Source organism: Kribbella sp. NPDC043289 (genome assembly GCF_056436705.1).
Genome location: NZ_JBWKCB010000005.1, coordinates 225338 through 282611 on the forward strand (window position 1 = coordinate 225338; position 57274 = coordinate 282611).

At 68.8% G+C, this 57274-nt stretch carries 55 protein-coding genes (1 of these 55 only partly in view); 17 read left to right on the forward strand and 38 right to left on the reverse strand.

Translation table 11 applies throughout. The features are described from left to right. The 9 genes from AC0662_RS28755 to AC0662_RS28795 form a co-directional block, all read right to left on the reverse strand. A protein-coding gene (locus AC0662_RS28755; RefSeq protein ID WP_478304502.1) for a GTP-binding protein crosses the window boundary here: on the reverse strand, window positions 1–480 show its beginning. 1413 nt of this gene lie to the left of the window's left edge; only the first 480 of its 1893 coding nucleotides appear in the window; the start codon lies at window positions 478–480; the stop codon falls past the left edge of the window. 147 nt (window positions 481–627) lie between these two features. Next, the gene (locus AC0662_RS28760) at window positions 628–1560 is read right to left on the reverse strand and encodes a 4-(cytidine 5'-diphospho)-2-C-methyl-D-erythritol kinase (protein WP_452197081.1); all 933 of its coding nucleotides are present in this window, start codon (window positions 1558–1560) and stop codon (window positions 628–630) included. Between the two features lie 18 nt (window positions 1561–1578). Continuing rightward, a complete protein-coding gene (gene rsmA / locus AC0662_RS28765; protein WP_452197080.1) occupies window positions 1579–2400 on the reverse strand; it encodes a 16S rRNA (adenine(1518)-N(6)/adenine(1519)-N(6))-dimethyltransferase RsmA in 822 nt (273 codons plus the stop codon). Between the two features lie 72 nt (window positions 2401–2472). Then, window positions 2473–3609, reverse strand: coding sequence for a ubiquitin-like domain-containing protein (locus tag AC0662_RS28770; RefSeq protein ID WP_452197079.1), 1137 nt, complete (start codon window positions 3607–3609; stop codon window positions 2473–2475). A gap of 216 nt (window positions 3610–3825) precedes the next feature. Continuing rightward, window positions 3826–4440: a nitroreductase family protein gene (locus AC0662_RS28775; protein WP_478304505.1), complete on the reverse strand. Its 615-nt coding sequence runs from the start codon at window positions 4438–4440 to the stop codon at window positions 3826–3828. Between the two features lie 21 nt (window positions 4441–4461). Beyond that, window positions 4462–4770, reverse strand: a complete 309-nt coding sequence (locus AC0662_RS28780; RefSeq protein WP_452197077.1) for a hypothetical protein — start codon at window positions 4768–4770, stop codon at window positions 4462–4464. Between the two features lie 92 nt (window positions 4771–4862). Continuing rightward, window positions 4863–5912: a hypothetical protein gene (locus AC0662_RS28785; protein ID WP_478304507.1), complete on the reverse strand. Its 1050-nt coding sequence runs from the start codon at window positions 5910–5912 to the stop codon at window positions 4863–4865. Next, window positions 5909–6328 (reverse strand): hypothetical protein, encoded by a 420-nt coding sequence (locus AC0662_RS28790; RefSeq protein ID WP_452197075.1) that lies wholly within the window; start codon window positions 6326–6328, stop codon window positions 5909–5911. The genes AC0662_RS28785 and AC0662_RS28790 overlap by 4 nt, the downstream gene beginning before the upstream one ends. A gap of 25 nt (window positions 6329–6353) precedes the next feature. After that, window positions 6354–7268, reverse strand: coding sequence for a TatD family hydrolase (locus AC0662_RS28795; RefSeq protein ID WP_478304509.1), 915 nt, complete (start codon window positions 7266–7268; stop codon window positions 6354–6356). A gap of 151 nt (window positions 7269–7419) precedes the next feature. Here AC0662_RS28795 and AC0662_RS28800 point away from each other — a divergent pair, with 151 nt between their 5' ends. Then, on the forward strand, window positions 7420–8367 hold the full coding sequence (locus AC0662_RS28800) for a type IV toxin-antitoxin system AbiEi family antitoxin domain-containing protein (RefSeq protein ID WP_478304511.1): 948 nt from the start codon (window positions 7420–7422) through the stop codon (window positions 8365–8367). Window positions 8368–8423: 56 nt separating this feature from the next. Here AC0662_RS28800 and AC0662_RS28805 read toward each other — a convergent pair whose 3' ends face one another. Continuing rightward, a complete protein-coding gene (locus AC0662_RS28805; RefSeq protein WP_452197072.1) occupies window positions 8424–8840 on the reverse strand; it encodes an SRPBCC family protein in 417 nt (138 codons plus the stop codon). A 133-nt stretch (window positions 8841–8973) separates the two neighbouring features. Between AC0662_RS28805 and AC0662_RS28810 the strand changes: the two genes are divergently transcribed. Next, on the forward strand, window positions 8974–9423 hold the full coding sequence (locus AC0662_RS28810; RefSeq protein WP_452197071.1) for a hypothetical protein: 450 nt from the start codon (window positions 8974–8976) through the stop codon (window positions 9421–9423). Window positions 9424–9526: 103 nt separating this feature from the next. Further along, on the forward strand, window positions 9527–11686 hold the full coding sequence (locus AC0662_RS28815) for a discoidin domain-containing protein (protein ID WP_452197070.1): 2160 nt from the start codon (window positions 9527–9529) through the stop codon (window positions 11684–11686). Here the strand turns inward: AC0662_RS28815 and AC0662_RS28820 are convergent. Further along, window positions 11658–12575, reverse strand: a complete 918-nt coding sequence (locus tag AC0662_RS28820; protein ID WP_452197069.1) for a helix-turn-helix domain-containing protein — start codon at window positions 12573–12575, stop codon at window positions 11658–11660. The genes AC0662_RS28815 and AC0662_RS28820 overlap by 29 nt on opposite strands. 77 nt (window positions 12576–12652) lie before the next feature. Between AC0662_RS28820 and AC0662_RS28825 the strand changes: the two genes are divergently transcribed. The 5 genes from AC0662_RS28825 to AC0662_RS28845 are packed head-to-tail and all read left to right on the forward strand — an operon-like array spanning window position 12653 to window position 17878. After that, window positions 12653–13969, forward strand: a complete 1317-nt coding sequence (locus AC0662_RS28825; protein ID WP_452197068.1) for a glycoside hydrolase family 36 protein — start codon at window positions 12653–12655, stop codon at window positions 13967–13969. After that, window positions 13962–14876 carry a carbohydrate ABC transporter permease gene (locus tag AC0662_RS28830; RefSeq protein WP_478304515.1) on the forward strand — a complete coding sequence of 305 codons (915 nt, stop codon included), beginning with the start codon at window positions 13962–13964 and terminating at the stop codon, window positions 14874–14876. The genes AC0662_RS28825 and AC0662_RS28830 overlap by 8 nt, the downstream gene beginning before the upstream one ends. Beyond that, the gene (locus AC0662_RS28835) at window positions 14873–15682 is read left to right on the forward strand and encodes a carbohydrate ABC transporter permease (protein WP_478304517.1); all 810 of its coding nucleotides are present in this window, start codon (window positions 14873–14875) and stop codon (window positions 15680–15682) included. The genes AC0662_RS28830 and AC0662_RS28835 overlap by 4 nt, the downstream gene beginning before the upstream one ends. Window positions 15683–15695: 13 nt before the next feature. After that, on the forward strand, window positions 15696–16970 hold the full coding sequence (locus AC0662_RS28840) for an ABC transporter substrate-binding protein (protein ID WP_452197065.1): 1275 nt from the start codon (window positions 15696–15698) through the stop codon (window positions 16968–16970). Then, entirely contained in the window at window positions 16967–17878 is a 912-nt protein-coding gene (locus AC0662_RS28845) for a phytanoyl-CoA dioxygenase family protein (protein ID WP_478304519.1), read from the forward strand. The genes AC0662_RS28840 and AC0662_RS28845 overlap by 4 nt, the downstream gene beginning before the upstream one ends. Window positions 17879–17996: 118 nt before the next feature. On the opposite strand, the gene AC0662_RS28850 is transcribed toward AC0662_RS28845, so the two are convergent. The 4 genes from AC0662_RS28850 to rsmI all read right to left on the reverse strand — a co-directional run bounded on the left by AC0662_RS28850 (window position 17997) and on the right by rsmI (window position 22884). After that, the gene (locus AC0662_RS28850; RefSeq protein ID WP_478304521.1) at window positions 17997–18914 is read right to left on the reverse strand and encodes an NADP-dependent oxidoreductase; all 918 of its coding nucleotides are present in this window, start codon (window positions 18912–18914) and stop codon (window positions 17997–17999) included. Window positions 18915–18970: 56 nt separating this feature from the next. Next, a complete protein-coding gene (locus tag AC0662_RS28855) occupies window positions 18971–20386 on the reverse strand; it encodes an ATP-binding protein (RefSeq protein ID WP_478304523.1) in 1416 nt (471 codons plus the stop codon). Window positions 20387–20456: 70 nt separating this feature from the next. Further along, window positions 20457–22022 carry a methionine--tRNA ligase gene (gene metG / locus AC0662_RS28860; RefSeq protein WP_478304525.1) on the reverse strand — a complete coding sequence of 522 codons (1566 nt, stop codon included), beginning with the start codon at window positions 22020–22022 and terminating at the stop codon, window positions 20457–20459. 22 nt (window positions 22023–22044) lie between these two features. Further along, on the reverse strand, window positions 22045–22884 hold the full coding sequence (rsmI, locus tag AC0662_RS28865; RefSeq protein ID WP_478304527.1) for a 16S rRNA (cytidine(1402)-2'-O)-methyltransferase: 840 nt from the start codon (window positions 22882–22884) through the stop codon (window positions 22045–22047). 195 nt (window positions 22885–23079) lie between these two features. Between rsmI and AC0662_RS28870 the strand changes: the two genes are divergently transcribed. Beyond that, entirely contained in the window at window positions 23080–24642 is a 1563-nt protein-coding gene (locus AC0662_RS28870; protein ID WP_452197091.1) for a dolichyl-phosphate-mannose--protein mannosyltransferase, read from the forward strand. On the opposite strand, the gene AC0662_RS28875 is transcribed toward AC0662_RS28870, so the two are convergent. From AC0662_RS28875 to AC0662_RS28950, 16 genes are all read right to left on the reverse strand, one after another. Then, a complete protein-coding gene (locus AC0662_RS28875; RefSeq protein ID WP_478304529.1) occupies window positions 24626–25078 on the reverse strand; it encodes a GNAT family N-acetyltransferase in 453 nt (150 codons plus the stop codon). The genes AC0662_RS28870 and AC0662_RS28875 overlap by 17 nt on opposite strands. A gap of 75 nt (window positions 25079–25153) precedes the next feature. Next, the gene (locus AC0662_RS28880) at window positions 25154–25840 is read right to left on the reverse strand and encodes a DUF1707 SHOCT-like domain-containing protein (RefSeq protein WP_478304531.1); all 687 of its coding nucleotides are present in this window, start codon (window positions 25838–25840) and stop codon (window positions 25154–25156) included. Window positions 25841–25903: 63 nt separating this feature from the next. Beyond that, window positions 25904–27151 (reverse strand): MFS transporter, encoded by a 1248-nt coding sequence (locus AC0662_RS28885; RefSeq protein ID WP_478304533.1) that lies wholly within the window; start codon window positions 27149–27151, stop codon window positions 25904–25906. Next, window positions 27148–27957 (reverse strand): Rossmann-like domain-containing protein, encoded by an 810-nt coding sequence (locus AC0662_RS28890; protein WP_452197056.1) that lies wholly within the window; start codon window positions 27955–27957, stop codon window positions 27148–27150. Before AC0662_RS28890 ends, AC0662_RS28885 begins: the two co-directional genes overlap by 4 nt. Then, the gene (locus AC0662_RS28895) at window positions 27954–28370 is read right to left on the reverse strand and encodes a phytanoyl-CoA dioxygenase family protein (RefSeq protein WP_478304991.1); all 417 of its coding nucleotides are present in this window, start codon (window positions 28368–28370) and stop codon (window positions 27954–27956) included. The genes AC0662_RS28890 and AC0662_RS28895 overlap by 4 nt, the downstream gene beginning before the upstream one ends. After that, window positions 28271–28546, reverse strand: coding sequence for a hypothetical protein (locus AC0662_RS28900; RefSeq protein WP_478304536.1), 276 nt, complete (start codon window positions 28544–28546; stop codon window positions 28271–28273). Before AC0662_RS28900 ends, AC0662_RS28895 begins: the two co-directional genes overlap by 100 nt. Before the next feature lie 9 nt (window positions 28547–28555). Beyond that, window positions 28556–29614, reverse strand: coding sequence for a pyridoxal-phosphate dependent enzyme (locus tag AC0662_RS28905; protein WP_478304538.1), 1059 nt, complete (start codon window positions 29612–29614; stop codon window positions 28556–28558). Further along, window positions 29611–31149 (reverse strand): ABC transporter ATP-binding protein, encoded by a 1539-nt coding sequence (locus AC0662_RS28910; protein ID WP_478304540.1) that lies wholly within the window; start codon window positions 31147–31149, stop codon window positions 29611–29613. Before AC0662_RS28910 ends, AC0662_RS28905 begins: the two co-directional genes overlap by 4 nt. After that, the gene (locus AC0662_RS28915; RefSeq protein ID WP_452197052.1) at window positions 31146–31955 is read right to left on the reverse strand and encodes an ABC transporter permease; all 810 of its coding nucleotides are present in this window, start codon (window positions 31953–31955) and stop codon (window positions 31146–31148) included. Before AC0662_RS28915 ends, AC0662_RS28910 begins: the two co-directional genes overlap by 4 nt. Beyond that, window positions 31952–32890 (reverse strand): ABC transporter permease, encoded by a 939-nt coding sequence (locus AC0662_RS28920; RefSeq protein ID WP_478304542.1) that lies wholly within the window; start codon window positions 32888–32890, stop codon window positions 31952–31954. Before AC0662_RS28920 ends, AC0662_RS28915 begins: the two co-directional genes overlap by 4 nt. Beyond that, window positions 32891–34417, reverse strand: coding sequence for an ABC transporter substrate-binding protein (locus AC0662_RS28925; protein ID WP_478304544.1), 1527 nt, complete (start codon window positions 34415–34417; stop codon window positions 32891–32893). It abuts the gene before it with no gap. 147 nt (window positions 34418–34564) lie between these two features. Then, complete coding sequence (locus tag AC0662_RS28930) at window positions 34565–35047, reverse strand: MarR family winged helix-turn-helix transcriptional regulator (protein ID WP_452197049.1); 483 nt, start codon at window positions 35045–35047, stop codon at window positions 34565–34567. A 43-nt stretch (window positions 35048–35090) separates the two neighbouring features. Then, on the reverse strand, window positions 35091–36080 hold the full coding sequence (locus AC0662_RS28935) for a CopD family protein (RefSeq protein WP_478304547.1): 990 nt from the start codon (window positions 36078–36080) through the stop codon (window positions 35091–35093). Continuing rightward, window positions 36077–36589 (reverse strand): copper resistance CopC family protein, encoded by a 513-nt coding sequence (locus tag AC0662_RS28940; protein WP_478304549.1) that lies wholly within the window; start codon window positions 36587–36589, stop codon window positions 36077–36079. The genes AC0662_RS28935 and AC0662_RS28940 overlap by 4 nt, the downstream gene beginning before the upstream one ends. Before the next feature lie 2 nt (window positions 36590–36591). Continuing rightward, on the reverse strand, window positions 36592–37278 hold the full coding sequence (locus AC0662_RS28945; protein ID WP_478304551.1) for a YcnI family copper-binding membrane protein: 687 nt from the start codon (window positions 37276–37278) through the stop codon (window positions 36592–36594). Between the two features lie 46 nt (window positions 37279–37324). Continuing rightward, window positions 37325–37852 carry a hypothetical protein gene (locus AC0662_RS28950; protein WP_478304553.1) on the reverse strand — a complete coding sequence of 176 codons (528 nt, stop codon included), beginning with the start codon at window positions 37850–37852 and terminating at the stop codon, window positions 37325–37327. Window positions 37853–37989: 137 nt separating this feature from the next. On the opposite strand from AC0662_RS28950, the gene AC0662_RS28955 reads away from it, so the two are divergent. The 6 genes from AC0662_RS28955 (at window position 37990) to proS (ending at window position 44741) form a co-directional block, all read left to right on the forward strand. Beyond that, complete coding sequence (locus tag AC0662_RS28955; RefSeq protein WP_478304555.1) at window positions 37990–38523, forward strand: SigE family RNA polymerase sigma factor; 534 nt, start codon at window positions 37990–37992, stop codon at window positions 38521–38523. Beyond that, entirely contained in the window at window positions 38520–39308 is a 789-nt protein-coding gene (locus AC0662_RS28960; RefSeq protein WP_452197043.1) for a hypothetical protein, read from the forward strand. Before AC0662_RS28955 ends, AC0662_RS28960 begins: the two co-directional genes overlap by 4 nt. A gap of 19 nt (window positions 39309–39327) precedes the next feature. Further along, window positions 39328–40164, forward strand: coding sequence for an ROK family protein (locus AC0662_RS28965; protein ID WP_478304558.1), 837 nt, complete (start codon window positions 39328–39330; stop codon window positions 40162–40164). 124 nt (window positions 40165–40288) lie between these two features. Next, on the forward strand, window positions 40289–40951 hold the full coding sequence (locus tag AC0662_RS28970) for a pentapeptide repeat-containing protein (protein ID WP_478304560.1): 663 nt from the start codon (window positions 40289–40291) through the stop codon (window positions 40949–40951). A 67-nt stretch (window positions 40952–41018) separates the two neighbouring features. Then, the gene (locus tag AC0662_RS28975) at window positions 41019–43235 is read left to right on the forward strand and encodes an NADP-dependent isocitrate dehydrogenase (RefSeq protein ID WP_478304562.1); all 2217 of its coding nucleotides are present in this window, start codon (window positions 41019–41021) and stop codon (window positions 43233–43235) included. Window positions 43236–43328: 93 nt separating this feature from the next. Continuing rightward, on the forward strand, window positions 43329–44741 hold the full coding sequence (gene proS / locus AC0662_RS28980) for a proline--tRNA ligase (RefSeq protein ID WP_478304564.1): 1413 nt from the start codon (window positions 43329–43331) through the stop codon (window positions 44739–44741). A 13-nt stretch (window positions 44742–44754) separates the two neighbouring features. Here the strand turns inward: proS and AC0662_RS28985 are convergent, their stop codons facing one another. Together AC0662_RS28985 and AC0662_RS28990 are read right to left on the reverse strand one after the other, a co-directional pair. Continuing rightward, window positions 44755–45738, reverse strand: a complete 984-nt coding sequence (locus tag AC0662_RS28985; protein WP_452197038.1) for a helix-turn-helix transcriptional regulator — start codon at window positions 45736–45738, stop codon at window positions 44755–44757. Between the two features lie 378 nt (window positions 45739–46116). Beyond that, window positions 46117–47553, reverse strand: coding sequence for a GuaB1 family IMP dehydrogenase-related protein (locus AC0662_RS28990; RefSeq protein ID WP_478304566.1), 1437 nt, complete (start codon window positions 47551–47553; stop codon window positions 46117–46119). A 149-nt stretch (window positions 47554–47702) separates the two neighbouring features. On the opposite strand from AC0662_RS28990, the gene AC0662_RS28995 reads away from it, so the two are divergent. Both AC0662_RS28995 and AC0662_RS29000 read left to right on the forward strand, forming a co-directional pair. Beyond that, complete coding sequence (locus tag AC0662_RS28995; protein ID WP_478304568.1) at window positions 47703–48350, forward strand: hypothetical protein; 648 nt, start codon at window positions 47703–47705, stop codon at window positions 48348–48350. A gap of 3 nt (window positions 48351–48353) precedes the next feature. Then, window positions 48354–49400 carry a hypothetical protein gene (locus AC0662_RS29000; RefSeq protein ID WP_452197035.1) on the forward strand — a complete coding sequence of 349 codons (1047 nt, stop codon included), beginning with the start codon at window positions 48354–48356 and terminating at the stop codon, window positions 49398–49400. A 1-nt stretch (window position 49401) separates the two neighbouring features. On the opposite strand, the gene AC0662_RS29005 is transcribed toward AC0662_RS29000, so the two are convergent. From AC0662_RS29005 to AC0662_RS29025, 5 genes are read right to left on the reverse strand one after another with little or no spacing between them, the layout of a single operon-like run. Further along, entirely contained in the window at window positions 49402–51711 is a 2310-nt protein-coding gene (locus AC0662_RS29005) for a hypothetical protein (RefSeq protein WP_478304570.1), read from the reverse strand. Further along, complete coding sequence (locus AC0662_RS29010; RefSeq protein WP_478304572.1) at window positions 51708–54032, reverse strand: hypothetical protein; 2325 nt, start codon at window positions 54030–54032, stop codon at window positions 51708–51710. Before AC0662_RS29010 ends, AC0662_RS29005 begins: the two co-directional genes overlap by 4 nt. Continuing rightward, window positions 54032–54913, reverse strand: coding sequence for a carbohydrate ABC transporter permease (locus tag AC0662_RS29015; protein ID WP_452197032.1), 882 nt, complete (start codon window positions 54911–54913; stop codon window positions 54032–54034). Before AC0662_RS29015 ends, AC0662_RS29010 begins: the two co-directional genes overlap by 1 nt. Beyond that, window positions 54910–55848, reverse strand: a complete 939-nt coding sequence (locus AC0662_RS29020) for a carbohydrate ABC transporter permease (protein ID WP_452197031.1) — start codon at window positions 55846–55848, stop codon at window positions 54910–54912. Before AC0662_RS29020 ends, AC0662_RS29015 begins: the two co-directional genes overlap by 4 nt. Then, window positions 55845–57239: an ABC transporter substrate-binding protein gene (locus AC0662_RS29025; RefSeq protein ID WP_478304575.1), complete on the reverse strand. Its 1395-nt coding sequence runs from the start codon at window positions 57237–57239 to the stop codon at window positions 55845–55847. Before AC0662_RS29025 ends, AC0662_RS29020 begins: the two co-directional genes overlap by 4 nt. Window positions 57240–57274 lie beyond the last annotated feature (35 nt).

A 57274-nucleotide genomic window follows, 5' to 3' on the forward strand; every position in this document is an offset into this window, starting at 1 on the left:
GGACCGTTGCCCGAGGTCGGTCACAGTCCCCATCGGTACGGCGGCCGGTGTCAGCAACCGCCGGATGTCCGCGAGCAGGTCGTCGTACCGGGCGCCGACCCGGTCGATCTTGTTCACGAACAGCAGCGTCGGGATCCGCAGCCGGTCGAGGGTACGCATCAGCAGCCGGGTCTGCGGCTGCACGCCCTCGACGGCCGACAGCACCAGCACCGCACCGTCCAGCACGGACAGTGCGCGCTCGACCTCGGCGATGAAGTCCGAGTGCCCGGGCGTGTCGATCAGGTTGACCGGCAGGTCGCCGAGCGCGAACGCGACCACGGCGGAACGGATCGTGATGCCGCGCTTCCGCTCGAGATCCATCGAGTCGGTCTGGGTGCTTCCGTCGTCGACCCGGCCGACCCGGTCGATGACGCCGGCGGCGTACAGCAGCCGCTCGGTCAGGCTGGTCTTACCGGCGTCGACATGCGCCACAATGCCCATCGTCAGAGAGTTCAAGAGTCCTCGCGAATGCGTCGAAGCGATCAGTACCGATGAGGTAGATCGATTCGCGGCGCATCCCGGTCTCCTGTCTCTTGGCTAGGGCTTGTTCGACGCTAGCACCGGACGGCGGCGGGGACGAGCGGTTTTCTAGCGGCTGACGATCGCCGGCAGGATCCGGGCGCCGGGGACGGGACCCTCCGCCTGCCGCACCATCCGGCAGAGGCCGGACTCCGCGAGCTCCACCGCCAGGTCCACCGCGCTGCGGCTGTCGGCGGCCAGGAACAGGCACGTCGGGCCGGACCCGGAGATCTGCGCGGCCAGCGCGCCCTGGTCGAGGCCGAACTGCAGCGTGTCGGACAGCTCCGGGCGCAACGACAACGCCGCGGCCTGCAGGTCGTTGCTGAGCGCAACCGCGAGCGCGCCCGGCTGCCCGGACAGCAACGCGGACATCAGTTCCGGACGAACCTGCGGCGGCTCCACGCGGCGCAGCGGCCGCAGCCGGTCGAGCTCGCCGTACACCTCCGGCGTCGACAGGCCGCCGTCGGCGATCGCGAACACCCAGTGGAAGGTCCCGCGGGACATCACCTCGGTGACCTGCTCGCCCCGGTTCTGCCCGAGCGCGGTGTGGCCGACCAGGCAGAACGGTACGTCGCTGCCGAGCTCCCCCGCGTGATGCTGCAGCTCGGTCTGGGTCAGCTGCAGCCCCCACAGCCGGTTGCAGGCCACCAGGGTCGCCGCGGCGTCGGTCGAGCCGCCGGCCATCCCGCCGGCCACCGGAATGGTTTTCCGGATCGTCAGGTCGACACCCTCGTCGACGTCGTACTCCGCCTGCAGCAGCCGGGCCGCCCGCACCGCGAGATTGGTCTCGTCGGTCGGTACGTCGTCCGCGAAGTCCCCCACGATCTCGACCGAGACCTCGCCGTCGTCGTCCCGCACCGCGGCGGTGACGTCGTCGTACAGGGCAACGGCCTGGTACACCGTGGCGACGGGGTGGAACCCGTCCGGGCGCGGCGGGCCGACCGACAGACCGAGATTGATCTTGGCCGGCGCCCGCACCGTGACCTCAACAGAAGGTGGCACGTCGCACAGGCTAGTGCCTTATACAGTCCTTGCTGCACCTGCGAGCGCGGCGAACTCTGTGATCCCGAGCATTTCGCCCCGTAACCGGGGGTCGATGCCCGTCGCGCGGAGTACCTCGTCGAGCCGCTCCCGGTCCGGCATCCAGCGGGCCAGCGCGGAACGGATCGTTTTCCGGCGCTGCGAGAACGCCGCCTCGATCACCGCGAACACCTCCTCGCGCGCGGCCGGCGTCGCCGGTGGGTCCCGGCGCTCGAAGGCGACCAGGCCGGAGTCCACATTCGGTGCCGGCCAGAACACGTTCCGCCCGATCGGGCCGGCCCGCCGTACGTCGGCGTACCAGGCGGCCTTCGCGGACGGTACGCCGTACGTGCGCGACCCCGGCGGGGCGGCGAGCCGGTCCGCGACCTCGGACTGCACCATCACGAGTCCGTGCCGTAGCGAGTCCGACACCTCGAGCAGGTGCAGCAGGACCGGTACGGCGACGTTGTAGGGCAGGTTGGCGACGCAGGCGGTCGGTTCGCCGATCTCGGCCGGGCCCACGTCCATCGCGTCGGCCTCGACGACCGTCAGGTCCTTCGCCTGCTCCGGCGCGTACGTCGCGATCGTCGACGGCAGCGCCTGCGCGAGCAGCGGGTCGATCTCGACCGCGGTGACCCGGTGCCCCTCCGCGAGCAGCGCCAGCGTCAGCGAGCCGAGGCCGGGCCCGATCTCCAGCACCGTCTCACCGGCCGTCAGCTCGGCGGCCCGGACGATCCGGCGGACCGTGTTCGGGTCGATGACGAAGTTCTGCCCACGCTGCTTGGTCGGGCGGACCCCGAGAGCAGCGGCCAGTGAACGCACTTCCGCCGGACCGAGAAGTCTCGGTCCGGCGGAAGTGGATGAATCAGACGAGGTCACCTCGTCAGTCTGTCACTAGGCCTTCTTGCCACAGACGGGCCACGCGCCGTAGCCACCGCGGTCGGCCTTGACCTTCTCCGCGATCGAGATCTGCTGCGCCTTCGACGCACCGTTGGCGTTGCTCGCGTACGCCGTACCGCCGTACGCCGCCCAGGTGCCGTGGTCGAACTGCAGACCGCCGTAGTACCCGTTGCCGGTGTTCGCGGCCCAGTTACCGCCGGACTCACACGCGGCGATCCGGTCCCACGCGCCGCTGCCACCGCTCGGCGTCGGGGTGGTGTCGGTCGTCCCGGTGGTCGTCGTGGTCGGCGTCGTCGGCTTCGGCTTGGTGCCGACCAGCACCTCCTCGTCGACCGCCTTGGTCACCAGCTTCGACCCGACAACCTTGGTGGTCGACAGCTTGCCGTCCAGGAAGGTGTACAGGTACGTGACGGCCTTCGCGCCGTCGGTGCCCTTGGTGGTGGTCTTCGTGGTGCCCTCGAGCAGGGTCGCCGACTCGGTCTTGTCGGTGCCGTGCGCGATCGCCTCGTTCTTGGTGACGGTCTTCTGCAGGACCTGCACGAAGCCGACCTTGTTCACGCCCAGTTTCAGCGGGGTGGCGGCGGCCGGGGTGATCCGGTCGTCGGCGTCCCACGCGATCTTCGCCTGCGTGAGGGCCTGACCGACGGTGCCGGCCAGCGACTTGATCGTCACGGTCTTGCCCTGGTGCACGATCTGCACCGTCTTCGGCGTGGTGACGGTCAGCTCCAGACCCTGCCGGCCGAGCGGCGCGCTCCGGCTGGTGGACAACTGCGCCCCGTCGTACCGCAGACCGAGGTCGGCAAGCGCCTCGTTCACGCTGGCTGCCGTGGTCCAGTACGCCTTCTTGGCGCCGTCGGCGTTCACGGTCAACTGTCGGCCGTACTGGACCGAGATCTCCTGGCCGTCCTTGAGCTTGGAGTCCGGAGCCGGCGCGACCAGGTCATGGTCGCCGGTCTGAACTTTCTCGGCCTTCAAAGCGTCTGCCACGGTGGAGCCGAAGGTATGCACCTTCCGCACCTGGCCGTCGACGGAGACGCTGACCGTCTTGCTCTTCACGGCATATGCCACAGAGCCGCCCGCGACGGCGAACGCAGCCGTCGCACCGACGGCCGCGATGATGGACTTACGCACTAACGCTCCCAGGTAGGGCTACCCGGGCACGGGGTCGGACAGCACAGGCATCGGCCGCGCGCGCCAGGTTGGCTGCCTGGAGTGAGGGGTCAACGCCGAGGGGCGTGCTGCCCGGGATCTTCCCCGATCCCGGCCAACATCACGGGACCATAACGAAGAAGTAGCGGAAGTGCCAATCCCCTGGTCGGCGAGTCGTGAAAAGGTGTAACGGCGTCCTTACTCGGCGTGATGGCCCCACTGCCCCCGATGCACCACTTCGGCGGTCGTCCGGCGGCCCCTTCTCAGCGACGGCGACCGCTTGTCCGGGGCCCGGTGACCGACCGACAGCACCCCGACCAGATCGAACCCCTCAGGTACGCCGAACTCCTTGAGCAACCGACCTGCTTTATCCGCAGGAGGCCCGAAAAAACAGGCTCCTAGGCCTTCGTCGACGACTGTCTGGAGCATCAGCAGGACCGCCATGCCGGTGTCGACATACCAGTACGGCGCGGTCCAGCGACCCTCGTCGCGATCGGTCCAGCCCTTGTCCGGTTCGGTGTACCGATCGAGGTACGCGTCCTTGTGCGCGAAGGCCAGAATCAGCAAGGGCGCGCGGCGCAGGCCTGTGATCCATTCAACATACTTCTCGTCCGGATCCTCGGCCGCGATTCCCCAGTACCGGTCCCGTTCCGCGCCCTCGAGGGTCAGGAACGCCCAGCCCTGGCTGAAACCGCCCGACGGGGCCCGCAGACCGTTCTCCAGGATGCGTTCCCGGACCTCGTCGGGCACCGGGCGGTCCGGGTCGTAGTTCCGCACCATCCGCCGACGCCGTACGACCTCACTGAACTCCATGCGGTGTGTCTACCAGCAGACTCACCCGACGTCGTCGCCGACCTGCAGGTGACGCCAGTACTCCGCCTTCGGCTCGCCCTTCACGCCGGCCGCCGTCATGATCCGCTGGATCTGCGGCCCGGAGTGCTCGAAGAACGCCTCGAACGACGCCTCGTCCGGCCACTCGTCGACCACCAGAACCTCACGCTCGCTGCCGTAGAAGTGATGCGAGATCAGCCCCCGGCTGGTCGCGTCGGCCACCACGTCACGGAACATCGCCCCGTCGTCAGCCGCCAGCTTCTCCACCGCCGTCGGATCCCCACTGATGCGCAACGTCATCAGAACACTCATGACCCCTCCCATCGAGAACCGGCGCCGGGATCAGCGCCGGCACCCTCAGCCTGCGCCTCCCCCGCAGCCGACTGCAACGCCCGCCGAAAAGTTCACGACGAGCGTTCAGGCGACTGCGGCCGGTCGGTCCGTTGCCCCCGTGGCCGGCCTTCGTTGCCCTGCTCGGACGGCGCGTGATCGGTGCCAGCTGGCGACCGCTTGGTCGCGCCCGCTGCCGGCGCCTGAGCATCGGTCAACCCCCGCAGACGCGCGAGCTCTGGAGACTGGTTCTGCTGGGCTTGGTACTTGCCCTCGATCTGGTTGAGTTCCGTGTCCAGCCCGGCAACCGCCGTGCGGGCAGCCGCAGTGGCTGCAGCGGCCTTCACGTCGTCCCCGAGCGACTCGTCGTCCTCGACCGCTTCGAGTCCGGACAGCGCCGCGTGCAGCGGGGCGATCAACTGCTTCCGCACCTCGGCCCGATGGGCTTCGGGCATCAGGCCTGGCTTGACGAGACGTTCGTCGATCACCAGGTCGACCGCGACGTTCCAGCGCTGGACGTCGTCGGCAAGGATCAACTTCTGGGTGACCTCGGCACTCGTCAATCCACTCCGCTCGGCCAGCGCCTGATCGAGGTCGCGGGCGGCGGGGGTATAGGCGGGATAGGCGTCGATACTCGTTTCGGCCAGTACCTCGGCTTCCACCGCTTCCAGCCCGGCGTACGGGAAGACGTCGTGGATGACACCGTCGAGATTGACGAGGGTCCAATGCTCGGTGCGGCCCTCGTTGTCTGCCTCGGCCGCGGCGTCGAACGGGTGGGCGTCCGGTGCCGACTCGTCGCCGGACTCCGCCAAGAGGTGCACGGCTTCGTGGGTCAGCGTCGCCATCGCGTCGCGAACCTCGAGGACCTCGCCGCCGGTGAGTGGCCGATCGAGATCCCTTGCCTTGCGCAACGGTTCGAGAATGTTGTCGATCGACACCCACATGTTGCCGTCGTCATCCGCTGCACCGAGGAAGTCCGGATCGGTGTCCACGAGTACTTGCCCGTTCCAGCGGGTGCGGGGCGCGGTCCCCGTACCACCGACGCGCTGATCGACGACGGTGACGACTGCGGCGACCAGCCTGTACTCCCAGGATTCCGGGGAAATCCTGACAGGGCCGGTCACGATCCGCTGTCCGGGCGTTCGGCTCGGCGGCGCTCGATCAGGCGCTTGAGGGTCGAGTTCATCCGCAGGATCGTGCGGAACTCGCGTCGCGGGGCCTGCCGCGCCAACGTGCCGATCTCCCGGATCGCGCGTTCGGCATGAGCGATCTGATCGGCCGGCGAGCCGCTGTCGTTGACGACCTGCGTGACGAGGCTCGCCGCGCGCCAGTACTCCGGGCTGGTACCCGCCTTCGGCCCACTGATCAACTCGGGGAGCTTCTGCGCCCTGATCAGGGCCAGCCGGCGGGAACGCTCGTCGTCGATCTGTTCCGCCAACGCCTTCAGGCGCGCGACCTCGGCAGCCACGGTGGCCTCGTCGGCCTCGCGCAACGATTCGGCCAGCGCGATGACCTGAGCGTCTACCGTGTCGAAATCCACCGGCTCAGGTTATCGGCTGCGGTGATTACCAGGGGCCGCCGAAGGCGTTGTTTGCGTTGTTGTTGAGGGCTTCGCAGAGTTCGGGGACCGAGATGTTGAGGACGTCGGCCATCTTGCGGACGGTGTGCGGGATCAGGTACGACGCGTTCGGTTTGCCGCGGTACGGCGACGGCGTCAGGTACGGCGCGTCGGTCTCGACCAGGATGCGGTCGAGGGGGGTGACAGCCAGTGCGTTCCGTAGCGACTGGGCGTTCTTGAAGGTGACGACGCCGGCGAAGCTCAGGTACGCGCCACGGTTCACGCACTCGCGGGCGAACTCGGTGTCGCCGGAGAAGCAGTGCATGACGAGGCGGTCCGGGACGCCCTCGCGGTCGAGGATCCGGAGGATGTCCTCGTGCGCGTCCCGGTCGTGGATCATCAGCGTCTTGTCCAGCCGCTTCGCCAGCTCGATGTGCGCGGCGAACGACTCGTGCTGCGCGGCCTGCCCGTCCGCGCCGGTGCGGAAGTAGTCGAGCCCGGTCTCACCGATCACCCGGACCTTGTCCGAGCCGGACGCCAGCCGCTCGATCTCGGCCAGCGCACTGTCCAGCTCGCCGGCCTCCTTCAGCTTCGGCGCCTCGTTCGGGTGCAGGGCGACGCCGGCGATCAGGTTCGGGTACTGCGCGGCCGCCTCGACCGCCCAGACCGCGCCCGGCAGGTCACACCCGACCTGGACGATCCTGGTCACGCCGACCGACGCCGCCAGCTTGATCGCCTCGGCCGGGCTCAGCCAGGCACCGTCCTCGCCGTCGGCGATGTCGAGATGGCAGTGCGCGTCGACCACACTCATCGGCAACGGATCCGGCACCGCCGGCCGACTCCGATCCCGCGACCGCCCGTCCTCCCCCACCGCAGCCCGCTCCCGGGTCGGCCGCCCCACCTGCACACCTTCAGAACCCATAGGGCTCACAGTACTGACAGCCCCGCTGGCGGGTTGTTGCTGCACTGCCTGGTTACAGCACGCCAGAGCCCGAACAACCCGCCAGTCACCGATATCCACAGCCCTGAAAGTCGCGCGCTCCGGGGTCAGCGAACGCGGCATGTTCTTGGGCATGAACACGAGACTGGAGGTTGTTGCCGCCCGGCGGGGTGGGTGGTTCTCGCGGCGCGACGCGATCGAGGCCGGGTACTCCGATGCCGACCTTCGCGGGCGGGTCGCTTCAGGGCGGTGGGTGCGACTCACCCGCGGGGCGTACGCCGATCCGGGATCCGCAGTCGCGGCGATGCCAACCTGGGAGCAAGCAGCATGGTTCCACGTGCGTACTGCCAGGGCGGTCTACCACCGACTGGGCGGTCGCGTCGTTGTGAGCCATCAGTCCGCGTTGCTGCTGCACGGCGTACGGGTGTCGGAGCTTGAGCTGCGGCGAGTGCATGTGACCAGAAGTCGGGGAGCCGGGCGGTCCGGTGGGTCGGTGTGTCAACACGCGGCCAGCCCACCGGTCGACACGGTGGCCGAGATCGACGGCGTACAGACGACTCTCGCCGCGCGGGCTGTCGTGGAGACCGTGCGGGGGATCAGCTATCCGGTCGCGGTATCGGTGGTGGACCAGGCGCTGCGGTTGCGGATCGCCACGGCCCAGGATTTGTCAGGCGCGCTGGCCCTCTTCGCCGGCCGGGCAGGGATCGGGACGGCCACGCGGGCGGTCGGGTTCGGCGACGGGCGGGCCGAGTCGGTCGGCGAGTCGCGGCTTCGGGTGTTGCTGGCGGATCTGGGCGTCCCGGCGCCGGTGCTGCAGGCCGAGATCCGTGACAGCCACGGCCGGTTCGTGGCCCGGGTCGACTTCTTGCTCGCGCAGTTCGGGGTGATCATCGAGTTCGACGGAGCTCTCAAGTACCGCGAGGGGAACCCGAGCGCGCTGATCGCGGAGAAGGATCGGGAGGACCGGCTGCGCGACCTCGGCTACCAGGTCGTCCGGGTGGGCTGGCCCGACCTCGATCACCCCGCGGGCGTTCTGCAGCGGATCCGTCGGGCTGTTGCTCGCTCCCAGGCCGTTCGATAGCGGGTTGTTCGACCGCTGGCGTGCTGAAGCACGGCAGCGGTTGAACAACCGGCTACTCAGGCTTCGGCGGCCTCTTTGACCTTGGCTACCAGCGTTTCCCACATGCCTTGCGAGTGCTTGGCTTCGTCTTCGCTCGCGTTGTTGTCCTGGGCGAGCTCGAGGTGGGTGTTGCCGGTGAGGGTGTAGGTCAGTGTGTGGTAGTTCTCCGGTACGTCGGGTTGCCCGGTGAGCGGGCTGAAATGGGTCAGGCGCAGCAACCGCCCCGGCTCGACGGCGAGGATCTCACCCTTGTCCTGGTACGGCTTGCCCTCCCATTCGCCGGTCCAGGTGATCGGGCTGCCCACCTGCCAATCGGTCTCGACCACGGCCCCGAACCACAGTTCCTTCAGCTGCTCCGGGCTGGTCAGCACCTCCCACACCCGTGCGGGCGATGCCGCGATATCGGTCTCAGCAGTAGCAACAAACCCAGTCATCGTGACTCCTCTCTCCCCTGACCGTACGGTTCCCCTCACTCATGCGCTTGTAGAAATGCGTCAGCGGCCGGATTTGGTTCTCCGACAGATCCTGGAAGTAGCACAGCTCGGCGCGCGGGCTTTGGGGGGAACCATGTACGCGAACAAGCGCCGCCCACACAAACCTGCAGTCAAACCGGCCGCGAAACCCATCCGGCCGCGTCGCTCGCCGGCCGCGTATCGCGGCCAGGCCGTCATCCACCCCGCCGTCGAACGGCCGGTCGGGCCGCCGATCCGGTTGGTGGTCGGACCGCTACCGATCCGCATCCTGCGCGGGATCTGGCGCGCGGTACGCCGGCCCTTCGGCAAACCCGACGTACCGCAGCCGGTGCAAGCCGTGGAGGCTGGTCCTCGGTGTCTGCACTGCAAGGGCAGGATGGCGGAGAAGTTCCGCGAACAGCCCGAGCCGTACGGCGTCTGGGCGGTCTTCAGCTGTGGCGCCGCGAGCTGCCCGGTCTGTCAGGGGCCGTGCCGGAACCAGTCCCGGATGTTCCTGCCGTCGCACTGGCTCTCCGGGCCGCCCGGGGCGATCTCGTACCTCTGACCAGTCAGCCGGATCGTGCAGGAAGTCAGCACGCCGGGGCATGTCCCCGCGTGCTGATCGGCCAGTAGCGTCTCGGTTCCGCCCGACCGACAGGAGCACACCGATGCCCAGGAAGTCCCGGATCAGCGCAGCGCTCGCCCTTCTCGGCCTGGTGGTGGGATCCACCGCGCTGCCACCTGCGACCGCCGCGCCGGCACCGATCCCGGTGCAGATCCTCAGCCTGACCGACTTGCACGGCTACCTCTCCGAGACCGAGAACCTCACGATCGCGGGCCCTTCGGGGACCCAGCAGGTCGGCGGCGCGGCGTACCTGAAGGCGCATCTGGACAAGCTCCGGGCCGGGAAGCCGAACAGCTTCCTGATCGGCTCGGGCGACCAGTTCAGCGGCTGGCCGGACTACACGCAGGCGTTCGCGAACGAGCCGACGATCGAAGTGCTGAACGCGTTCGGGATGGACTTCGACGTCGCCGGTAACCACGAGTTCGACCGGGAGTTCCCGTTCCTGCGCCGGATGACCACCGGCGCCTGCTACGGCAAGCCGGGTTTCGACAGCTGTTTCAAGGACTCCACCGGCCGCAACTTCCACGGCACCGACTACGCGTACCACACCGCCAACATCGTGGACCCGAAGAGCAAGCAGCCGGTGCTCCCGCCGTACTGGATCGCGAAGGCCGGATCGCAGCGGATCGGGTTCATCGGGCTGGGCTTCCCGGGGACGCCGACCGAGACGTTGTCGATCAAGGGCTCCGGCTTCGAGTTCCAGGGTGTCGTCGAAGCCGCGAACCGAGCGGCGGCCGAACTGAAGGCCCAGGGCGTGAACGCGATCGTGGTCAGCATGCACGAGGGCGGTCAGCAGGGCGGGTTGTACGACGAGTGCAAGAACCCGACCGGTCCGATCTTCGACGCGGCCCGAACGCTGTCACCCGATATCGACGTGATCCTCGGCGGCCACTGGCACACCGCGTTCAACTGCATGATCCCGGACCCGAACGGCGTACCGCGGCCGGTCCTGGAGGCGAGCAACCACGGACGGGTGCTCGGCGAGGTGAACCTGTCGCTCGACCCGACGACCGGTGAGGTGGACCGCGCCGCGACAACGGCCAGCAACCACGCGGTGACCAAGGACGTGACGCCGGACGCCGGGATCCAGAAGATCGTGAAGTACTGGATGGACAAATGGACGGCGCGGCAGAAGGAGCCACTCGCCAAGCTCGACCGTGACCTCGACTTCACGCCGACGGCGGAGAGCCGCACCGGCAACCTGGTCGCCGACCTCTACAAGACCGAAGCGGAAGGTGACTTCGCGCTGGTTCCGGCGGACCTCGGTGTCGACGTGATCGCGGCCGGGCTGAAGGCCGGAACGGTCACGTACGGCGCAGCGTGGCCGGTCGCCGGGATCTCGCCGATCACCACGTTGTCGATGAAGGGCTCGACGGTCGAGGCCGTGCTCGAGCAGCAGTGGATCCCGCCGGCGTACGGCTGCAGCAGGCTGTCGTCGCTCGCGACCTCCGCGAACTTCCGCTACACCTACGACCTGGGCAGACCGGTCGGCGACCGCGTCGATCCCGCCAAGGTGCTGATCGACGGCAAACCACTGCAGCTCGACAAGACGTATCGCGTGACGACAAGCGCCGCGATGCCCTTGCACGGAACGCAGTACGGCTATCCGGGGTTCCAGCAGTACACGGATCTCGCCCGGGCGCCGCGGATGGGTCAGGAGGTCTTCCTCAACTACCTGCGGACGCATCCGTCACTGAAGGCGCCGGCGCTCGGCCGGGTGACCGCGATCCCCGGGACCCCGCCGCCGTCGGACGGACCGTTCGGGCCGCTGAACCTGCTGCCACGCAACGAGATGACGGCGACCGCGACCAGCCAGGGCGGGGCGGCGTACGGCGCGGCGGCCGCGATCGACGGCAACTGCGCGACCATGTGGCACTCGAACTGGAGCCCGCACGCACCGCTGCCGCAGTACATCACGCTCGACCTGAAGACCGCGCGCGCGATCGAGGCACTCGTCTACACGCCACGCCAGGACGCCGACGTACCGAACGGGCGGATCTCGTCGTACGACGTCCAGACGAGCACCGACGGCGTCACGTTCACCTCGGTCACGAAGGGCTCGTGGGACGGCAGTATCGACGCGAAGATCGCCAGGTTCCCCGCCGGTACGACGGCCCGCTACGTGCGGCTCGTCGGGCTCGCGGGCGGTGCGGACTACGCGGCGGCGACGGAGCTCAATATAGCTCTAGCTCCGGCTTCCTGACCGCGTTGCGGTGGGCCGTCGGGGACATCCCGTACCGGCGGCCGAACTGCCGGCTCAGGTAGTGCGGCGAGTCGAAACCGACCGCCGCGGCGATCTGCGCGACGGACATGTCGGTGGCGCCGAGCAACTCGGCCGCGCGCTGCAGCCGGAGCGCGAGGACGACGTTCATGATCGAGTCGCCGACCTGTTCCTTGAACAGATGCGCGAGGCGCGAGACCGAGACCTGCGCGAGGCCGGCCAGTGAGGTCAGCGTGTGCGGGCGGGCCGGGTCGGCGGTGATTGCCTCGAGCACCAGATGGACGCGCGCGTCGAGGTGCTGCGTCTCGCGGCGGAGGCTGGCGACCGCGGTCAGCAGCACCTCCTCGATACCGTTCATCGTCAGCTCAGTGGCGACGCTCTTCTCCAACAGGTGCAGCTCGGTGTCGCCGGTCGGCGAGAGCCCGGCCCGCTGCGCGTCGCGGTGCATGCGGTCGAACGCGGACACCACGCGATCGGTCTCCGACGACCTGGTCAGCCGCACGTACGACAGCCCGGGCATTGCCTGCGGCAACGACAGCCACGAGTGCCACTCGCGCCGCGGCTGGAAGTGCGCCCACCAGGACTCCCAGTAGGTGCCCACGGTCCCGTAGTCGTGCGGCGTACCGGGGCTGACCAGTACGACGTCCCCATGGCGCAGCATCAACTTGTTCTCACCCAGCACGTACCGGCCCGTCCCGGATGCGGTGTAGAGCAGGTACCAGCTGCCGACGCCGTCCGGCCGGACGACCCGGTAGTCACCGCCGCTGTGGAAGTGGCCGGTGACCAGCTTGCTCGGCGGCGGGATCTCGCTGTACAGCTCGATGAGCACCTGGGTAGCAAGATCGTGCTCGAAGTCAGCAGGCTCCGTCATGGTGGATCTCCTTATGGGCGCCTCAAGATTAGCGGCACAGCAGCAAGATCCTGCACCTCCATCGAATCGAGGATTCTGTGCCCTTCCGCCCAGTCGCCGAGCTCGACCACGATGCGAACACGGTGGTCTTCGAGCACGGCTGGCAGTCCTGGAGCCCGAGCGGCTGGTACCGGCTCGACGCGCGTCCACCCCGGCCGACCGCCCCCAACCATCACGTGATGGCCTACCGCCCGGGCGTCGACGCCGGCCGGTTCCAGGGCGAGGGTCTGCTCGCGGTTGCCAACGGCAGCGATGTCGTCGTGGTCGCCGCGCTCACGCCCGACGTCGTACCGTCGATCCGCGCCGAGGTCCACGGCGACAAGCTGGTGATCACCGCCGACGGCGACGTCCAGGTGACCACGAGCACCCAGGCCAACCCGAACCAGGCACTCGCCGACTGGGCCGAGACCTTCGCCGCCGGCGCGCCGGCCGTCCGGGTCTTCGGGCCGTCGTGGTGCAGCTGGTACGCGTACTGGGGCAAGGTCACCGAACGCGACGTGATGACCGACGTCCGGCAGTTCGACCAGCACGACCTGAGCGTCGACCTGGTGCTGCTCGACGAGGGGTACCAGTCCGCGATCGGCGACTGGCTGACACCGCGCGACGACTTCGGATCCACCGTCCGGCTGGCCGCCGACATCCGCACCGGTGGCCGCCGCGCGGGGATCTGGGTCGCACCGTTCCTGGTCGCGGCCGGCAGCGAAACGGCGCGACTGCACCCCGAATGGCTGGTCCCCGGGATCAGCGCCGGCACCAACTGGGGCGAAGAGCAACTGGTCCTGGATGTCACCCACCCGGGCGCCGCACGGCACATCCAGGACGTGTTCACCGAGCTCTGCCGCCAGGGCTACGACCACTTCAAACTCGACTTCGTGTACGCCGGTGCGATCGAAGGACCGCGGCACGAGCAGATCGACGGCATCGCGGCGTACCGGCTCGGGATGCGGCTGCTGCGGGATGCGGTCGGACCGAACCGGATCCTGCACGGCTGTGGCGCGCCGATCCTGCCGAGCCTGGGGCTCGTCGACTGCATGCGGATCTCGCCCGACACCGACCCGTTGGTCGAACCACCGTCCGGCGACATCAGCCAGCCCGGTCAGCGCGGAGCCCGGTCGACCTCGGTCGCGCGCGAGTTCCTGCACGGCCGCTGGTGGGCCAACGACTCCGACTGCCTGATCGTGCGGCCCGAGATCCAGGAGCGCGAGCTCTGGGCGCGGCACATCGAGGCGGGTCCCGGCCTGCGGATGTCGAGCGATCCGATCAGCGCACTCGACCGGTGGGGCATCGACCGGACCCGCGAGCTGCTGATCCCGAGCTCGCCGCGGCCGCACCCGCTGAAGGATCCCGATGCTTAGGCCCGCGCCGCGCCGTACCCGACGGATCGGTCAAGGGCGGCAGACGGCCGCGGCGTACGCACTGCTGGCACCCAGCCTGGTCGGCGTCCTCGGGTTCCTGCTCGCGCCGGTCGTGATCGTATTGGTGGTCAGCCTCTTCGACTGGAAGCTGCTGTCGACGCCGGAGTTCATTGGGTTCGCCAACTACCGCAAGCTCTTCGCCGACTCCGACGTCTGGCACTCGCTCCTGGTCACCCTGTACTACGTGGTGATCTGCGTCCCCGGTACGACGATCCTCTCGCTGCTCCTGGCCGTGCTGGTGGACCGGAAGCTGCGCGGGATGAAGTACTTCCGGGCACTGCTGGTGATCCCGTGGATGGCGACCCCGGTCGCGCTCGGACTCGTCTGGAGCTGGATCTTCGACCCGGGCCGCGGCGCCCTGAACCAGTTCCTCGGGCTGTTCGGGATCGACGGGCCGGCCTGGTTGTCCTCGCCGTTCCTTGCGATGCCGAGCGTCGCAGCGGTACACATCTGGCAGTTCGCCGGGTACAACATGCTGTTCTTCCTGGCCGGCCTGCAGAACATCCCGGCGTCACTCCGCGAGGCGTCATCCCTGGACGGCGCGTCACCGGTCGCGCACTTCTTCACCATCACGCTCCCGCTGCTGCGGCCGACCATGCTGTTCGTGCTGATCACCAACGTGATCGGCTCGTTCCAGGCCTTCGACACGATCTTCGTGATGACCGAGGGCGGACCGGGTGACAGCACCGAGGTCGCGACGTACCTGATCTACGACGAGGCGTTCAAGAAGTTCGACTTCGGCTACGCGTCGACGATCTCGGTGCTGCTGTTCGCCGTGGTGCTGATCGCGACCATCACGCAGTTCGTCTACTTCGAACGCCGTACGACCTACGAGGTGTCCACATGAGGCTGCGCATCGTCCCGTACGCCGTCCTGGTGGTCGGCTGTGTGTTGTCGATCTTCCCGTACTTCCTGACCGTGCTCACCGCGTTCAAGGGCCCCGGGCAACTGTCGGAGACGATGCCGTGGGAGCCGGGACTGCCGCCCAGCACGGCCGCGTTCCACCGGCTGTTCGCCTCCGGGTTCGGCGGCTACCTGATGAACACCGCGCTGGTGACGGCCGGGATCACGCTCGGTCAGGTGGTGTTCGCGGTGCTGGCGGCGTACGCGTTCGCGCGGTTGACGTTCCCCGGCCGGGACGCCTTGTTCTGGGTGTATTTGTCGACACTGATGGTGCCGCCGGTGGTCACGATGATCCCGCTGTACCTGATGATGCAGAAGCTCGGCCTGGTCGACACCTGGGCCGGTCTGATGCTGCCGACGATGCTCGGGACGCCGTACGCGATCTTCCTGCTCCGGCAGTTCTTCCGCGGCATCCCTGCGGATCTCGAGGACGCGGCCCGGATCGACGGCGCCGGGCGGGTCCGGACGCTGGTTTCGATCATCCTGCCGTTGTCGAAACCGATCCTGGTCACCGTCACCACGCTCGCCGTGGTGGCGAACTGGAACAGCTTCCTCTGGCCGCTGATCATCACCAGCAGCGAGGACAAACGGCTGCTCTCGGTCGGGATCGCCTTGTTCAAGGGGGAGATCGGCGTCGATTACAACGCCGTGATGGCCGGCAGCCTGATCGCGCTGGCGCCGCTGCTCGTGCTGTTCATCGTGTTCCAGCGCTTCATCGTCCGCTCGGTCGCCGTTACCGGGCTCAAGTAGTACGGAGGCACTCATGTCTTTGTCCAGGAGGACATTTCTGATCGGCGCCGGGAGCGTGCTCGCGCTGGCCGGTTGCGGTTCGTCGAACGACAAGGCGAGCAGTAGCGGAGGCAAGGTCGAGCTCGTCTACCGCCTCTGGGACGAGCAGCAGGAGGTCGGGTACAAGACCGTCTTCGCGGAGTTCACCAAGGAGAACCCGGACATCACCGTCCGGATGGAGGTGCTGCCCTGGGACCAGTACTGGACCAAGCTCACCACCGAACTCGCGAGCGGCAAGGCGCCGGACGTGTTCTGGCTGACCGTCGACTACTTCCCGGACTTCGCCAGCAAGGGCGTGCTCGCGCCGCTCGACGACCTGATCTCGAAGGCCGGGCTGAAGCTCGACTCGTACCACCCGAACGTCGTGCAGTCGTACAAGTTCGAGGACAAGCAGCTCGGGATGCCGAAGGACATGGGCATCGTCGGCCTGCTCTACAACAAGACCCTGGTCGAGAAGGCCGGGATCACGATGCCGAAGGAGCTCACCTGGGCTCCGGACGGCTCGGGCAGCTTCCTCGAGGTGGCGCGCAAGCTGACCGTCGGCAGCAAACAGTGGGGCTTCTGCTCCTGGAACCACAGCCAGACCCAGTGGCTGAACTGGATCGCCTCGAACGGCGGTCACGCGATGGACAAGCCGTACGGCACCTTCGACTTCGCCGGCGACAAGTCGGTCGAGGCCCTGCAGTTCGCCCGCGACCTGGTCTTCAAGTGGAAGGTCTCGCCGGACGGCACCCGGACCAACCCGCCGACCGGGCAGGCGACCGAGATGTTCTACCGCGGTGAGGTCGCGATGTTCCCGGCCAACAACGCGCTGCTGCCGTTCGCGCTGCCGGAGGTGAAGTTCCCGATCGGCGTGGTGGCGATGCCGGCCGGCCCGTCCGGCCGCACCGTGGTGATCAACGGGCTCGCCGAGGCGATGTTCGCCAAGACCAAGCACCCCGACGAGGCCGGCAAGCTGGTCCAGTTCCTCGGCTCCGAGAAGGCGCAGCGGCTGATGGGCGACGCCGGCTACATCATCCCGGCGCTGAACGACGCCGGCGCCGGCTACCAGGCGTTCTGGAAGAAGAAGGGCATCGACGTCCAGCCCTTCATCGAGTCGGCCGCCGGCAGTACCGTCAACCTCCCGATCGCCGAAGGCTGGACCGCCAAGTCCCCCGAGATCAACAAGGCCGTCAACGACCTGTACCTGAACAAGGTCCCGGTCTCCGACATCGCCAAATCCATGGACAAGATCGGCAATGACAAATGAAAGAACTGACCGACTCGTACGGCGTGGTCTCGGATGCGGCTGTGCTGCGGGAGCGGCTGGCCGCGGACGGGTACTTGTTCTTCCGCGGGCTGCTGCCGAACGATGTGGTGGGCGACGTCCACGAGCAGTTGGCCCGGATCCTGTACGACAGCGACTGGCTGGCGCGGGACGCGGATCCTCGGGAGCTGGTCGCGTCGGGGCGGGCCGTCGAGGAAGGGTCGGCCGGGTTCTTCGGGGCCTATACGGCGATCCAGAGCACCGAGGCGTTTCATCGGCTGGCGGTGCGGCCGGAGCTGCTGTCGCTGACGAGCCGGTTGCTGGGTGAGGAGACGTTCGCGCATCCGGCGCACATCTGCCGGATCGCGCCGCCGTCCCCGGGCGCGAACCCGACCCCGATCCATCAGGACTACCGGTTCATCCAGGGCTCCATCGACACACTCACCACCTGGCTGCCGCTGAGCGCTGCGCCGCCGGAGATCGGTGGGCTGCGAGTGTTCTCCGGGTCCCCGAAGCTCGGCGTACTCCCGGTGAAGGCGTCCGACGGGCCGGGGATGATGCGGGCCGAGGCCGACGAGAACCATCCGGAGTGGCGTACGACGTCGTACGAGCCGGGCGATGTGCTGCTCTTCAGCAGTCTCACCGTGCACGGCGCGATGCCGAACCTCACGAAACGGCTGCGGCTGTCGGCTGACTTCCGGTACCAGGCGCTGAGCGCACCGATGGCGCGGGACCTGCTTGGCACGGGCAAACCGCACTATCACCCGGAGGTGCCCGACTTCCCGACGCTCACCCGCGGCTGGACCTCGACGGACTGCGTCGAGATCCCGGCCGGGGTGAACTTCGTCGATCGGTGGGATCCGCGCGTGGACGACGTACCAACCCCGCCGTCGCGCTTCGCCTACGTGTGAGATCCGGACCTGCACCACTCACCAACCAGCCGGCTGCTGCCCGGCGCACGCTTGGCTGCGGCGCCGGACCGTCGTCGGCGCGAGGTTGGTGAGTGGTGCAGGTCCGCCTACGCGTGCGTCACTGCTGGGGTAGCACGATGATCTTGCCGCGGGCGTGGCCGGACTCGCTCAGTTCCTGAGCCTTGGCCGCGTCCGCGAGCGGGAACGTCTGCGCGATCCGGGTCGTGAGCTTGCCGTCCGCTGCCGCCTGCAGCTGGGCGTCCAGGCCGGCCCGGATCTGCTCGCGGGAACCGCCCCCGCCGGACGTCTGTACGCCGAGCTCGCCGGCCGCCGCGTAGTCCGCGATCGTGACGATCCGCTCCGACCCGCCGATCAGCTCGATCGACTCCGGCAGACCGCCCTTGCCCGCGGTGTCGAACGCCGCGTCGATCCCCTGCGGAGCCGCCGCGCGGACCCGCTCGACCAGACCGTCGCCGTACTCGACCGGCACCGCGCCGATCGACCGCAGGTAGTCGTGGTTCGCGGCCGACGCCGTACCGATCACGGTCAGACCCGCGGCCGCCGCCAACTGGACCGCGATCGAACCGACCGCCCCGGCCGCGCCGTGGATCAGGATCGTCTCGCCCGACTTCACCCCGAGCAGATCGAGCACCCGCTGCGCGGTTTCGCCGGCCACCGGGAGGCTGACCGCCTGCTCCCAGCTCAGGCCCGCGGGCTTGCGCGCGACGTTGCCGCCGAGCGCCAACTCGGCGTACGCCCCGCCCTCGGACCAGCCGACCACCTCGTCGCCGACCGCGAACTCGGCACCGTCACCCGCCTCGTCGACCACCCCGGCCACCTCGAACCCCGGGATCGCGGGCAGCACCGGGTCGGCGAAGTCCCGCGTCCAGCCGCGGCGGACCTTGAAGTCGAACGGGTTCACCCCGGCCGCGTGCACCGTGATCCGCACCTGCCCGGGCCCGGCGTGCGGCTCCGGCCGGTCCTCCACCTTCAGGACCTCGGGACCACCGAACTCCTCGAACACCACCGCACGCATCAAAACCGCCTCCACAAAACTGGTTGTTGCTACGAACAAGACTGCCGGGCGTCCTGCTATTCCCAGGCGGCCAGCAACTCGGCCGGCCCGTAGACGGCATCAAGACCGGTCGCTGTGACACCGTTTCGCGACACAGCCACCAGCGGAACCGGGTCGTCGGTCAGCCGAGAGCGGTGCCGCTGCAGGGCAACGAGATCATAGTCGTCGAAACGATTCTTCTCCAGCCACTTGATCGACCCCAGGAACAGCAGTTCCTTCGCCACTGGACCGTGGTCGGCGCCGACCACGTCGATCTCGACATCGTTGCTCCGGGTCCAGAAACCGCCGATGACAGGTGCTGCCGGCAACTGATCGTCCGGCAACAACCTGGCCAGCGACTCGCGGACCAGCGGCTCGACCGCCCGGCCGCGCCAACTGCTCCAGTTCTCCATGATGCGGGCCTGGGTCAGGTCCCCGCGCATCCTCTCGATCTCTGCCATGTGCGGTGCGAGGAAGGTGAGCCAGAACCGGAGATAGGGGTCGGCGATCCGGTACCGGCGCTCCTTCGACGGACGGAGCGAGACCGGTAGCTCAGCCACCACAATGCCCTTGTCCGTCAGTACCTGCAGCGCTCTGGTCAGACTGGTATGGGCAAGTCCTCCGGCCGACCGGGCAATGTTGCTGAAGGTCCGCTCGCCGCTCCCGATCGCCCGCAGGACCTCGCCACCGAGTGCCCGCGGCGGGAACTCGGCCGCGAGGGATCGCTCGGCCGAGACGAGCAGCGCGGAGGTCGGATCACTCAGGGAGATCTTCAGGAAATCGCGCAGCGTCGCACCTGGCCGCCAGTCCCGGCAGATCAACGGCAAGCCGCCCGTCACCAGGGCGGCATCGAACGCGACCGCCGGCCCGAGGTCGAGCATGTCCGCGAGGTCGGCGGGGGTCAGTGGCCCGACGACCAGCTCCCGACCGCGTTGATGGAAGGGTCGCTCGTAGCTGTTCAGCGACTCCATCATCGACAGATCCGAACCGACGAGCAGCAGAAGTACCGGCTTGCGGCTGAGTAGCCTGTCCCATGCCCGCTGGAGCACACCTTCGAAGGCATCGACACGATCCATCAGGTACGGGACTTCGTCGATCACCACGACGCTGGGCCGATCGTCCGGCAGCAGCTCCGCCAGCAAGCGCAGCGCCGCACTCCACTGGGTCGGCGCCTCCTCGGCGAAGAGTTCGCGGTCGGGAAGGGTCGAGCCTGCCACCACGTCGGCCAGCTCCGTCAGCTCGTCCTCGGCCGACCGACCGGCTGCGGTGAAGAAGAGGTACGGCGTGTCAGCGGTCCGCAGGAACTCCTCGACCAGGCTCGATTTCCCGACCCTTCGGCGGCCACGGATCAGGATGCATTCCCCCGGCTGAGCCGCGCCCGCCGCTGACTCGACGCGCTTCAGCGCGTCCCGCAGTACGCCCAGCTCGCGCGCCCTGCCGATGAACCGCCGCACCTAAACCTCCCGAGAAAGTATCTCTCAAGAGAGTATCACTGCTGATACTATCTCCAGAGATACCAATATCTCAGGCCTCTTCCAGGCGGGGGAACAGCGGGTCGCCCTTGGTGATGGTGGACCCGGCCGGTAGCTGACCCCACGTGCCGGCGTCCTGGACGCGCTGGTCGGCCAGGGCGCCGAGCTTGTCCTCCGCGCCGAGCAGCTCCCAGAGCTTCGCAGACGTCTTCGGCATCGTCGGGTTGTGCAGTACGGCGACCCCGCGCAGTACCTCGGCGGCGGAGTACAGGATCGTCGCCAGCCGGTCGCGCCGGGACTCGTCCTTCGCGACCTTCCACGGCTCCTGCTCGGTGACGTACCCGTTCACGGCGCCGACCAGTTCGTTCACCGCGGTCAGCGCGTCCTGGAACGCCAGTGTGTCGATCGCCTTGTCCGCGGTCGCCACCGTCTGCGCGAGCTTGTCCGCCAGCGCCTGCTCGGCCGGTCCGTGGTCGGTCGGCTCCGGCAGCGCGCCGTCGAAGTACTTGCCGACCATCGCGGCGATCCGGCTGGCCAGGTTCCCGAGGCCGTTCGCGAGCTCCGAGGTGTAGACCGCGCTCAGGTGCTCCCAGGAGAACGAGCCGTCCGAGCCGAACTGGATCGTCCGGAGGAAGTAGTACCGGAACGCGTCCGAGCCGAAGTGGTCGGTGATCTCGTGCGGCGCGATCGCGGTCAGCTTCGACTTGCTCATCTTCTCGCCGCCGACCAGCAGCCAGCCGTGCGCGAACACCTGCTTCGGTACGGCGACCCCGGCCGCCATCAGCATCGCCGGCCAGATCACCGCGTGGAACCGCAGGATGTCCTTCCCGACCAGGTGCACGTCGACAGGCCACAGCTCCTCGAACCGCTCCGGGTCGGTGCCGTAGCCCGCGGCCGTCACGTAGTTCAGCAGCGCGTCGATCCACACGTAGAGGACGTGGTCCTCGTCCCACGGGACCGGGATCCCCCAGTCGAACGTCGACCGGGTGATCGACAGGTCCTGCAGTCCCTGCTTCACGAACGCGACCACCTCGTTGCGCGCGCTCGACGGCGCCACGAAGTCGGGCTGGCCGTCGTACAGCTCCAGCAGCTTGTCGGCGTACGCCGAGAGCCGGAAGAAGTAGTTCGTCTCCGAAACCGTCTCCAGCTCGGTGCCGTGGATGATGCAGCGCTGCGTGCCGTCGGAGTCGGTGCGGATGTCCGTGGGGAGCTTGAACTCCTCGCAACCGACGCAGTACAGGCCCTCGTACTCGCCCTTGTAGACGTCGCCCTTGTCGTACAGCGTCTGCCAGAACTCGCGGACCCGCTCGGTGTGCCGCTGCTCGGTGGTCCGGATGAAGTCGTCGTACGCGATGTCGACGTCGGCCCAGGCCGGCTTCCAGGACTCCTCGACCAGCTTGTCCGTCCACGCCTGCGGAGACATGCCCTGCGCCTCGGCGCTCCGCATCACCTTCTCGCCGTGCTCGTCGGTACCCGTCAGGTACCACTTGCGCTCACCGCGTTGGGCGTGCCAACGGGTCAGGACGTCCCCGGCCACCGTCGTGTAGGCGCTGCCGATGTGCGGCGGGGCCGTGACGTAGTAGATCGGGGTGGTGACGTAATAGGCCTTCTCGGACATGCGTAAAGGGTAATGCCCCGGGCTAACCCGGATTCCGCGCGGCCAGGACCGCGTCGTACACCGTTCGTTTCGGCACGTTGAAGCGCTTCGCGACGTCGGCGATCGCCTGCTTGCGCGGCGTACCGGCGTCCTCGTCGGTGGCGACCTCGCGGGCCAGCTCCTCCGGGGTGAGCACCCGGGTCGGGTCCGCGCCGGCGACCACGATCGTGATCTCGCCACGGACGCCGTCCGCGGACCAGGTCACCAGGTCACTCAGCGGACCGCGTTTCACCTCTTCGTACGTCTTGGTCAGCTCGCGGCAGACCGCCGTACGCCGGTCTGCGCCGAACGCGTCCCGCATCGCCTCGAGGGACGCGGTCAACCGGTGCGGCGCCTCGAAGAAGACCATCGTCCGCGGTTCGTCCTTGAGGTCCGCGAGCCGCCGCCCGCGCTCGCCCGGCTTCCGCGGCAGGAACCCCTCGAACGTGAACCGGTCCACCGGCAGCCCGCTCAGCGCCACCGCCGTCAGCACCGCCGACGGCCCCGGTACGGCGGTCACCTCGACCTCGGCCTCGATCGCGGCCGCCACCAGCCGGTACCCCGGGTCCGACACGCTCGGCATCCCCGCGTCGGTCACCACCACCACGGTCTGCCCGTCGACGAGCGCCTGCAGCAACTCCGGCGTCCGCTCCCGCTCGTTCCCCTCGAAGTAGCTGACCACCCGCCCACTCAACTGGATCGCCAACTCCCCCGTCAACCGCCGCAACCGCCGCGTATCCTCCGCGGCCACCACGTCCGCCTCCCCCAACACCCGCCCCAACCGCGGCGAAGCATCCAGCACATCCCCAATAGGAGTCCCCGCAAGCACCAATCGCCCGGTCACCAGGCCATCATCCCAGCCCTCAGGACCGACACGGGGAGGCGGTGGTACCCGGGCGTCCGTACGATGGCGGGCGTGGCTGCTGTGATCGAGGACGGGACTGCGCGGCGGAGTGCTGCCGGCGAGGAGCGGGAGACGCTCGGCCGGGACGTGCTCGGGAGACGGCTGCCGCCGCTCAAGGAGCGGTTGTACCCGGCGATGCCGAAGGACTTCGACGGTGGCTGGATCGCCACGCTGGTGATCACCGTGCTGGCCGGCGTCCTGCGGTTCTGGAACCTCGGCAACCCGGTGAAGTTCGTCTTCGACGAGACGTACTACGCCAAGGACGCGTTCAGCCTGCTGAAGTACGGCTACGCGCGGCAGTTCATCGACCAGCCCGAGGGAGCCGCCGACAAGGCGATCCTGAGCGGCAACCTGGACGTCTTCAAGCCGACCCCGAGCCTGACCGTGCACCCCGAGGTCGGCAAGTGGATGATCGCGGCCGGTGAGCAGCTCTTCGGGATGAACACGTTCGGCTGGCGGTTCATGCCGGCCCTGTTCGGCACGCTGACCGTGCTGCTGCTGATCCGCACCGTCCGCCGGATGACCCGCTCGACCCTGATCGGCGCGATCGCGGGACTACTGCTCGCGGTCGACGGCCTGCACTTCGTGATGTCCCGGGTCGCGCTGCTGGACATCTTCCTGGCGTTCTGGCTGGTCGCCGCCGTCTCCTGCCTGGTCGCCGACCGTGACTGGACCCGCCGCCGGCACGCGGACACCCTGGACACGCCGGTCGCGGACGGTAGCCGCCGTACCCTCGGTCGCTGGCTGCTGATCCGGCCGTGGCGGATCACCGCCGGGATCTGCTTCGGGCTGGCGCTCGGCACCAAGTGGTCGGCGGTCTGGACGCTCGCTGCGTTCGGCGTGCTCGCGTTCGCGTGGGACTTCGGGGCGCGGCGTGCGCTCGGCGTCCGGTTCGCGTTCGTGAAGTCGGCGCTGGTCGACGGCATCCCGGCGTTCATCAGCCTGGTGCTGGTCGCCGGGGTCACGTACGTCGCGACGTGGACCGGCTGGCTGCTGCACGACAACGCCTATGACCACAACTGGGCCGCGAGCAACCCGGCACACGGCGTGATGAAGGTGGTCCCCGACGACTTCCGGTCGCTGATCGAGTACCACAAGGAAGTGCTCGCGTTCCACACCGGCGACTACATCAAGCACGCCACCCACCCGTACCAGTCGAACCCGGCCGGCTGGCCGATCATCGCCCGCCCGATCGGCTTCGACGCGGTCAACGACATCAAACCCGGTACGCCGGGCTGCAACGCACCGGCCGGAACCAACTGCCTGCAGGTGATCTCTGCCCTCGGTACGCCGTTGCTCTGGTGGGGCGGTGCGCTCGCGCTGATCGCGGCGCTGGTGCTGTGGATCGGCACGCGCGACTGGCGGTTCGGCGTACCGATCGTGGGGTTCGTGACGTGTTGGGTGCCGTGGTTCGCGTTCGACGACAGACCGATCTTCTTCTTCTACGCGGTCACGATGATCCCGTTCACCGTGATGGCGCTAGCGCTGATCCTCGGCAAGGTCCTCGGCCCGGCGCGCGCCGCGGTCGGTTCGGCGATCAGTACGGCGTCACCGCGCCGGCTGATCGGCAGCGCGGTGGTCGGCGCGTTCGTGGTCCTCGTGGTGCTGAACTTCGCCTACATCTGGCCGATCCTGACCGACCAGGTGCTGCCGCATCCGGCCTGGCTCAGCCGCATGTGGTTCAAGTCCTGGATCTAGGCGCGTACGCCACGGTCGCGAACGGCCAGCGGGTCGCCAGCCAGTCGCTGACGGCGTCGTACAGGACGATGTCCAGATCGGCGCGGTCGGCACGGACCCACGAGCGGACGTCGGTGACGGCCGGGTCCTTGCGCGACGGGTAGATGTACAGGCAGCCGATCACGTCGCCGTCGGTCTCGAGGACCGTGTAGGTGAACCCGCGGCGCGCGGCGAAGTCGTCCGCGTGCCGCTGGAGATCACCGAGATTCGCCTCGGGCGTCATCCCGTCGACGGGCGGCCAGCTGCCGCCGAACCCTGGCGTCGAGCGGATGTGCTCGATGCTGGTGGTCCAGGCGGCGTGGTCGGGAACGTTGTGCTCAGGACCCAGCGGTTCGAGCCGGAACCGTGGCGTGACCAGCTCGCGCGGGACGTCGAAGTCAGCGGGGACGAAGGACATAGCCGCAGGCTACGGGCAGCCTCCCCCAGCCGCACCGCAATTCTTCAGTGCCCCGCCCACCGCACTCACCGCATTTCAGTGCAACTCGTGGTGGCCCTTGTTCTTGCGGTTCTTGCCGTGGCGCTTGAACGACGACTGGCCGCCGACGCCGCCGAACAGGGCCAGCCCCTTGATCACCACGGTCGGCGCGTTCGGGTCCGGGTCGTCGGAGCCGTGAGCGGCGAACCCGCCGAAGATCCCGATCCCCTCGTTGCGCACCGTCACGCCCTCGGGCACCGTGATGTCGATCCCGCCGAACACGGCGAACGCGTAGATCGTCACCTCGCGGCCCTCGAAGACCGCGTCGGTCATGTCCAGGTCGTGCCCGCCGAACACCGCGACCGCGTTGGTCCGCCGCTTCACCCGCCAGCGGCCCTTCCGCTCCCCGCCACCGAAGATCGCCAGCATCGTGTCGAAGCTCTGGTTCGGGTCGGCCGGCTCCTCGATCGGCACCAGGCTGCTGGACGCCGCCGGCTGGACCGGCTGGACCGCTCTGGCCGCCGCCGGCATCGCCTGCCCGGGCACGACGAGGTCGCGGGTGATCGGCTCCAGCTCGCCGAGGGTCTTGGCCTGCAACGCCTGCTCGAGGCGATCGGCGTGCTCGTCCTGCGACAGCCGGCCCGACATCAGCGCGTCCCGCAGTACGTCGACGACCTGGTCGCGATCGACATCGGACGCCCGCAGGTGCGCGTGCGGATGCGGGCGGTCGGGCAGATTCTCCATAAGAGGAAACGATATATCGAGTTCAGGCCCGGGAGGACTCCGGTAAGACCCCGATCCCGACCCTTACCGCAGGTCGGGTGCCGGCGCGACCTTGTGGTGGTGAACGCGCAGTGCGCAGAGCATCGCGACGAGTGTGAGGCCGGCGAACGTGATCGCCGTACCGGTGTAGCCGCCGAGGCCGAGGCCCAGTCCGCCGATCGCGGCGCCGAGGAAGGTCCCGAGGCTCATGCCGGCCGCGTTCACGCTCAGGGCCGAGCCGCGGAGGTCACCGCTGCGGCGGACCAGCAAGGTGGTGACGCAGGCGGCGACGGTCGCATGACCGGCGCCCATCAGGGCGGTGAAGAGCAGCGTCAACGGAAGCGACGGCGAGAAGTAGAACGCGGACACCGCGATCAGGGCGACCGTGATCCCGACGAGCAGCATCTTCTCCGGGCTGATCCAGGGACGCTCGGTCGCGATGTAGCGGCCGGCCAGCAGGTTGCCGAGGAAGAACGACGCACCACTGAGCGACCAGACCAGCGCGAACCAGCCCGGGGCGAGGTCGAACTTCTCGTCGTAGAAGGCGGCGAGGTAGGCGAGGTACCCCATGAAGGCCGCGGTCCGGAGCATCGCGACGGCGAGCAGCGGGAGCGCACCGGGGACGCGGGCGAGTTCCCGGTACGTCGCGAGGTAGCTCGTCCGCTGCCTGTTGCTGATCGGCGCCTGCCGTCCCCGCCCGCGCCAGAAGAAGGCCGCGGACAACGCGAGCGAGACCACCGCAGCCGCCAGCAGGTTTCCGCGCCAACCCCAGATCAGCCCCGGCCCGGCGAGCACCGGGGCCGCCAGCATCGCCATCGCCGAGGTCGTCGCCGACACCAACGTCGCCGCACGCCCGGCCGCGGCCGGCGACCTGAACCGGTCCGCCGCGGCCGCTCCGATCGACGGCGCGAGGATCGACGTCGAAGCCCCGATCAGCAAGCAGAACGCGGCCAGCGCGAACACGTTGCCCACCGCCCCCAACGCTGCGGAAACTCCCAGCAACGCCAGCCCGCCGGCGGCCACCAGTTCACGCGACACCCGGTCCATCAGCGGCGCCAGCGACACCCCCACCGCCAGCGCCGCGAGGCCGCCCAGTCCACGCAGTCCACCGATCTCGGCGACGCTCCCGCCGGCCGCGTCCGCGATCGGCACCAGGTACATCCCGAACACCGTGAACGGGATCAGACTCACCGTGGACGCGATCAGGAACGGCCACAACCGCTTGGCCATCCGGAAGTCTCCGGGAACCTCGGCCGGGCGCGCGGCGAGGGCTGGGTTCTGCGAGGTGCTCATCTGTCCGTCCTGTAGCGATAGAGGCTGCTCGGGCGGGAGCTGAACTGGGAGAAGGGGAACGGTTCGGCCGACAATGCGGTGACGCCGGAGCCGAGGAAGGCACGGGCCACCGCACTGCCGGTCTGGGCGTAGATCGCGAGCGGCTTCGCTTGCTCACGGCAACGGGTGAGGAGTACGTCGAAGCTGCCGTTGGACAGTGTCATCCCCGTGGCGACGACCGCGTCGGCGGCATCGATCACCTCGGTCATGTCCTGGGAGACGGGAAGCCCGGACGCGGTCTCACGGAGGTTGAAGTCGCACGGGAGGCAGATGCCGCCGCGGTCCGTGATCGCGTCGACGAGCGGGTTCACCACGCCGATCAATGCCACTTTGGTGCCGTTGGCAACATCAAGCAGCCCTGCCACCGCGGCGTCACGGGCCCGGGCGCGAACATCCGGCGTACCGGCGGGGAGGACGATCTCCTCCGCGGCCGGCGCGGTGTGATGCGGCTCGACCGCGGCCAGGTAGGCGTCGAGCGCGGCGATCCGGACCGGGAGCGGTTCGTCGGCGGACAGTACGTCGGCCAGCGTCCGCCCGGAGGTGTCGGCGCAGTACGCCGGATCGAGCTCGCCAGCCTCGAACGAGCAGGCACCGAAGACCTCACCCACCCGGAGCAGCACGTAGTAGTTCCGGTAGGTGACGTCGGCGCCGGGCAGCCGCGTCGTGTGATGCAACCAGAAAGCGCTGGTGACACTGAGGTCTGCCGGTGAAGGACCGTACGAACCGGCGAGAACAGATGCGGTGAGGTCAGCCACGGAAGCGGTCATGGCAGATCGGCCAGCCTTTCGGGGTTATAGGGCAGGGCGGACAACTCGGGACGTCCCGTGGGCTGGAAGCAGTACAGCAAGGAGCCCCGGTCGGTCGCCGTGCGGTTCGGCGCCGAGCGGTGCACCATCAACCCCGGGAACATGAGGACCGAACCCGCCGGCGCTTCCACCGTCACCGCGCGGGTCTCGTCGACCACCGTTGGATCCGCCAGCAATCCGGTCGGATCCAGCGGATCACGCCGTACCGGGCCTTCGGACGGGCTGCCGGGGATCAGCGTCATCGCCCCGTTCGCGACCGTGTTGTCGTCGAGCATCACGATCGCGGTCGCGATGTCGTACGCCGCCGCGCCACAGCAGCCGTACCAGTACGGGAAGTCCTGGTGCCACGCGAACTCGGACCCGACGGCTCCCAGTGGATCGTGGTCCCGCGCACCGTCTCCAGCCGGTGCCCGTCCGGCCAGATGTTCACCGTCGTCTCGCCGGCTTCAGCCGCGGACACGACCTCCGCGTGCACCTGCTCGGCCACATCCCGCAGCCGGTCCACTTCGGTTGCCGTGAACAACTCCGGCAGCAGCACGTACCCACTCACGGCCTCATCTTAATGCGACGGAGTCGCAGATGGAAACTCTTCGTGCCGAGTCCGGGCGGAGTCGCGCCGGTCCCACGACATCGCCGACCACGGGACCGCGAGCTCGTCCAGCGAGTCGATCTCCCGCGGCCGCATCGACGCCATCGGCCGCGCCTCGGCATGCCGGGCGAACGCGGACTCGACGTACCGCGTGCCTGTATCCGCGGCCAGGAACACGTGCCGGCGGCCGCGGTCACAGTTGTGCTCCCACAGCGCCGACAGGTACGCCGCGCCCGCGGACAGTCCCGCGAAAACACCGGACGTCCGGAGCAGATCCACCGCCGCCGACATCGCGTATTCGAACGACACCCAGTGCAGCCGGTCGTACAGCTCGTGGCGCACGTTCCGGAACTCGATCGAGCTCCCGATGCCGGCGATGATCATCTCCGGATCCTGCGTGTGCCCGGCCCCGAACGTGACACTCCCGAACGGCTGGACGCCGACCAGGTTCACGTCCCGTCCGCGGTCCCGCAGGTACGCCGCGATCGCGCCCGTCGACGCGCCGGTCCCCACTCCACCGACCAGACACAGCGGGCCGGTCGGCACCACGTCGGCCACGAGATCCGCGACCGCGCGGTATCCGAGGTAGTGGATGTCGTCGTGATACTGCTGCATCCAGTGGTACGTCGGGTTGTCGCGGAGGATCTCGCCGATCCGGCGGACCCGGAGGTTCTGGTCCAGCTGCAGGTTGTTCGACGACGGCACCTGCTCGACGGTCGCGCCGAGGATCTCCAGCTGGATCTTCAGCGTCCGGTCGACCGTGGTGGAGCCGACGATGTGGCACTTCATCCCGTACCGGTGGCAGGCCAGCGCGAGCGCGTGCGCGTAGATCCCGCTCGAGCTGTCGATCAGCGTGTCACCCGGCCGGACCCTCCCGGTCTCCAGCAGGTGCCGGACCGCGCCGAGCGCGGAGTACACCTTCATCGTCTCGAACCGCAGGCAGATCAGGTCGTCGCCGGCCTCGGACCGGACCCGGATCGGGTCGGGATCCTTGATGGCCTCCGCCAGGTGGTCGTGCAGTCGCGTCATCGGCGCGGTTCGCTCCTTGAGTCGAGGGATAGCACGGGCGGAGGTTTGTGGGTGCTGAGCTGGGCGGCTGCTACGAGCTGCCGGGTCAGTGCGTGTTGAGGCGCGGTTGTGAGGGTCGCGGGCGGACCTTGCTCGACAACGTGGCCGTCGTCGAGGACCAGGACCTCGTCGGCGACGGCGGCGACCAGGCCGAGGTCGTGGCCGATCCAGATCAGGGCCGTCCCGCGGCTCTTCAACTCACTCAGCAGGTCGAGCACCAGCGCCGTCCCGCGGTCGTCGAGCGCTGTGGTGATCTCGTCGCAGATCAGTACGTCGGGATTCGCGAGGACGGCCCGCGCGAGAGCGGCCCGTTGCAGCTCACCGCCGGACAGCCGGCTCGGTGGACGCGCCGCGGTGATCGCCGCGACACCGAGACGGGCGAGCGTGGCGACGGCCTCGGCGTGCGCCCGGTCCGGAGCGAGCGCGCGCAGGCGTTGCGCCGTACGGGCGACTTGCTGGTCGACGGGGCGGCGTTCGTCGAAGGAGCCGCGGACTTCCTGCCAGACGTACTGGACGCGGCGGTGCTGCTCGCGGGTGCGTTTGCGGAGAACCGGAAGCGGAGCGCCGTCGAGCAAGATGGTGCCCGTCCGGCGCTCGTGCAGACCCGCGAGGCAGCGAGCCAGGGTGGTCTTGCCGCTGCCGGAACGGCCGACGACGCCGAGGCAGGCGCCGGCTGGGACCGCGAGGCCGACGTCGCGCAGGAAGACATCGCGACCGCGCGGCCGCAGCGAAGCTGACAAGTTCATTGCCTCTAGCAACGGGTGTCGGTCGCCGGAGGTTCCCAGCACGGCATGTTCCGGCGCGGGCGGGAGGACATCGGCAGTGCCTGCGGCGACGACCTGGCCGGCGTCGAGGACGACGACGCGCGTGGCCAGCGCGCGCACCAGGTCGAGATCGTGACTGAGCAGCAAGATTCCCAGGCCAGTGGCCGCGAGGTCCCTGAGCTCGTGGACGAGTTGGAGTCGGGTGATCGAATCGAGGCCGGTGCTCGGTTCGTCGAGCACGAGTACGTCGGGCCTGCACGTCAGCGCCTGCGCGAGCGCGACCCGCTGCCGCTGACCACCCGAGAACTGATGCGGAAAGCGTTTGAGAGTGCCGCGGTCACCGGGCAACTGGGCGGCACGGACCGCCTCGTCCGGTTCGCCGGCGTGGAGTTTCGCCAGCTCGCGCAACGTCGTACCGATCCGGCGTGCAGGATTCAGAGCACTGCCCGGATGTTGTGGCATGTACGCCACCACACGTCCAAGCATCCGGGCCGCGGCCGGGGTCACGCCGTTGCCATCGACAACTGCTTCGCCCGCGACCTCGACATGACCGGTCAGGCGTACGCCGTCGCCGTGGTCACCAAGCAGCGCCAGCGCCGACGTGGTCTTGCCGGACCCGGACGCACCGACGAGCGCCGTGACCTCACCCGCGACGACCTCGAAGAACACACCGTCCACGAGGAAGGTCTCGCCCGCGGTCGCGGTCAGTTTGTCCACTCGCACCAGGCTCATGAGGCCACCTCGACCAGACGACGGGACCTGTGCACCAGACGATCAGCGAGGAGGTTGAAACCGAGGGTGAACGAGACGAGCAGCAGTGCGGGAGCGAGGACCGACCAGGGTTGGAGGAGGAGACCTTCGCGGTTGCGGGACACGCTGACCGCCCAGTCCGGCGCGGTCGGGCTGAGTCCCAGTCCGAGGAAGTTCACCGACGCGACGAGGAAGACCGCGAGGGTGATGCGGGTGCCGAGATCTGCCGCGACCGGGCCCAGGACCGAGCGTCCGACGTACCCGATGTGGATCGCGAACCAGGACTCGCGCTGCATGCGCAGGGCTTCGACCACCGGGCCGCTGGCCGCGTCCAGCGCCGCGGCGCGGACGAGGCGCGCGACGGTCGGGACGTTCACCATCGCCACGGCGGCCGTGATCGCGAGCGCGGACGCCTGCCAGCCGACGGCGACCACGCTGATCACCAGCAGGGACGGCACCGGCAGCAGTACGTCGAGGGGTCGCATCAATCCTTCGTCCAGCCAGCGATGGCGGGTCGATGCCGCGATCAGCCCGATCGCTCCGCCGACTAGGTAGGCGATCAGCACGGCTCCGAAGGCCATCCCCAACGCCGTGCGCCCGCCTACCAGCAGCAGTCCGACGACGTCCCGGCCCAACCCGTCCGTCCCCAGCAGGCCTTCGGGCGAGTACGGCAGCCCCTCTCCCCCGTCGTACGGCGCCAGCGGCCCGAGCACCGCCACTCCCAGCGGCACCAGAACCAGTACGACCGACACACCGACCGCGATCCGTTCACGCAGCGACGGGGTCATCGGAGGAGGGCCGTTCGCGGGACGAGTCGGTTGCAGGTGAGGTCGGCCGCCAGGTTGATGAGCAGAGCGGCCACGGCGAGAGTCAGCGTGAGGGCTTGCACCACTGGGAGGTCGCGAGTCTCCACGCCGTCCACGAGAGCGGTGGCGAAGCCCGGGATCGCGAAGATGGCCTCCACAACGAGGACCCCTCCCAGGAGCGTGTCGCCGGTCCGGGCCAGCTCCTGAACACCGGGTACGGCGGCGTTCGGCAGGACGTGACGCAGCAGCAGCTGGCGCCGCGGAACACCGAGCCGGCGGGCCTGGGCGACATACTCGGCGTTCAAGGCGGAGATCGTGCCGGCGCGGACCTGGCGGGACAGCAGGCAGACCGTCCGGCCCAGGAGAACGGCGACCGGAAGGACCAGCAGGACCGGCGAAGCGAGCAGGTTGCCGCCGACCCAGGTCGCCGGGAGCCAACCGAGCTTCAGTGCGAAGACCGCGACCAGCACTACCGCGATCACGAAGTCCGGGATGGCGGACAGCGCCAGCGTGACCGAGGTGATCGCACGATCGATCCGGCCGTTCTCACGGGTTCCCATGACGATGCCCAGGGCAACAGCCAGCGGAACCACGACGGCGAGCGTCGCCAGCGTGAGCACCAGCGTCGCGCCGATCGAGCTGCGCACGATGCCCGCGACCGGTCCCCCGCTGATCAACGACGTCCCCAGATTGCCGCTCAGCACGTTGCCCATCCAGTGCACGAATCGTTCCGGCGCCGGTTGATCCAGCCCGAGCTCGGCCCGCAGCCGCGCGACCTGATCGGGCGTCAGCGTCTCGGTGAACCGCAGCTCGGCCGCGTCCCCCGGCAGGAGCGACGTCAGCACGAACACCAGCACCGAGAGCACAACCAACTGAACCACCGCGAGCAGTGCCCGCTGGACGGCGTACGACCGCATTCAGGCCAGCCACACCTTGTCGAACCGGCCCTGGTCCAGCGTGTTCGGCGGCGCCGCCTGCACACCCTGCACCTTCGCCGACACCGCCACCAGGTAATCGGGCAACCCCCACGCGAGGATCCCGCCCTCGTCCCGCAGCGTCTTCTGCAGTACGCCGTACTTCGCCGACCGCTGCTCCTCGGACGTCACCGCCCGCGCCGCCGCGAACGCCGCGTCGAACCCCGGCCGCCGCCAATGCGTCACGTTGAACGGCGACTGCGACAGCAGCCGATCGGTGACGTACTGCGGGATCGGCATCGCACCGGAGCGATGGTTGCCGATCGCCCCCTTCGTCAACAGGTCCTTCGCGTAGGTCTGCGGGCTCCCGGTCGTCACCTTCAGGCGCACGCCCGCCTCCGCGACCTGCTCCGCGAACAACGTCGCCGCCTCCACGAACCCGGCCGAGGCGTCCGCGGTGAAGATCTCCACTTGCTTCCCGACCAGACCGGCCTTCGCGAGCAACGACTTCGCCCGGTCGACATCGCGCTCGCGCTGCGGCAGCTCGGCCGGGTAGTACTGATACCCCTTGCCGAACAGGTCGTTCCCGACCGCGCCGCGACCGGCGAGCACAACGTCGACCAGCCGCTGCCGGTCCGCGAGCAGTTTGAAGGCCAACCGCACGTCCGGGTTGTCGAACGGGGGTTGGTCGACCTTCATCACGAACGCCTGCATCGTGCTCGCCTTCGCCGCCACGATCCGCACCGTCTTCCCGGCCTCGGCGGTCCGCGCGAACGTCGCGGTCATGTCGTTGGCGTACTCCGCCTGGCCGCCCTGGACCGCGTTGGCGCGCGCCTCCGAGTCGGCCGACAGGATCTGCAGCTCCTCGATCCGCGCGGGCTCGTCCCAGTAGTCGTCGTACCGCGAGGCAACCATCGACCGCCCGGCCTCGAAGGACACGTAGCGGAAGGCGCCGGTGCCGACGGGCTTGGCCGGGTCCTTGAACCCGTTGCGCACGATCTGCGTGCCGATCCCGGCCAGCAGCGCGGGGAACTCGGTGTTCGCCGCGGTCAGTACGAGCTCGACCGCCGACGCACCGATCGCCTTGCTGCGCTTGAGATCCAGCGTCGCGAGCGACGACTGCGCGACCCGCTCGGGTACGGCGGGATCCGCGATCCGCGCGAGGCTGGACAGCACGTCCTCGGCGGTCAGCTTCGCGCCGTCGTGGAACGTCGCGTCCCGCAGCGTGAACCGCCACGTGGTCGCCGTACCGTCGTGGTCCCACTTCGACGCGAGCCGCGGGACCGGCTTCAGGTCCGGGCCGAGCTCGACCAGCTTCTCGTAGATCGCCTTGTGCCGCGCGATGTCCACGAACAGGCTCTGCACGTGCGGATCGAGCACTTCCTTCGCGCCACCACCGGCATACACCGCGCGCAACCGCCCGCCCTGCTGGGGTTGGGCGGCCGCATCCGCCCCACACCCGGTGACGGCGGCCAGCCCAGCAGCCCCGGCCAGCCCCAGAAACCCACGCCTACCCCAAGCCTCGGACACGCGACAATCCTCACGTTAGTGAAAACGATTGTCAAATCCAGCGCGCATCCGAACCCGACTCGAATCATTCTTTCGGCACGCTCCACCCCGCCGCTCCGCGTGACGGCGTGTCACCACCCAACTACCGGCGAGTACCGGGAGTGACCGCTACTCGTCGCAGTCCGCGGGGGTGCAGGTGGCGGGGAGGTCGTCGGCGATGCGGGTGAGGAGGGTGGTGAGTTGGGTCTGCTCGGCCGGGGTGAGGCGGTCGAAGAAGAAGGTGCGGACGGCGGCGACGTGGTCCGGAGCGGCGGCGTCGATGGCTTTGCGGCCCAGCTCGGTCAGGCGGACCATCGAGCCACGGGCGTCGTCGGTGCACTCCTCGCGGCAGACCAGACCGCGCTTCTCCATCCGGCTGACCTGGTGCGACAGGCGGCTGCGTTCCCAACCGACGGAGCGGCCGAGGTCACGCGTCCGGAGGACTCCGTCGACGGCCTCGGACAACGGGTGCAGCAGGGCGTAGTCGGCGCCGGACAGGCCCGAATTGGTGATCATCCGCGCCTCGAGCGCGCGCATCAGTTCCCGATGCGTGTCCCGGTACGACTGCCACAGTCGCGCCTCCCGCTCGTCCAGCCACCGCGGTTGCGTCATTTACCCAGTGTACGGGCGTCTGTTGACATGTCACCGAGTCACGTCACGGCGTGCGCGACAGCGCGACCGCCAGCCCGATCGTCGCTCCCATGACCACGAGTTCCAGAACCGCAAGGCGCCGGAACGCGCCCGCATCCCCGTCCGCCAACCGCAGCAGGGTGTACTGGCGGTGCTGCCACCCGATGAAAACCAGAGTTGCGAACGCCAGGGTCTTCCCGAGCACCAGAACGCCGTACCCGCTGGTCACCCACTGGGTGATCAGGCCCCAGCCGTCCGCTCGCCCACCGAGGTGGATCTCGGCCGTCAGCAGACCCGTCAGCCCGACCGTCACCGTGCACACGAGAGCGAGCGTGCTGAACACCTCGACCGCCTGCGGTGACCGGGCATACCGCAGTACGGCGCCCAGCCCACCGACCCACACGACGACCGCCACGACGTGGATCACGAGTGACGTGGTCGCGAGCACCGACCAGAGACTCGTGCGCTCGATGGCCCCGTGCCCCGTCAGCAGTGGACCAATCAGCGCGGCGACGGTCAGCACCGCGGCGAACCGTGCACCACGCAACGTCTTGAGGCCGGACAGCACAACGGCCAGTACGGCGGTGAGTACGACGGCGACCGCGAGCGCTCGGACCTGGGGCAACTGTCCCGCCGGTGACGCGTGTTCGGCGAGATGCGACAGCGGGATGCCGAGGATCACCGTCGCGGTCGCGACCAGACCGCCGATACTCGCGACGGCCCACACGCCCGCAGCCAGTGCGGCGTCCTGACAGGCCCGAATCGCTTTGTCACCGAGCTTTCCGTCCTTCGCGGGCAGGAACAGCACGACAGCCAGTACGGCGCCCCCGGTCGCCACCGCGGCGACGTCCGCGAGGATCCGCAGTACCGGAACCGCCCAGGAGATGCCGAGGCCGGCGCCGAGCAACCCGTCCGCCGGCCGCGTCGGGGCACCGCCGGCGGCGAGCAGGCCGAGCACCATCACAACGATGCCGGCGGCAACCATCCCGGGCAGGACCAGGCGGCTGCGGGTCATGAGGCGGGTCGGCGACGGACGATGACCACCGCCAGGGCGACGACCACCAGCATCACCAGGCACATCGCGACGATCGTGACGGTGTTGGAGCTGCTGTCCTGCGGGGTCGTCGGCGGGGTGCCGGCCGGTTCGGTCGCGGGGTGGCCGGCGTGCGTGACGGTGAACGAACCGGAGACGGTGATCGGGTGGCCGTCGGCCGAGACCACGCGGGCGTCGACGACGTACTTGCCGGCCTCGATCATCGCGCCGACCGGCTGGGTGACCGTGTTGTCGACCACCTGGACGTCACCGTTCGCGACGTTCTTGCCGCTCGGCGAGTTCACCTGCACCTGCGTCCCGTTGGCGCCGACGGGCTCGTTGAAGGTCAGGACCACCTTGGTCGGCGGCGCGGCCATCGACGAACCGTCGGTCGGCGTCATCGACTCGAGCTTGGCGTGCGCCGCCGCCACGCCGGTGGAAACCACCAGCGCGGCGAACGACGCCACCAGTACTGCGATCAGTCGGCGCACGACTACTTCCCGGACTCCGCCGCGGCCGGCTTGCGCGGACGCAGACCGAACCCGAGACCGAGCAATCCGACCAGCAGGCCGGCGCCACCGAGCCAGCGCGCGAGCGAGTCCGACGTACCTTCGGACGCAGCTGCCGCGACCGGCGTGACCGCGGCCGTCAGCTTCAGCGTCGGCGCGGGGTGCTCAGGCTCGTCGGCCCCGTCCTTGGCGACATCAGCCCATTTCACCACCTCACCGTCGCTGTACGTCTGGTCCGCCGGGAAGCTCAGCGCGTCGACGCCTTCGGGCAACTTGCCGACCGACAGCGCGAACTCGTCGAAGTCGTTCGGCGGGATGCCGCCCGCGGTCGCGGTCCAGGTGACCGTGGTGATCGCCTTGGTCAGCGTCACGTCGCCGACCTTCACCGCCGCCGGGAGCTTCTGTTCCGTCTTCTCGACCTTCCACCCGTCCTTCACCTGCGCACCGACGTGCGCGAACGGGTGGTCGGTGGGCAGCGAAACGACGAGCTTCGTCGTACTGGTGTTGTCGGACTCGGTCGGCACGCGGAACACCAGCTTCGCGTACCCACCGGGCTTGGCGTCCGGTGACGACACCGTCACGTGGGCAGACGCCGAGCTCGCGGCACCGATCACCACGAGCGCGGACGCCGCGACGATCGCACCAGCGCGCAGCACGAATCTCTTGGGCATGAGAGAACCTTTCAAGGCATACGAGTAGTCCGGCCCGTGGGCCGGTTCAGACAGCTGGGAGCACTCGTACGCCGGGAGGCCCGCGCCCGGAGACACTCGAACCGAGCCGCGACCCGGCCGGGGTCCAGGGCGAGAGGAAGCCGTGAACAGCGGGGGCGAGGTGCAGCACAGGCCGCAGTACCGGCAGCTCCGGGAGCAGCCGGGCGAACACCTTCCGTACCCGCAGGATCCACCGGTGCGCGCGGCTGATCGCGAGGACGGCCGCCAGCAGCACGCCCAGGTGCGTCGCGGTCATCAACAGGCTGCCTCCGATACCGGGAGACATCCCGTGATGCATGCTCGCGGCATCGAGCGTCACGTGCACGAACAGCTGCACCACGGCCAGGACGAGGGCCGTCAGCAACCGCTCGTCCGCGAGGTGCTCTCCCAGCAGCCAGCACACCGCGGCCAGCGCAGCCAACGGAGGCACCACGACGAGCGGAACTCCACCACCCCCGACGAGCACATGACCGAGCACCGCAACCGCGACGCTCAGCGCCGCGACCACGGGCGTGGCCCTGCCCTCGGTCGGCATCACAGTCCCCTCGCTCCAGTCACTCTACGGACAAGAGCGGACAACCGTTCCCGCATTCCACAGATCTGACCGCGAATCCATGCAACCGTTTGACGTGTTCAGCACGTTTGCCTCGGCATGACTGGGGAGAGCCGCGGGTGAGACCGGAGACCGAGCAGGACTACGTCGAGTTCGTGACACACCATGCCGACGCTCTGTGCCGGACCGCTTACCTGTTGTGCGGGGACTGGCGCCGGGCCGAGGACGCCACCCAGGAGGCGCTGATCCGGATGTACCGGAGCTGGGGCCGGATCCAGCGCAAGGGCGCGATCGGCGCGTACGCCCGGAAGGTCGTCGTCTCGACCACCCTCGATGCCCTGCGCCGGAAATCCAGCCAGGAAGTGGTCAGCGACGGCGAGTACTTCGTCAACGAGCCCGACCGCTCCAACTCACTCGGCGACGTGGAGAACCGGCTGGTGATCACCAAGGCCCTCGCCGAACTACCGCCCCGGCAGCGCGCGTGCGTCGTACTCCGGTACTTCGACGAACTGTCCGTCGACGAGACCGCGATCGCCCTCGACTGCCGTCCCGGCACGGTCAAGAGCCAGACGCTGCGCGCACTGGAGAAACTGCGCGCGCATCCGGCCCTCGCCGAGCTCTCCGACCTGGCTGGAATGAAGGGAGCGCGATGACCGGCGAACTGAAGGACCTGATGGAGCGCGCCTCCGACCGGCCGGCGACCTTCGCCCCGGATGTCACGGAGCTCGTCGCCACGGGACGGCACCGGACCCGGGTACGCCGCCTCGCGATGACCGCCGCCACAGCCGCCACAGCCGCCACCGCGGTGGTCGCCGTACTGCTGGTCGGCCGGATCGGCGGCGCACAGTCCGCGCCCCAGCCGGCGACCACGCCTACGGTGTCCCGCCCCGCCGCGATCACCGACCTGTGTGCGAAGTCCAACGACTACTTCCGGACCGTGAACAACGACGTCTGGCGCGTGCGGGTGGTGACGCAGTGGACCGACAAGGTGGTCGAGGTGAGCGACCTCGACGGTGCGATGACGGTCCGCCGGTCCCCGGACGGGAAGCAGTACGCGTACTGCGTGGCCGGCGTACCGATGTTCGGGAAGCCGGTGGGCGGGTTCGGGGCGACGCTGCTCAACGTCGGCATCATCACCCGCGAGTACCAGATCCAGCGGTACTGGAGCATGGGCTGCGGTGACAAGCCGGTCGACCGCGACCACAACGTCGATGGGCGAGTGTGCAGCGGGGTGCGCTACAGCTACGCGGGCCGGGTGCCGGAGGGAGTCACCCGGATCGCGTTCAGCGGCCTCGGGCAGCAAGGTGACGCCACGATCAAGGACGGCTACTGGGTGCACCGCGTGTACACGCCGAGCATCCTGCTGGGCAACAGCGACCCGATCTCCATCACCATGTACGACGCGTCCGGGAAGCCTGTGTTCCGGGAGGAGTACTGACTGCTGCGATGATGTGCGGATGGACGTAGCGGTGCTGGAGATCGGGGGAAGTCACGTCACGGCGGCCGTGGTGGCGCCGGAATCGTGGGACGTGACCGAGGTGGATCGGGTGCAGCTCGAGTCCCAGGCGGCCGCCGAGGTGGTGGTCGAGCAACTCGCACAGGCGGCCCGGAAGTTGCCGCTGGCAAACGGGCTCGCGGTCGCGCTGCCGGGGCCGTTCGATTTCGAGACCGGGGTGGCCTGGTACCGCGCCCAGGGCAAGTTCGACCAGCTGTACGGCTTCAACCTGGGCGAAGCGCTGGCCAAGGAACTCGGGATCGACCGGTTGCTGTTCATGAACGACGCGGAGGCGTTCGCCGTCGGTGAATGGACCGCGGGCGAGGTCCGCGGCGCCGAACGCTGCGTCGGCGTCACGATCGGCACCGGCATCGGTACGGCGTTCCTCGCCGACGGGCGGGTGATCCGCGAGGGCGACACCGTCCCGCCGGGCGGTGAGCTGTACAAGACGACGTACGCCGGGAAGCCGCTGGAGGACTCGATCTCGGCGCGGGCGATCCTGCGCCGGTACGCCGAGCGGACCGGGACGGAGGCGCCGGGCGTGAAGGAGATCGCCGACCAGGCCCGCGCCGGCGAGACCGCCGCGCAGGAGGTGCTGACCGCCTGCTTCACGGACCTGGCCGCCGCGCTCGGACCGTGGATCGAGCGTTTCTGGGTGACGCGCACCGTCCTCGGCGGCTCGATCTCCGGTGCCTTCGACCTGATCGCCGCGGCCCTGCCGTTCCCCGCGTCCCCGACCCACGACACCGAACGCTCCGCCCTGGTCGGCGCCGCCGCCCACTACCTGCGCAGCGTTTGACGGACCGCCAGGCCATCACAATCCCCCAGACCTCACCCGCCCCCGCGCGCGGCGGCGGCGGAGCCGCGATTGTGATGGCCTGGCGATCCGCCTTCTGTCCACGTCGCCCGCTACGGTCGGTGGCGTGAAGATCGCCGTACCGCGCCTGCGGGCCCAGCTCGAGACCGCGCTCCCGGACGAGATCGAGGACGAGGAGCGGTTGCTCGACCTCGGGCTCGAGGACGTGGACCTGAGCGATCTGGAGGCCGAGCACGTCGAGGTGAGCGGGTGCCGGCTGACCCGGTGCAAGCTGGCCGGGTCCGACCTGGAGAAGCTGATCGTGGTCGACACCGAGCTGGCCCAGTGCGATATCGCGAACGCTCGCTGGTCGGACGCGGCGCTCACCCGGGTCGCGATCACGGCGTCCCGGATGATCGGGTTCGCCGGATCCGGGGCGACGTTCCAGCACGTGACGGTCCGCGACACCGTGCTCGACTTCGGCTCGTTCCGGTTCGCGAAGTTCCACAAGGTCGAGCTCACCGACTGCCGGTTGCAGAACGCCGACTTCGTCTCCGCCGATCTGACCGGGGCGGTGTTCCGGCGCTGCGACCTGTCCGGAGTCGAGTTCTCCCAGGTCAAGGCCACCAAGGCGGTGTTCGTGGACTGCACCTGGGACGGCGCGAAGGGACTGGCCTCGCTGGCCGGCGCGACCGTCGCGGCGGCCTCCCCGATCGACACGCTGGCCTTCACCAGCGCGGTCACCGTCGCGACCGGGATCACGCTCGCGCACCCGGACGATCTCGCCTGACGAGCGCTGGGCGTGAGCCTGCCCACGCCGAAGCCGGCCCGGCCGGATCGCCCATTAGGGTGGGGCTGTGACTGACTCGACGATCATCTACACGCACACCGACGAGGCTCCGGCGCTCGCCACGTACTCGTTCCTGCCTGTCATCCAGGCGTACGCCGGGCAGGCCGGTGTCGGCGTGGAGACCCGGGACATCTCACTGGCCGGCCGGATCCTCGCGGTCTTCCCGGAGTACCTCAAGGACGACCAGCGGATCGCGGACGCGCTGACCGAGCTCGGTGAGCTGGCCAAGACGCCCGCGGCCAACATCATCAAGCTGCCGAACGTCTCGGCCTCGATCCCGCAGCTGAAGGCCGCGGTCGCCGAGCTGCAGTCCCAGGGCTACGCGCTGCCGGAGTACCCGGACGAGCCGAAGACCGACGAGGAGCGGGAGATCCAGGCCCGCTACGACAAGGTCAAGGGCTCCGCGGTGAACCCGGTGCTGCGCGAGGGCAACTCGGACCGCCGCGCCCCCGCCTCGGTGAAGAACTACGCCAAGACCCACCCGCACCGGATGGGCGCCTGGACCGCCGAGTCCAAGACCAACGTCGCGACGATGGACAACGACGACTTCCGCGCCACCGAGAAGTCCACCGTGATCGCCGCCGACGACTCGCTGCGGATCGAGCTGGCCGGCGACGACGGCAGCACCACGGTGCTGCGCGAGTCCGTCCCGGTGCTCGCCGGTGAGGTCGTCGACGCCTCCGTGCTGCACGTGGCCGCGCTCCGCGAGTTCCTCACCGCACAGGTCGCGCGGGCGAAGGCCGAGGACGTGCTGTTCTCGATCCACCTCAAGGCCACCATGATGAAGGTCTCCGACCCGATCGTCTTCGGCCACGTCGTCCGGGCGTTCTTCCCGGAGACCTTCGCGCGGTACGGCGACGTCCTCGCCAAGGCCGGCCTGACCCCGAACGACGGTCTCGGCGGCATCCTGAACGGGATCGCCGCGCTGCCCGAGGGCGCCGAGATCAAGGCCTCCTTCGACGCCGAGCTCGCGGCCGGGCCGAAGCTCGCGATGGTCGACTCGGACAAGGGCATCACCAACCTGCACGTCCCGTCGGACGTGATCGTCGACGCGTCGATGCCGGCCATGATCCGTTCGTCGGGGCACATGTGGGGCCCGGACGGCGCGGAGGCCGACACCCTCGCTGTACTGCCGGACCACAGCTACTCCGGGATCTACCAGGCCGTTCTCGACGACTGCCGCGCCAACGGTGCGTTCGACCCGTCGACGATGGGCTCGGTGCCGAACGTCGGCCTGATGGCGCAGAAGGCCGAGGAGTACGGCTCGCACGACAAGACCTTCGAGATCCAGACCACCGGCTCGGTGCGACTGGTGAACCAGGCCGGCGACGTCGTCCTCGAGCAAGCGGTCTCGGCCGGTGACATCTTCCGGGCCTGCCAGACCAAGGACGCCCCGATCCAGGACTGGGTCAAGCTGGCCGTCAACCGCGCCCGCGCCACCGGCGACCCGGCGGTTTTCTGGCTGGACGAGACCCGCGCGCACGACGCGCAGATCATCGCGAAGGTCCAGGAGTACCTGTTCCACCACGACACCGAGGGTCTGGACATCCGGATCCTGGCGCCGGTGGACGCGATCACGTTCTCGCTGGAGCGGATCCGCCGCGGCGAGGACACCATCTCGGTGACCGGCAACGTGCTGCGTGACTACCTGACCGACCTGTTCCCGATCCTCGAGCTCGGCACCAGCGCGAAGATGCTGTCGATCGTGCCGCTGATGGCCGGTGGCGGTCTGTTCGAGACCGGCGCGGGTGGGTCGGCGCCGAAGCACGTGCAGCAGCTGGTCAAGGAGAACTACCTGCGCTGGGACAGCCTGGGTGAGTTCTTCGCGCTGGCCGCGAGCTTCGAGCACCTGGCGCAGGCGACCGGCAACGCGCGGGCGCAGATCCTGGCCGACACGCTCGACCGGGCGACCGCGACGTTCCTGAACGAGGACAAGTCGCCGACCCGGCGCGTCGGCGGCATCGACAACCGCGGCAGCCACTTCTACCTGTCCCTGTACTGGGCGCAGGAGCTGGCCACGCAGACCGACGACGCCGAGCTCGCGAAGGCCTTCGCCCCGCTCGCCGAGACCCTGGCGAGCAACGAGCAGACCATCGTCGACGAACTCCTCGCCGTCCAGGGCAACCCCGCCGACCTCGGCGGCTACTACCAGCCCGACCCCGCCAAGGCCGCAGCCATCATGCGCCCCTCCAAAACCTGGAACAACGCCTTGGCCTCGCTGTAGAACGTAGTACCCAACGCCCGGTGGTCCTCGTGACCACCGGGCGTTCTTTTATTCAGAAGCACATCGTGGAACCGGCTCCTACACTCGGGGGGCATGAAGACGACCCGTTCCCCGCTCGCCGATCAGGCGACGGACTTTCCCCGTTGGTACCAGGATGTGATTGCCAAAGCCGAGCTCGCCGACAACGGGCCGGTCCGGGGGACGATGGTCGTACGACCGTACGGGTACGGGATCTGGGAACTGTTGCAGGAGGCAATGAACCGCCGGATCAAGGCGACCGGCGCGGCGAACGCCTACTTCCCGTTGCTGATCCCGGAGAGCTACCTGCAGCGCGAGGCCGAACACGTGGAGGGGTTCAGCCCCGAGCTGGCCGTGGTGACGCATGCCGGCGGCAAGCAACTCGAGGAGCCCGCTGTGATCCGGCCGACGTCGGAGACGATGATCGGCGAGTACATGGCGAAATGGGTCCAGAGCTACCGCGACCTCCCGCTGCTGCTGAACCAGTGGGCCAACGCCGTCCGCTGGGAGGTCCGGCCGCGACTGTTCCTGCGCACCACCGAGTTCCTCTGGCAGGAGGGTCACACCGCGCACGCCTCCGAAGCGGACGCCCGCGCCTACGCGACGAAGATCCTGTACGACGCCTATCGCGAGGTCATGGTCGACGTACTCGCGATCCCGGTCGTCGTCGGCCGCAAGACGCGGCGTGAGCGGTTCGCCGGCGCCATCAATACGATGACGCTGGAGGCGATGACCGGCGACGGCAAGGCCCTGCAGATGGGCACGTCCCACGAGCTCGGTCAGAACTTCGCGCGCGCGTTCGACATCGGGTACCTGTCGCGGGACGGGCAGCGCGAGCTCGCCTGGACCACGTCGTGGGGCAGCACGACCCGGATGGTCGGCGGCCTGATCATGGTGCACGGCGACCAGGCCGGTCTCCGGGTCCCGCCCACGGTCGCGCCGGTCCAAGTCGTCGTACTCGCGATCAAGGAGGAGACCGTCGCGGCGGCCCGACGGATCGCGGCAGATCTGGAGTCTGCCGGACTGCGGGTAACGGTCGACGACCGTACCGATCAGCCGTTCGGTCGGCGCGCGGTGAACTGGGAGCTGAAAGGCGTCCCGGTCCGGATCGAGCTCGGTCCGCGTGATCTGGCCGACGACAGCGCAACCGTCGTACGCCGGTTGCGGGGCTCGGCCAAGTCGGCGGTGCGGATGGCGGAGCTGACGTCGACCGTCACGGCGGCGATCGAGGACGACCAGGCGCACCTGCTGGCCGAGGCAGCCGCCCGCCAAGCCGCCCGCATCACTGCTGTGTCGACGGTCGAGGAGGCCGTGGAAGCGGCCGCCGCAGGCTGGGCGAGCCTGCCGTACGACGCCGTCGGCGAGGCGGGCGAGGATCGCCTGGCCGAGGCCGGCATGACCGTCCGTTGCCTGCAGCGCCAGGACGGTTCATTGCCCATTGGAGACAACGAACCCAACCTGACCGCATACGTCGCCCGCTCCTACTGAACGTCGTACAGGGTCAGCGGGCCAGGTAGCGGCGGACGTCGTCGGCGGCTTGGGCTCGGTTGCGGAGGCCGTATTTGCGGAGGATCGCGCTCAGGTGGGTCTTGACCGTGTTCAGGCTGACGCCGAGTTCCGCGGCGAGCTGGTCGTTGTCGAGGCCGTCGGCGAGCAGTACGGCGACCCCCTGCTGTGCCTTGGTGAGACTGCTGAACCGGCGCTCCGGCCCCTCGTCGGTCTCCATCAGCATCTCGATCAGCTCGGACTGGATGTGCTCGGTGGCGTTCATGATCCGTTCCAGGTGCGTATGGACGCCCGCGCTCACGTCGGGCTCCTGCAACGCCTCGGCCGCGATCTCCCGGATCGACGCCACCCGATGCGTCAGGTACTCCATCACGTGGTCCGAGGTCAGCAGGTTGGGCCCGATGTCCCCGGCCGGCAGCCGGCGCAGCGCCTGCCGGTCCTCGCCCTCACGGGTCAGGACGCGCTCCACCACCTCGCACAACCACTCGAACGCCCGGATCGCGTTGTCGTCGTACGCCTTGGGTGTGTAGCTCTGCATCGACAGCAGCCCGAACAGCTGGTCGGGCCCGTCCTTGGCCGCCCGGAAGATCGGCACCGTCACCGCGTCCTCGGACCGCCGTCCGACCGGCCCCACCGGTACGCCGGCATGCAGCGCGGACCCGTTGTCGTAGGCAAACCGGTACGTCTGCCGGTGCTTCACCAGCCAGGCGGTCTGACCGTTCGGACCGAAGATATGGGTGTCCGGAGTGACGTAGTGGCCGTCGTCGTACCCGTACGGGTAGCGGACCCGGCTGGCGCCCTGCAGGAACCCGACGAAGAACGCGTCGACGGGCGCGACCTTCCCGGCCACCACCCGGACGTAGTCGTACAGGCCGTAGTGGTCGGATCGGAAGAGCGCCTCGATCTTGTGGTACGCCTCGCGCAGGATGATCGCGGTCTCCGCGTCAACCCGTAGCGGGGCACCCTTGTCTGCGTCCACGCCCCGGCTCCCCATACCCGTGCAGCATCGATCCCTCGACTATGCCGCCGTACCCGGCGACTTGCCAAGCAGATCGGTGGACTGCCCGGATCAAGGCAGCAGTCGCGGGCGGTGGAACGAGCTCCCGAGTCGCCCTCCCAAGCCTCGGCCGAACTCTTCAACACCGCCCACGACCACGAGTAGGGCACCGGTAACAGTGAGACCCCCGCGTCGATCGGTCCCGTGCCCCCACGAGATCTCCGACCCCCCGACGGATCGCCCGATGCCCTCCCTCCCCCTTGTCACAACACCGTGCCACCGAAGGCGACCGGTGACCATCGCCCGGCGCATGAACTTGGGGAGTCGCGAACCTCACCCGGCGGGTGAGACAGGCGACGGCTACCAACTGGTGCTGAGCGGTTTGCCCTCGGAGTACCCGGCGGCGGTCTGGAGCCCGACGACGGCACGGTCGTGGTACTCGGCGAGGGTCGCGGCCCCGACGTACGTGCAGGAGCTGCGGATGCCGGAGACGATCGAGTCCAGCAGGTCTTCCACGCTCGGGCGCTCCGGGTCGAGGTACATCCGGGCGGTCGAGATGCCCTCCTCGAAGATGCTCTTCCGAGCCCGCTGGAACGGCGAGTCCTCGGCGGTCCGGGACCGGACGGCGCGGGCCGAGGCCATCCCGAAGCTCTCCTTGTAGATCCGCCCCTGGCTGTCCCGGTGCGGGTCGCCGGGTGACTCGTACGTCCCGGCGAACCAGGACCCGATCATCACGCTCGACGCACCCGCGGCGAGGGCCAGCGCGACGTCACGAGGATGCCGTACGCCGCCGTCCGCCCAGACGTGTTTGCCGAGCTCCCGCGCCCGGGTCGCGCACTCGAGGACCGCGGAGAACTGTGGCCGGCCGACTGCGGTCTGCATCCGGGTCGTACACATCGCGCCGGGACCGACGCCGACCTTCACGATGTCCGCGCCCGCGTTCACCAGATCGGTGACGCCCTCGGCGGTGACGACGTTGCCAGCCACGATCGGCACCTGCGGGCCGAGGGAGCGCACACGCTCGACCACCTCGAGCATCCGCTCCTGGTGACCATGCGCGGTGTCGATGACCAGTACGTCGATGCCGACGTCGAGCAGCGCCTTGGCCTTCTGCTCGGCGTCACCGTTGATCCCGATCGCGGCCGCCACGCGCAGGTTGCCGTTCGCGTCCAGAGCGGGGTCGTAGAGCGTGGCGCGGAGGGCGCGCTGGCGGGTGAGGATGCCGACGATCTGCCCGCTCGCGTCCACCACGGGCGCGAGTCGGTGCCGGCCGTCGTGGAGCTGGTTGAACGCGGCCTCGGGGTCGATCCCTTCGGGCACGGTCAGCAACTCGCGCGACATGATCGCGTCCAGTTGAGTGAACCGATCGGCACCCGCACAGTCCGCCTCGGTCACCACCCCGACCGGCCGCCCATGGTCGACAACGACGACCGCGCCGTGGTTCCGCTTCGGCAGCAGGTTGAGCGCCTCCCCCACCGTCCCGGTCGGCGGCAGCGTCAGCGCGGTGTCGTGCACAGGGTCCCGTTGCTTGATCCAGGCAACCACCTCGGCCACCACGTCCACCGGGATGTCCTGCGGAATCACCGCCAGCCCACCACACCGGGCGATCGTCTCGGCCATCCGCCGCCCCGACACGGCGGTCATGTTCGCCGCCACCACCGGAATCGAGGCCCCGGTCCCGTCACTCGTCGACAGATCGACGTCCAGCCGCGACGTCACCCGGGACCGATTCGGCACCAGGAACACATCACTGAACGTCAGGTCCCCGTCCGGCTCCCGATCCTGATGAAACCGCATAGCAGACCCCTTCCGCCCGAGTACAAACCTGACCAGCCTGCCAGACCCACCAGACCCGAACAAGGCCGGTGACAGCTGGCCCGAGTAGGTATGGCAGCAAGCTGCAGACACGCGAACTGACAGTCCCCATGCCAGTACAGTCAGTTCGCATGGATGAGGCTGACGATGCGATCCAGGTGGCGCGGACGACTGTGGCGATAGCTGTCAGGCGCCTGCGTGGGTACGGCTACGGATTCGGCAGCCGGCCCGTTCGGTCCGAGTCAGAGCAATTTGCAGCCGACCGGTTCGAGCTCGAGGTCGTCATGCGGCAAGTCGAGGCCGAGGTTCAGCCGATCCTGGAGCAGTTGGCCGGTCTGGCTGCTCAGGATCCGGAGGACTCATCTGATCTGCGTGTCGCCCTCGGCGCAATCCTGCAGGCGCGCGAGACCGCGCGCCTCCCGTTCACCCGGGATGTCCGGAGCGAGTCCACCGAGTTGCTCGGACTTGCCCACGAGTACCTCGACGCCTATGTTCGGCAACGCGTCGAGCGGCCTGACCGACCCGCGAACGACACCACGGCCGAGGCGCAGGATCTTTCGGATCGGATCGGGGCCCGTCCACCAGGTCCTTGGTTCTTGGAAACCGACAAGCTCAGCGCGCGTGGCAGTGCCTTCGCCGAGTCCGTCGCCGCGCAGCAGCGCGATGGGGAGGTACCGGCCGGGCGCGCCGACGAGATCCCCGGCCCGTACGACGACCTGCGTGAACCGTGGTTTCGCGCGGCACTGCGCCGAGTACGCCGTTCTGCGCGAAACGGCTAGCCGATGACCGGCATCCTCCAGGGCGCCCTCAGCAGCGGACGGGCGTTGCTGGTCGGGTGGATCCTACCCAGCCTGATCAACGTGCTGATCTTCGGATTCGTGGCCGCGCCGGCGCTGGTCGGATTCGGCACGACCGGCACCGACGCAGCCCGGGCAGCGATTGCCGGACTGGTCACCACCACCGTGTTGGGCCTCGTCCTGGCCGCGGTACAGACTCCGCTGTACCGCGTCCTGGAGGGCTATCTCGGCTGGCCCAAACGGCTGTCCCAAGCTGGGCTCCGACGGCAGCTAACCACCAAGCACCTACTGCGGAACCGCGTTGACGCCGCGGTGCTAGCTCGACAGGAACGAGCGGGCCAACTGACCGGCGACGCACCCAAACTGGCCGCCTTCCGCGCGCACCCGGTCGTCGGCCGGTACGCCGACGAGGATGTCCGGCGGGGCTCGGTCTGGCTCGGTGTGCTCAGGGAGCGGCTGCATCGCTATCCCCTGGACGATCGGCAGGTCGCCCCGACCCGACTGGGCAACGCGATCCGGCGCTTCGAGGAGTACGGGCATAACCGGTACCGCCTCGATTCCCAGGTGCTCTGGCACGAGCTCAACGCCGCCGTCCCGGAGGCGGCACGCAAGCAGACCGACGACGCCCGGATGACTGTCGACTTCTTCATCTGCCTGCTCTACGGCCACCTGCTCGTGGTCGTCGCGCTGGTCGTGACCCTCGCGGTCGGCGTCGCCGCGCGCCCCTGGGTGACTGGCGCGACGGTTCTTGGTCTCCTGCTGCTGACCACGATCTGGTACCGCCTCGCCATCGAGGCCACCGACGAATGGGCCGGCGCGGTCCGTGCCATGGTGAACCTGGGTCGACGGCCCCTGGCGGAGGCGCTCGGGCTCAGGATCCCCTACGGCATCGAGGAGGAACGCGCCATGTGGCTGTTGGTCAGTGACCTCGTTACCTCCGACTTCTACCCCGGGCTGTCGGCCCTGGACACCTACCGTGCCGCTCCTGAAGGACCGACGGCACCTGTCGACAGCCCGGTGGCGGAGAGCTGATTCACGCGAGCCGGAGCTGCTGTTCGGGACGCGCAGACAGGCCGCGGTACAGCCGAGGGGAGCCGTCGAGCGTGAGCTTGATCCGCGATCCGGTCAGCGTGCGGTGCCGACCGATGCAGTCGATCTCGACCAGGTCGCCACCGGGTACGACGACGTTCGTCTTGGTCGGCCAGTCGTCCTCCCAGACCTCGGGGTGCGGGTAGTACGGCTTGCCCTCCTCGTGCTTCACGTTCAGCAGGTATCCGTCCTTGCGGCTCCAGAGCATCGACAGCGGACCCTCGGGCGTCATGAACAGCAGCCCCTGCAGGTGCTTGTCGAGCTTCGAGAAGTCCAGCCAGCGCACGAACTCCGCCTCCTCCAGCACCCGGGTCCCGGTCGCGAACGCGAGCAGCGACGGCTTCGCCGAGAGGTCCCGGTTCATCAGGCCGAAGTGGTACTCCGGGTTCGCCGGGTCGGCCTCCTGCGGGTGATAGATCGTGGTGTCGTGCAACTGGTACCAGTTCACGCCGTCCACACCTTCGGCCTTCGCCAGCGCCATCGTCAGCAGGACGTTCTCGGCCGCCTGACGCATGGTGTCGTTCCACCACTGGTTCGGCCGCGTGCAGGCGTAGGCCTCGGTCAGCCACAGTTCCTTGTGGCCGTACTCGCGGATCCGGCGCTTGGCCTCGCGAACGCCGCCGAGGAAGTTCCAGTACGACCCGTTCGAGCCGGTCACCCATTCGTCCGGCGTCGGCGCGTAGTCCGGCGTGAAGTTGCCGCGGCCGGGGTGGAACGCGAACACGTCGATCAGGTCCCAGCCGCCGTGCGCGTGGAAACTGTCGACCCAGTTGACGTCCATCCCGCCGAGACCGTTGTTCATCACCTTCACGTCGGACCCGACCTCAGCGAGCCGGTCGACCACAGGCTTCAAACCGTCGCGGATGTACTTGTCGGCGTACAGGCCGGACATCCACGGCTGGTTGCGTTCGTTGTCGACCTCGAAGTACCGCGCGCGGGCGTCGACGACGACGTCGACCAACTCGGCCGCCCACGCCTTGGCCTGTTCGGGCGTCGAGTCGAAGACGACGTCACCGTGCTGGATGTTCGGCATGATGCCCATCGCCTCGAGCTCGGCGGGCGGGATCCCGGGCGCGCCGGTGTACGCGATCCGCACCGAGGCGACGCCGATCTTCTGCAGCAGCGTGGCGACATCGGCCTTGCTCGGCTTCAGCAACCACGGGTAGTTCGCGATACCGAACATCCCACCGCCGCGGTACGCGTACGACGGCAGTACGGCGAGCGTGGTCCGCGCAAAGGCCTCCACCCCACCGGTCGACGCCTTCACCTCCACGAACGCCACGCCCTGCTGCTTCAGCGCCGGTACGACGACCCGCTGGTCGGTGCTCTGGCCCGGCCCCAGCGTCAGTACGGTCGATCCGCTTGCGAGCGTCGTACCGTCGAAGTCACGGGCGAACCAGCTCAGCGTCACTGGCGCGCTGACCGTGCTGCCGGCCACGACCTGCACGTTGAGCGGCATCGGCCGGCCGGTCTCGTACCAGAGGTTGAACGGCTGATCGGTCCAGATGTCGACGCCGACCGGACGCCCGACGGCAGCCGCGTTCGCGGCGACCTCGCGCAGGTTGCCGAGCACGAGATCCGCCTCGTGCCGCAGGACCCCGAGCGCGTCGTACGTGCCGACGATGTGCATCCAGGACGCGGTCGTCCAGTCCGGGCGGCTGGAGGCGAGCCGGAAGTATGCCCGGGTATCCGCCCAGGTCTCGGTGTAGACCATGCCGTCGTTGGTCTCGTACGGCACGCCACCGCCCGCGTCGCGGTTCCACCGGGTGACCGCGGTCGGGTACTCGGCGGCGGTCGGGTTCACGGCGGTCCGGCTGAACTGCGAGTTCAGGTACATCTGGTTCGAACTGGTCGCGTCCCAGCGCATGTGCAGCCGCCGCGCGGTGACGTCGAAGGTCCCGGTCACCGTGATGGTCTTCGCGGCCGCGCCCATCGTGTAGTCCACGCGGATCGCCTGCCGCCCGTCGGGCAGCGTCACCAGCGACGGCTTGCCGCTGAACGATCGCTGCCCGCCGAGCACGGTGTCCTTGACCTGGAAGTGCCCGATCCGGATCCGCTCGGTCCCGTCGCCGACCACGATGGTGCCGTCGGTCTCGGCCGTGACCGTGATGCCGTCCGCGCTGAGCGTGTACGCCGTCGCGGCCCGCGCGCTGCCCGTCGGGAGGATTCCGCCGGCCACTCCGGCGGCGACCATCGATCCGGCCACGAACGTTCGCCGGGTCGGCCTGGACTGGATGGATTCTTGTTCTGTCATGGCGTTCCTCCGGTGGTCAGGGGCAGGGCTAGACCGATGAAGATGCGCGGCGAGCCGTCCAGGGTGACGGTGACCTGCGCGTTGACTGCTTGGTGTGTGGCGACGTCCATGCCGAGGCAGTTCAGCTCGCGGACGCTGGTGCTCGAGGCCGGGGTCGGGACGGTGACGTTCGTCTTGGTGGGCCACAGGTCCTCCCACGGTTCGGGAGTGCGGTAGTACGCGGTGCTGGTCGCGATCCGCCGGTTCGGGTCGTCGTTCAGGACGTAGCCGTCCTTGCGGGACCACAGCAGGTTGACCTTGCCGGTCGGTGTCGAGAAGACCAGACCGAACAGGTCCGGATCACCGAGGTCGGCCCAACCGAGCCAAGTCGATTGGTCGAGCCAACGAGCGGCGGTCGCGAACGCCAGCAGTGAGGGCTTCGCGCCGAGGTCACGGTGCAGCAGGCCGTGGTGGTATTCGACGCTGTCCGGGTCGGCCTCCATCGGCTGCTGCTGGATCGAGTCGTTCAGGGTGTACCACGTGACGCCCCGGACTCCGTGCACCTTGGCCAGGGCCAGCTGCAGCAGGACGTTCTCCGCGGCGTTGCGATAGGTGTCGGTCCACCAGCGGTTCGGCAGCGTTCCGGCGTACGCCTCGGTGAGCCAGAGTTCCTTGTTGCCGGCGGCATCGGCTTGGGCGCGGGCCTTCTTCAGGGTGCCGAGGAAGTTCCAGCGGGTCTCGTTCGACCACGGCTCGGATGGTTCGTAGTCGGCGGTGTAGTTGCCGCGGCCCGGGTGGTACGCGAGTACGTCGACGTGATTCCACCCGCCGGCGGCGCCGAAGTCCTGGATCCACTGCTCGGGATATCCGGCCAGCCCGCAGGTCATCACCTTGAACGTCGCGCCCTTGCTGGTCATTGCTGTCCGCAACGGTTGCAGGACGTCGGCGACGTACTGCGCCGGCGTTTTGTCGGCCGCGGTGAGGTTCAGTTCGTTGGCGCACTCGTAGTAGCGGGCGCCGGAGTACATCGCGCGACCGACCATGTCGTCGGCCCACGCGGCAGACGTCGTACCGCCCCAGGGGAGGTCCCGTGCGAGTTGCAGGTTGTGCAGGAATCCGTCTTGGTCCAGTGCGTCCACGGTCGGCCCGGGCGAGGCGACGTACCCGTTGTAGGCGCGGTAGGCGGTGCGGATCCATTTCATGCCGACGAGTTGCAGCAGCCCGAGTACGTCGCTGCTCGACGGCTCCTCCAGGTAGGCGAAGTTCCCCATCCCGAACGTGCTCTGCTCGGTGTCGCCGTAGGTGTACGTCGACAGCACGGACAGCGTCGTCCGGGCGAACGCGGCCTCCGTCGTGCCGTCGTACACGACCGCCTCGACGAAGCGGATGTCGCGGGCGCCGAGGGTGACCGCGAAGTTCGCGTTCCAGACGCCGCGGGCGCCGACCGAGCCGCTCGTCGTACCGGAGGTCGTCCCGCCGTTCCAGTCTCGCGCTACCCAGTCGACGCGCACCGTTCGACTGGTCAGGGCCGCGTTGACGACCTGGAGGTTGACGGTCCGGGATCCGCCGGTGTTCCACAGGTTGAACGGTTGGTCGGTCCACAGGTCGATGCCGAGGTCGCCGTCGCGGGCGATCACGCCGGCCGAGTGCGGCCGCATCACACCGAGGACGATCGTGCTCTCGACGAAGCCGGCCGCGTCACCGACCGCATGCAGGTAACCACCGGTGCTGAAGGCAACAGTGCTCTGCGGGACGCGGATGACCGCACGGGCGTCCGACCAGGTGTAGGAGTAGCAGACACCGTTGGTCGTCTCGAACGGTACGCCGCCGCGCAGCGCACCCGTGGAGGGATCGCGGTCGCGGTTCCACAACGCCACCGGGTCGTAGTGCTCGGTCGCCGTACCCGTGACGACGCGGGCGATGCGGAAACTGTCGGTGCGCAGGTTCGTCACACTGCTGACATCCCAACGGATACGGGCCTTCCGCAACCCAACGGTGAACGTGCCGACGACCTGACCGATCGGTGCCGTGTAGGTGATGACGAACTGGGTCGCGCTCGTGGACTCGATCGACGTGATGCCGGTGGTCCGCTGGACGATCTTGTCCGTGCCGGACATGTACGCGTACTCGAAGGTGGTCAAATCGAAACGCTGCACTCCACCGCCGTCGAGCACCTTCACGTGCCCCGGCACACCGCCCGCGTCAGCGACGGCGACCAGGACGATCGTCGGACTCGTCGCCGAGTCGGCGATCTGTACGTCGGCCGCGTGCGCCGGACTCGTCGTCGTACCGATGACGGTCGCGGCGACGGCGCCACCGAGGACGGTTCGTCTGCGAATCATCAGCCCTTCACCCCCGTGAAGCCGAGGCCGGCCACGACGTACCGCTGCAGGACGAGGAAGACGAGCACCGGCGGCGCGAGCGCCATCGCCATCGCGGCGATCAGCTCGTCCAGCGGCGCGGAGTCGACCAGGTTGGCCAGCGCGACGCTGATCGGCTGCAGCTTCGGGTCGGAGATCACGACGAGCGGCCAGATGAACTCCTTCCAGGAGTGCATGATCGCCAGCAGGCTGATCACCGCGATCACCGGCCGGCTCATCGGCAGCACGATCTTGGTCAGGAGTTGCCAGGTGCTCGCGCCGTCGACCTTCGCGGCGTCGTACAGCTCTTGTGGGAGGGCTTCGAAGAACCGGGTCGCCAGCAGCACGTTGAAGGCGTTCGCGCCGGCCGGCAGCCAGATCGCCCAGTATGTATCGAGCAGGTTCAGGTGCAGCAGCGGGACGTCCAGGACGGTGAGGAACAGGCTGACCAGCGAGACGGTGTACGGCACGAACATCGTCGCGAGAATGGCGCCGTACACATAGCGGCCGATCCGCGGGCGGATCACCGCGAACGCGAACCCGGCAGTCATCGCCACCACCAGCTGCACGGCCCAGGAACCGATCACGACCTGGACGGTGTTGGCCAGGTAGTGGCCGACGCCGAGTTCGGTGAAGGCGCGGGCGAAGTTGTCCAGCTCCGCCTCGGCCGGCCACAGCCGGAGCGGATGCGTGATCATCTCGGTGGGCGGCGACACCGCACCCTTCACGGTCCAGAACAGCGGTCCCACCCCGATGGCCACCAGGCCCAGCAGGGTGAGCACCTGGATGGCCCGCAGCGCGAACGCCGTACCCGGTCGGCGCAGGTCGTTGCTCGACGTGAACGTCGTCATCGGCTCGCTCACTTGGTGCTCCAGCTTCTGGTCAGGCGGAGGTAGACCGCGGACAGCACAGCGAGAACGATCGCGAGCAAGACCGACAACGCGGCGGCCTGCCCGTAGCGGCCGTCCTGGAACGCGTACCGGAAGATCAGCAGCAGGACGGTGAGCGTGGCGTCGTCCGGACCGCCCTGGGTGAAGATGTACGGCTCGGTGAACACCTGGATCGTGCCGATCAGCTGCAACAGCAGGAGCAGCCCGATCACCGGTCGCAGCTGCGGCAGCAGCACGTGCCAGATCCGTCGCCAGATCCCGGCGCCGTCACTCTCGGCCGCTTCGTAGAGCTCCGTCGGTACGCCGGTCATCGCGGCGAGGTAGATGAGTGCCGCACCGCCCATTCCCGCCCACGTTGCCTCGAGCACCAGACTCAGCATCGCTGTCTGGGGTGACTGCAACCACGGGTACGGGCCGAGACCGACGAGCCCGAGCAGCTGGTTGAACAGACCGGATCCCGGGTCGTAGAACCACTTCCACAACAGGATCGCGACGACGGGCGGTACAACGACCGGCAGGTACACGACGACGCGGTAGAGGCCGGCGAAACGACGTACCGTCGACATCACCGCCGCGAGGACGATCGGGGCAGGAAAGCCGATGACGAGGCCGAGTCCGACGAACAGCAAGGTGTTCGTCAGCGCCTTGCCGACCAGCGGATCGGACAGGACTGTCTGGAAGTTCTCCAGCCCTACCCAGACCGCGGGGTCGACCAGATTGGTTTCCTGGAAGGAGATCAGCAGGCCGCGCAGGATCGGCCACCACGAGAACAGGCCGAACACCAGCAGCGCGGGCGCGAGGAAGACCAGGCCGAGCAGCTCCCGGCGCAGTCCCGCCCGGCGCCGGGACGCCGCCGCCACCGTGGGTTTGGTGGGGGCAGCCTCCCGTCGCTCCAGCAGAGTGGTCACTTCTGCTCCGCGGCGAGCATCTTGTCCGCGTCGGCCTGCGCCTTGGTGAGCAACGCGTCCACGTTGGCGTCGCGCTTGGTGAGGACGGACTGCACGACGGTGTCGAGGATCGTGTAGAGCTTCTGCGCGGCCACCGGCGGCTCGGGCTTCAGCGCGAGCTTCGGCGTACCGTCCAGCCAGGGCTTGAAGTGCTCGAGCTCGACGTTCACCGACGGCTTGATCGCCGCGTTGATCTTGTCCTGCTGCGCCGTACTGAACATCGGCAGCGTCGGTACGCCGACCGCGGCCTTCGGATCCTTCGCGAGTTCCTTCGCCCGCTCGGCGGCGATCGCCGGGTCGTACTGCGGCTCGGCCTGCGCGAACAGCAGCCACTTCACCGCGGCGTCGACCTTCTCCTTCGGCACCGACGCGGGCACCATGAACACCTCGGCACCACCGAGCGTCGCGTTCCCACCGGTCTGCGGCAGCGACGTGACGCCGTAGTCGGCGGTGTCCTTCATCCCGAACTTGGTCTTGGCCAGCTTGTACGTGCCCGGCGTACCCATGAACATGCCGACCTGACCGGCCGCGAACTGCTTGACCACGTCGTCCTGGTCCATCAGCTGGTTCTGGCCCATCGAGTTGTCCGTCCAGCGCATCGCCTTCAGCAGCTCGAGCGACGCCTTGGTCGCCTGGTCGTTGACCGTGGCAACGAACTTGCCGTCCCGCTCGGTCTGCATCGGGCCGCCGTGGGTGTAGGCGAGCATGGTCAGCTGCCAGCCGCCGGTGTTGCCCTTGGACTCGTGCACGAACCCGGCCTTGCCGGTCTTCGCCGCGATCACCTTCGCGGCCGCGCGGACCTCGTCCCAGGTCGCCGGAGGCTTGTCCGGGTCCAGACCCGCCTGGGTGAAGAGCTTCCGGTTGTACACCAGGCCCTGCGCGAACGGCGCCTGCGGAATCCCGTACACGTGTCCCGCGCTGTCGCTCAACGGCTGCAGCACCTGCGGGTTGAACTCCTGGTAGTGACTCCACTGCTTCAGCTGATCGGTGATCGGCTGGACGTGCTCGCGGGCGATCAGACCCTGCGGCTCGGTCAGCGGTACCTGGATGACGTCCTCGATCGTCTTACCGGCCAGCTTGGCGGAGAAGGTCAGCGGGTCCCACCGGTTCTCGGTGCCCTCGATCGTGATCCCGGGGTTCTTCGCCTGGAAGTCCTGCACGAGCCGTTTGAACTGCGCGAGCGCGGCCGCGTCCGTCGGCGCGGGCATTCCTTGCACCCGCAGTACGACGTCCTGCCCGTCCTGCCCGCTTGTGGTCTCGTTCTTAGCTGGGGTCATGCCCGCGCAGCCGGTCAGAACGAGACCGGTCGCCGCCGCCACCAGGGCAGCACGAACACGCAACGGTGTAGCCATCTGAATGTCTCCATGAAGGATCGGTACGGCGAGGA

Coding starts and splice junctions, on each gene's coding strand:
- AC0662_RS28935 (WP_478304547.1), bottom strand. CDS start 36,080: ATGACCCGCAGCCGCCTGGTCCTGCCCGGGATGGTTGCCGCCGGCATC.
- AC0662_RS28845 (WP_478304519.1), top strand. CDS start 16,967: ATGAAAGAACTGACCGACTCGTACGGCGTGGTCTCGGATGCGGCTGTG.
- AC0662_RS28805 (WP_452197072.1), bottom strand. CDS start 8,840: ATGACTGGGTTTGTTGCTACTGCTGAGACCGATATCGCGGCATCGCCC.
- AC0662_RS28915 (WP_452197052.1), bottom strand. CDS start 31,955: ATGACCCCGTCGCTGCGTGAACGGATCGCGGTCGGTGTGTCGGTCGTA.
- AC0662_RS28990 (WP_478304566.1), bottom strand. CDS start 47,553: ATGCGGTTTCATCAGGATCGGGAGCCGGACGGGGACCTGACGTTCAGT.
- AC0662_RS28910 (WP_478304540.1), bottom strand. CDS start 31,149: ATGAGCCTGGTGCGAGTGGACAAACTGACCGCGACCGCGGGCGAGACC.
- AC0662_RS28840 (WP_452197065.1), top strand. CDS start 15,696: ATGTCTTTGTCCAGGAGGACATTTCTGATCGGCGCCGGGAGCGTGCTC.
- AC0662_RS28890 (WP_452197056.1), bottom strand. CDS start 27,957: ATGACCGCTTCCGTGGCTGACCTCACCGCATCTGTTCTCGCCGGTTCG.
- AC0662_RS28920 (WP_478304542.1), bottom strand. CDS start 32,890: ATGCGGTCGTACGCCGTCCAGCGGGCACTGCTCGCGGTGGTTCAGTTG.
- AC0662_RS28885 (WP_478304533.1), bottom strand. CDS start 27,151: ATGAGCACCTCGCAGAACCCAGCCCTCGCCGCGCGCCCGGCCGAGGTT.
- AC0662_RS28950 (WP_478304553.1), bottom strand. CDS start 37,852: ATGCCGACCGAGGGCAGGGCCACGCCCGTGGTCGCGGCGCTGAGCGTC.
- AC0662_RS28775 (WP_478304505.1), bottom strand. CDS start 4,440: ATGGAGTTCAGTGAGGTCGTACGGCGTCGGCGGATGGTGCGGAACTAC.
- proS (WP_478304564.1), top strand. CDS start 43,329: ATGAAGACGACCCGTTCCCCGCTCGCCGATCAGGCGACGGACTTTCCC.
- AC0662_RS28875 (WP_478304529.1), bottom strand. CDS start 25,078: ATGTCCTTCGTCCCCGCTGACTTCGACGTCCCGCGCGAGCTGGTCACG.
- metG (WP_478304525.1), bottom strand. CDS start 22,022: ATGTCCGAGAAGGCCTATTACGTCACCACCCCGATCTACTACGTCACG.
- AC0662_RS28850 (WP_478304521.1), bottom strand. CDS start 18,914: ATGCGTGCGGTGGTGTTCGAGGAGTTCGGTGGTCCCGAGGTCCTGAAG.
- AC0662_RS28905 (WP_478304538.1), bottom strand. CDS start 29,614: ATGACGCGACTGCACGACCACCTGGCGGAGGCCATCAAGGATCCCGAC.
- AC0662_RS28800 (WP_478304511.1), top strand. CDS start 7,420: ATGAACACGAGACTGGAGGTTGTTGCCGCCCGGCGGGGTGGGTGGTTC.
- AC0662_RS28930 (WP_452197049.1), bottom strand. CDS start 35,047: ATGACGCAACCGCGGTGGCTGGACGAGCGGGAGGCGCGACTGTGGCAG.
- AC0662_RS28815 (WP_452197070.1), top strand. CDS start 9,527: ATGCCCAGGAAGTCCCGGATCAGCGCAGCGCTCGCCCTTCTCGGCCTG.
- AC0662_RS29025 (WP_478304575.1), bottom strand. CDS start 57,239: ATGGCTACACCGTTGCGTGTTCGTGCTGCCCTGGTGGCGGCGGCGACC.
- AC0662_RS28830 (WP_478304515.1), top strand. CDS start 13,962: ATGCTTAGGCCCGCGCCGCGCCGTACCCGACGGATCGGTCAAGGGCGG.
- AC0662_RS28870 (WP_452197091.1), top strand. CDS start 23,080: ATGCCGAAGGACTTCGACGGTGGCTGGATCGCCACGCTGGTGATCACC.
- AC0662_RS28820 (WP_452197069.1), bottom strand. CDS start 12,575: ATGACGGAGCCTGCTGACTTCGAGCACGATCTTGCTACCCAGGTGCTC.
- AC0662_RS29005 (WP_478304570.1), bottom strand. CDS start 51,711: ATGACAGAACAAGAATCCATCCAGTCCAGGCCGACCCGGCGAACGTTC.
- AC0662_RS28965 (WP_478304558.1), top strand. CDS start 39,328: ATGGACGTAGCGGTGCTGGAGATCGGGGGAAGTCACGTCACGGCGGCC.
- AC0662_RS28810 (WP_452197071.1), top strand. CDS start 8,974: ATGTACGCGAACAAGCGCCGCCCACACAAACCTGCAGTCAAACCGGCC.
- AC0662_RS29010 (WP_478304572.1), bottom strand. CDS start 54,032: ATGATTCGCAGACGAACCGTCCTCGGTGGCGCCGTCGCCGCGACCGTC.
- AC0662_RS28795 (WP_478304509.1), bottom strand. CDS start 7,268: ATGGGTTCTGAAGGTGTGCAGGTGGGGCGGCCGACCCGGGAGCGGGCT.
- AC0662_RS28780 (WP_452197077.1), bottom strand. CDS start 4,770: ATGAGTGTTCTGATGACGTTGCGCATCAGTGGGGATCCGACGGCGGTG.
- AC0662_RS29000 (WP_452197035.1), top strand. CDS start 48,354: ATGACCGGCATCCTCCAGGGCGCCCTCAGCAGCGGACGGGCGTTGCTG.
- AC0662_RS28880 (WP_478304531.1), bottom strand. CDS start 25,840: ATGGAGAATCTGCCCGACCGCCCGCATCCGCACGCGCACCTGCGGGCG.
- AC0662_RS28835 (WP_478304517.1), top strand. CDS start 14,873: ATGAGGCTGCGCATCGTCCCGTACGCCGTCCTGGTGGTCGGCTGTGTG.
- AC0662_RS28960 (WP_452197043.1), top strand. CDS start 38,520: ATGACCGGCGAACTGAAGGACCTGATGGAGCGCGCCTCCGACCGGCCG.
- AC0662_RS28995 (WP_478304568.1), top strand. CDS start 47,703: ATGGATGAGGCTGACGATGCGATCCAGGTGGCGCGGACGACTGTGGCG.
- AC0662_RS28945 (WP_478304551.1), bottom strand. CDS start 37,278: ATGCCCAAGAGATTCGTGCTGCGCGCTGGTGCGATCGTCGCGGCGTCC.